The organism is Novosphingobium sp., assembly GCF_049240505.1.
Classification (GTDB): domain Bacteria; phylum Pseudomonadota; class Alphaproteobacteria; order Sphingomonadales; family Sphingomonadaceae; genus Novosphingobium.
In genome coordinates, this window is sequence record NZ_JBMLSM010000141.1 from 1 (window position 1) to 54,758 (window position 54,758).

53 protein-coding genes, 1 tRNA gene and 1 pseudogene are annotated in these 54,758 nt (G+C 61.6%); 25 read left to right on the forward strand and 30 right to left on the reverse strand.

Features of this window, described 5'->3' with window-relative positions; genetic code table 11:
• Positions 1 to 488 (forward strand): citrate/2-methylcitrate synthase (locus ACOVQ0_RS11705; protein ID WP_421884614.1); only part of this gene is annotated, 488 nt, incomplete at its 5' end.
• 144 nt (positions 489 to 632) lie between these two features.
• The gene (locus ACOVQ0_RS11710) at positions 633 to 824 is read left to right on the forward strand and encodes a hypothetical protein (protein ID WP_421884618.1); all 192 of its coding nucleotides are present in this window, start codon (positions 633 to 635) and stop codon (positions 822 to 824) included.
• Between the two features lie 10 nt (positions 825 to 834).
• Here ACOVQ0_RS11710 and ACOVQ0_RS11715 read toward each other — a convergent pair whose 3' ends face one another.
• From ACOVQ0_RS11715 to ACOVQ0_RS11730, 4 genes are all read right to left on the reverse strand, one after another.
• Positions 835 to 2,250, reverse strand: a complete 1,416-nt coding sequence (locus ACOVQ0_RS11715) for a sensor histidine kinase (protein ID WP_421884621.1) — start codon at positions 2,248 to 2,250, stop codon at positions 835 to 837.
• Positions 2,225 to 3,208 carry a hypothetical protein gene (locus ACOVQ0_RS11720; protein WP_421884624.1) on the reverse strand — a complete coding sequence of 328 codons (984 nt, stop codon included), beginning with the start codon at positions 3,206 to 3,208 and terminating at the stop codon, positions 2,225 to 2,227. Before ACOVQ0_RS11720 ends, ACOVQ0_RS11715 begins: the two co-directional genes overlap by 26 nt.
• Positions 3,209 to 3,217: 9 nt before the next feature.
• Positions 3,218 to 4,492 (reverse strand): hypothetical protein, encoded by a 1,275-nt coding sequence (locus ACOVQ0_RS11725; protein WP_421884627.1) that lies wholly within the window; start codon positions 4,490 to 4,492, stop codon positions 3,218 to 3,220.
• A 66-nt stretch (positions 4,493 to 4,558) separates the two neighbouring features.
• Positions 4,559 to 4,864 (reverse strand): Hpt domain-containing protein, encoded by a 306-nt coding sequence (locus tag ACOVQ0_RS11730; RefSeq protein WP_421884631.1) that lies wholly within the window; start codon positions 4,862 to 4,864, stop codon positions 4,559 to 4,561.
• 71 nt (positions 4,865 to 4,935) lie between these two features.
• Here ACOVQ0_RS11730 and ACOVQ0_RS11735 point away from each other — a divergent pair, with 71 nt between their 5' ends.
• Positions 4,936 to 7,548 (forward strand): hypothetical protein, encoded by a 2,613-nt coding sequence (locus tag ACOVQ0_RS11735; protein WP_421884634.1) that lies wholly within the window; start codon positions 4,936 to 4,938, stop codon positions 7,546 to 7,548.
• A gap of 8 nt (positions 7,549 to 7,556) precedes the next feature.
• Here ACOVQ0_RS11735 and ACOVQ0_RS11740 read toward each other — a convergent pair whose 3' ends face one another.
• Positions 7,557 to 8,990 carry a UdgX family uracil-DNA binding protein gene (locus tag ACOVQ0_RS11740; RefSeq protein ID WP_421884637.1) on the reverse strand — a complete coding sequence of 478 codons (1,434 nt, stop codon included), beginning with the start codon at positions 8,988 to 8,990 and terminating at the stop codon, positions 7,557 to 7,559.
• Positions 8,987 to 10,234, reverse strand: a complete 1,248-nt coding sequence (locus ACOVQ0_RS11745; RefSeq protein ID WP_421884640.1) for a putative DNA modification/repair radical SAM protein — start codon at positions 10,232 to 10,234, stop codon at positions 8,987 to 8,989. The genes ACOVQ0_RS11740 and ACOVQ0_RS11745 overlap by 4 nt, the downstream gene beginning before the upstream one ends.
• Positions 10,235 to 10,394: 160 nt before the next feature.
• On the opposite strand from ACOVQ0_RS11745, the gene ACOVQ0_RS11750 reads away from it, so the two are divergent.
• Positions 10,395 to 10,877, forward strand: a complete 483-nt coding sequence (locus tag ACOVQ0_RS11750; protein ID WP_421884643.1) for a pyridoxamine 5'-phosphate oxidase family protein — start codon at positions 10,395 to 10,397, stop codon at positions 10,875 to 10,877.
• Between the two features lie 96 nt (positions 10,878 to 10,973).
• Here the strand turns inward: ACOVQ0_RS11750 and ACOVQ0_RS11755 are convergent, their stop codons facing one another.
• Positions 10,974 to 12,491, reverse strand: a complete 1,518-nt coding sequence (locus ACOVQ0_RS11755) for an amino acid permease (RefSeq protein WP_421884646.1) — start codon at positions 12,489 to 12,491, stop codon at positions 10,974 to 10,976.
• Between the two features lie 220 nt (positions 12,492 to 12,711).
• On the opposite strand from ACOVQ0_RS11755, the gene panB reads away from it, so the two are divergent.
• The gene (panB, locus tag ACOVQ0_RS11760; RefSeq protein WP_421884649.1) at positions 12,712 to 13,581 is read left to right on the forward strand and encodes a 3-methyl-2-oxobutanoate hydroxymethyltransferase; all 870 of its coding nucleotides are present in this window, start codon (positions 12,712 to 12,714) and stop codon (positions 13,579 to 13,581) included.
• Positions 13,582 to 13,612: 31 nt separating this feature from the next.
• Positions 13,613 to 14,680 carry a DUF475 domain-containing protein gene (locus tag ACOVQ0_RS11765; protein WP_421884652.1) on the forward strand — a complete coding sequence of 356 codons (1,068 nt, stop codon included), beginning with the start codon at positions 13,613 to 13,615 and terminating at the stop codon, positions 14,678 to 14,680.
• Between the two features lie 2 nt (positions 14,681 to 14,682).
• On the opposite strand, the gene ACOVQ0_RS11770 is transcribed toward ACOVQ0_RS11765, so the two are convergent.
• The 6 genes from ACOVQ0_RS11770 to ACOVQ0_RS11795 all read right to left on the reverse strand — a co-directional run bounded on the left by ACOVQ0_RS11770 (position 14,683) and on the right by ACOVQ0_RS11795 (position 22,797).
• Positions 14,683 to 15,750 (reverse strand): CaiB/BaiF CoA transferase family protein, encoded by a 1,068-nt coding sequence (locus ACOVQ0_RS11770; RefSeq protein ID WP_421884655.1) that lies wholly within the window; start codon positions 15,748 to 15,750, stop codon positions 14,683 to 14,685.
• A 71-nt stretch (positions 15,751 to 15,821) separates the two neighbouring features.
• The gene (locus ACOVQ0_RS11775; RefSeq protein ID WP_421884657.1) at positions 15,822 to 17,357 is read right to left on the reverse strand and encodes a tetratricopeptide repeat protein; all 1,536 of its coding nucleotides are present in this window, start codon (positions 17,355 to 17,357) and stop codon (positions 15,822 to 15,824) included.
• A 28-nt stretch (positions 17,358 to 17,385) separates the two neighbouring features.
• A complete protein-coding gene (gene prsR / locus ACOVQ0_RS11780) occupies positions 17,386 to 18,777 on the reverse strand; it encodes a PEP-CTERM-box response regulator transcription factor (protein WP_421884660.1) in 1,392 nt (463 codons plus the stop codon).
• Positions 18,774 to 20,924, reverse strand: coding sequence for an XrtA/PEP-CTERM system histidine kinase PrsK (gene prsK, locus ACOVQ0_RS11785; protein WP_421884663.1), 2,151 nt, complete (start codon positions 20,922 to 20,924; stop codon positions 18,774 to 18,776). Before prsK ends, prsR begins: the two co-directional genes overlap by 4 nt.
• A gap of 10 nt (positions 20,925 to 20,934) precedes the next feature.
• The gene (locus ACOVQ0_RS11790) at positions 20,935 to 22,320 is read right to left on the reverse strand and encodes a TIGR03013 family XrtA/PEP-CTERM system glycosyltransferase (RefSeq protein WP_421884728.1); all 1,386 of its coding nucleotides are present in this window, start codon (positions 22,318 to 22,320) and stop codon (positions 20,935 to 20,937) included.
• A gap of 204 nt (positions 22,321 to 22,524) precedes the next feature.
• Positions 22,525 to 22,797, reverse strand: a complete 273-nt coding sequence (locus ACOVQ0_RS11795; RefSeq protein ID WP_421884666.1) for a hypothetical protein — start codon at positions 22,795 to 22,797, stop codon at positions 22,525 to 22,527.
• Positions 22,798 to 22,922: 125 nt separating this feature from the next.
• Between ACOVQ0_RS11795 and ACOVQ0_RS11800 the strand changes: the two genes are divergently transcribed.
• Positions 22,923 to 25,232 (forward strand): patatin-like protein, encoded by a 2,310-nt coding sequence (locus ACOVQ0_RS11800; protein ID WP_421884669.1) that lies wholly within the window; start codon positions 22,923 to 22,925, stop codon positions 25,230 to 25,232.
• Positions 25,233 to 25,352: 120 nt separating this feature from the next.
• On the opposite strand, the gene dnaJ is transcribed toward ACOVQ0_RS11800, so the two are convergent.
• Both dnaJ and dnaK read right to left on the reverse strand, forming a co-directional pair.
• Entirely contained in the window at positions 25,353 to 26,486 is a 1,134-nt protein-coding gene (gene dnaJ, locus ACOVQ0_RS11805; protein ID WP_421884672.1) for a molecular chaperone DnaJ, read from the reverse strand.
• Between the two features lie 70 nt (positions 26,487 to 26,556).
• Positions 26,557 to 28,464 carry a molecular chaperone DnaK gene (dnaK, locus tag ACOVQ0_RS11810; RefSeq protein ID WP_421884675.1) on the reverse strand — a complete coding sequence of 636 codons (1,908 nt, stop codon included), beginning with the start codon at positions 28,462 to 28,464 and terminating at the stop codon, positions 26,557 to 26,559.
• Between the two features lie 167 nt (positions 28,465 to 28,631).
• Here dnaK and ACOVQ0_RS11815 point away from each other — a divergent pair, with 167 nt between their 5' ends.
• Both ACOVQ0_RS11815 and ACOVQ0_RS11820 read left to right on the forward strand, forming a co-directional pair.
• Entirely contained in the window at positions 28,632 to 29,171 is a 540-nt protein-coding gene (locus ACOVQ0_RS11815) for a copper chaperone PCu(A)C (protein ID WP_421884677.1), read from the forward strand.
• Positions 29,168 to 29,662, forward strand: a complete 495-nt coding sequence (locus ACOVQ0_RS11820; protein ID WP_421884678.1) for a vgr related protein — start codon at positions 29,168 to 29,170, stop codon at positions 29,660 to 29,662. The genes ACOVQ0_RS11815 and ACOVQ0_RS11820 overlap by 4 nt, the downstream gene beginning before the upstream one ends.
• Here ACOVQ0_RS11820 and ACOVQ0_RS11825 read toward each other — a convergent pair whose 3' ends face one another.
• The 3 genes from ACOVQ0_RS11825 to hrcA form a co-directional block, all read right to left on the reverse strand.
• Entirely contained in the window at positions 29,663 to 29,923 is a 261-nt protein-coding gene (locus ACOVQ0_RS11825; protein WP_421884680.1) for a YMGG-like glycine zipper-containing protein, read from the reverse strand.
• A gap of 217 nt (positions 29,924 to 30,140) precedes the next feature.
• Positions 30,141 to 30,701, reverse strand: coding sequence for a nucleotide exchange factor GrpE (gene grpE / locus ACOVQ0_RS11830; RefSeq protein ID WP_421884682.1), 561 nt, complete (start codon positions 30,699 to 30,701; stop codon positions 30,141 to 30,143).
• The gene (gene hrcA, locus ACOVQ0_RS11835) at positions 30,698 to 31,762 is read right to left on the reverse strand and encodes a heat-inducible transcriptional repressor HrcA (RefSeq protein WP_421884684.1); all 1,065 of its coding nucleotides are present in this window, start codon (positions 31,760 to 31,762) and stop codon (positions 30,698 to 30,700) included. Before hrcA ends, grpE begins: the two co-directional genes overlap by 4 nt.
• Positions 31,763 to 31,840: 78 nt before the next feature.
• On the opposite strand from hrcA, the gene rph reads away from it, so the two are divergent.
• From rph to ACOVQ0_RS11855, 4 genes are all read left to right on the forward strand, one after another.
• Entirely contained in the window at positions 31,841 to 32,557 is a 717-nt protein-coding gene (gene rph, locus ACOVQ0_RS11840; protein ID WP_421884686.1) for a ribonuclease PH, read from the forward strand.
• A gap of 91 nt (positions 32,558 to 32,648) precedes the next feature.
• Positions 32,649 to 33,275 carry an RdgB/HAM1 family non-canonical purine NTP pyrophosphatase gene (gene rdgB / locus ACOVQ0_RS11845; RefSeq protein WP_421884688.1) on the forward strand — a complete coding sequence of 209 codons (627 nt, stop codon included), beginning with the start codon at positions 32,649 to 32,651 and terminating at the stop codon, positions 33,273 to 33,275.
• Positions 33,276 to 33,284: 9 nt separating this feature from the next.
• The gene (hemW, locus tag ACOVQ0_RS11850) at positions 33,285 to 34,436 is read left to right on the forward strand and encodes a radical SAM family heme chaperone HemW (RefSeq protein ID WP_421884690.1); all 1,152 of its coding nucleotides are present in this window, start codon (positions 33,285 to 33,287) and stop codon (positions 34,434 to 34,436) included.
• Positions 34,433 to 35,326 carry a tyrosine recombinase XerC gene (locus ACOVQ0_RS11855; protein ID WP_421884692.1) on the forward strand — a complete coding sequence of 298 codons (894 nt, stop codon included), beginning with the start codon at positions 34,433 to 34,435 and terminating at the stop codon, positions 35,324 to 35,326. The genes hemW and ACOVQ0_RS11855 overlap by 4 nt, the downstream gene beginning before the upstream one ends.
• A gap of 2 nt (positions 35,327 to 35,328) precedes the next feature.
• On the opposite strand, the gene ACOVQ0_RS11860 is transcribed toward ACOVQ0_RS11855, so the two are convergent.
• Together ACOVQ0_RS11860 and ACOVQ0_RS11865 are read right to left on the reverse strand one after the other, a co-directional pair.
• Complete coding sequence (locus tag ACOVQ0_RS11860) at positions 35,329 to 36,654, reverse strand: sensor histidine kinase (protein WP_421884729.1); 1,326 nt, start codon at positions 36,652 to 36,654, stop codon at positions 35,329 to 35,331.
• 96 nt (positions 36,655 to 36,750) lie between these two features.
• On the reverse strand, positions 36,751 to 37,428 hold the full coding sequence (locus tag ACOVQ0_RS11865) for a response regulator transcription factor (protein ID WP_421884694.1): 678 nt from the start codon (positions 37,426 to 37,428) through the stop codon (positions 36,751 to 36,753).
• Between the two features lie 289 nt (positions 37,429 to 37,717).
• Between ACOVQ0_RS11865 and ACOVQ0_RS11870 the strand changes: the two genes are divergently transcribed.
• From ACOVQ0_RS11870 to ACOVQ0_RS11880, 3 genes are all read left to right on the forward strand, one after another.
• Positions 37,718 to 38,638, forward strand: a complete 921-nt coding sequence (locus ACOVQ0_RS11870) for a hypothetical protein (RefSeq protein WP_421884696.1) — start codon at positions 37,718 to 37,720, stop codon at positions 38,636 to 38,638.
• Positions 38,635 to 39,096, forward strand: coding sequence for a hypothetical protein (locus ACOVQ0_RS11875; RefSeq protein ID WP_421884697.1), 462 nt, complete (start codon positions 38,635 to 38,637; stop codon positions 39,094 to 39,096). The genes ACOVQ0_RS11870 and ACOVQ0_RS11875 overlap by 4 nt, the downstream gene beginning before the upstream one ends.
• 154 nt (positions 39,097 to 39,250) lie before the next feature.
• Positions 39,251 to 39,436: a hypothetical protein gene (locus tag ACOVQ0_RS11880; protein WP_421884733.1), complete on the forward strand. Its 186-nt coding sequence runs from the start codon at positions 39,251 to 39,253 to the stop codon at positions 39,434 to 39,436.
• Here the strand turns inward: ACOVQ0_RS11880 and ACOVQ0_RS11885 are convergent.
• Positions 39,411 to 39,731, reverse strand: coding sequence for a hypothetical protein (locus ACOVQ0_RS11885; protein ID WP_421884699.1), 321 nt, complete (start codon positions 39,729 to 39,731; stop codon positions 39,411 to 39,413). The two genes, ACOVQ0_RS11880 and ACOVQ0_RS11885, sit on opposite strands and share 26 nt — an antisense overlap.
• A gap of 48 nt (positions 39,732 to 39,779) precedes the next feature.
• Positions 39,780 to 40,088, reverse strand: coding sequence for a hypothetical protein (locus tag ACOVQ0_RS11890; protein ID WP_421884701.1), 309 nt, complete (start codon positions 40,086 to 40,088; stop codon positions 39,780 to 39,782).
• Positions 40,089 to 40,198: 110 nt separating this feature from the next.
• On the opposite strand from ACOVQ0_RS11890, the gene ACOVQ0_RS11895 reads away from it, so the two are divergent.
• Complete coding sequence (locus ACOVQ0_RS11895; RefSeq protein ID WP_421884703.1) at positions 40,199 to 41,992, forward strand: ABC-F family ATP-binding cassette domain-containing protein; 1,794 nt, start codon at positions 40,199 to 40,201, stop codon at positions 41,990 to 41,992.
• A gap of 249 nt (positions 41,993 to 42,241) precedes the next feature.
• Here the strand turns inward: ACOVQ0_RS11895 and ACOVQ0_RS11900 are convergent, their stop codons facing one another.
• Entirely contained in the window at positions 42,242 to 44,062 is a 1,821-nt protein-coding gene (locus tag ACOVQ0_RS11900) for a DUF885 domain-containing protein (RefSeq protein WP_421884705.1), read from the reverse strand.
• A gap of 103 nt (positions 44,063 to 44,165) precedes the next feature.
• Complete coding sequence (locus ACOVQ0_RS11905; RefSeq protein WP_421884707.1) at positions 44,166 to 44,639, reverse strand: DUF6456 domain-containing protein; 474 nt, start codon at positions 44,637 to 44,639, stop codon at positions 44,166 to 44,168.
• A gap of 104 nt (positions 44,640 to 44,743) precedes the next feature.
• Between ACOVQ0_RS11905 and ACOVQ0_RS11910 the strand changes: the two genes are divergently transcribed.
• Complete coding sequence (locus ACOVQ0_RS11910; RefSeq protein WP_421884709.1) at positions 44,744 to 45,316, forward strand: helix-turn-helix domain-containing protein; 573 nt, start codon at positions 44,744 to 44,746, stop codon at positions 45,314 to 45,316.
• Between the two features lie 2 nt (positions 45,317 to 45,318).
• Positions 45,319 to 46,506, forward strand: coding sequence for a glycosyltransferase (locus ACOVQ0_RS11915; protein WP_421884711.1), 1,188 nt, complete (start codon positions 45,319 to 45,321; stop codon positions 46,504 to 46,506).
• Positions 46,507 to 46,542: 36 nt separating this feature from the next.
• On the opposite strand, the gene secF is transcribed toward ACOVQ0_RS11915, so the two are convergent.
• The 3 genes from secF to yajC are packed head-to-tail and all read right to left on the reverse strand — an operon-like array spanning position 46,543 to position 49,500.
• Positions 46,543 to 47,520 (reverse strand): protein translocase subunit SecF, encoded by a 978-nt coding sequence (gene secF, locus ACOVQ0_RS11920; RefSeq protein ID WP_421884713.1) that lies wholly within the window; start codon positions 47,518 to 47,520, stop codon positions 46,543 to 46,545.
• Positions 47,521 to 47,535: 15 nt separating this feature from the next.
• On the reverse strand, positions 47,536 to 49,143 hold the full coding sequence (gene secD / locus ACOVQ0_RS11925; RefSeq protein ID WP_421884715.1) for a protein translocase subunit SecD: 1,608 nt from the start codon (positions 49,141 to 49,143) through the stop codon (positions 47,536 to 47,538).
• A gap of 27 nt (positions 49,144 to 49,170) precedes the next feature.
• Complete coding sequence (gene yajC / locus ACOVQ0_RS11930) at positions 49,171 to 49,500, reverse strand: preprotein translocase subunit YajC (RefSeq protein ID WP_292628597.1); 330 nt, start codon at positions 49,498 to 49,500, stop codon at positions 49,171 to 49,173.
• Between the two features lie 216 nt (positions 49,501 to 49,716).
• Here yajC and ACOVQ0_RS11935 point away from each other — a divergent pair.
• From ACOVQ0_RS11935 to accC, 6 genes are all read left to right on the forward strand, one after another.
• A tRNA-Pro gene (locus ACOVQ0_RS11935) sits at positions 49,717 to 49,793 on the forward strand.
• Positions 49,794 to 49,907: 114 nt separating this feature from the next.
• Positions 49,908 to 50,321 carry a holin family protein gene (locus tag ACOVQ0_RS11940; protein ID WP_421884731.1) on the forward strand — a complete coding sequence of 138 codons (414 nt, stop codon included), beginning with the start codon at positions 49,908 to 49,910 and terminating at the stop codon, positions 50,319 to 50,321.
• Between the two features lie 53 nt (positions 50,322 to 50,374).
• Positions 50,375 to 50,755 (forward strand): hypothetical protein, encoded by a 381-nt coding sequence (locus ACOVQ0_RS11945; protein ID WP_421884717.1) that lies wholly within the window; start codon positions 50,375 to 50,377, stop codon positions 50,753 to 50,755.
• A 75-nt stretch (positions 50,756 to 50,830) separates the two neighbouring features.
• Positions 50,831 to 51,283 carry a type II 3-dehydroquinate dehydratase gene (gene aroQ / locus ACOVQ0_RS11950; RefSeq protein WP_421884719.1) on the forward strand — a complete coding sequence of 151 codons (453 nt, stop codon included), beginning with the start codon at positions 50,831 to 50,833 and terminating at the stop codon, positions 51,281 to 51,283.
• Between the two features lie 100 nt (positions 51,284 to 51,383).
• On the forward strand, positions 51,384 to 51,869 hold the full coding sequence (accB, locus tag ACOVQ0_RS11955) for an acetyl-CoA carboxylase biotin carboxyl carrier protein (protein WP_421884721.1): 486 nt from the start codon (positions 51,384 to 51,386) through the stop codon (positions 51,867 to 51,869).
• 10 nt (positions 51,870 to 51,879) lie between these two features.
• On the forward strand, positions 51,880 to 53,226 hold the full coding sequence (accC, locus tag ACOVQ0_RS11960; protein ID WP_421884723.1) for an acetyl-CoA carboxylase biotin carboxylase subunit: 1,347 nt from the start codon (positions 51,880 to 51,882) through the stop codon (positions 53,224 to 53,226).
• Positions 53,227 to 53,283: 57 nt separating this feature from the next.
• On the opposite strand, the gene ACOVQ0_RS11965 is transcribed toward accC, so the two are convergent.
• From ACOVQ0_RS11965 to ACOVQ0_RS11975, 3 genes and pseudogenes are all read right to left on the reverse strand, one after another.
• Complete coding sequence (locus ACOVQ0_RS11965; RefSeq protein WP_421884724.1) at positions 53,284 to 53,517, reverse strand: hypothetical protein; 234 nt, start codon at positions 53,515 to 53,517, stop codon at positions 53,284 to 53,286.
• Between the two features lie 93 nt (positions 53,518 to 53,610).
• Entirely contained in the window at positions 53,611 to 54,213 is a 603-nt protein-coding gene (locus tag ACOVQ0_RS11970; RefSeq protein WP_421884726.1) for a DedA family protein, read from the reverse strand.
• A gap of 138 nt (positions 54,214 to 54,351) precedes the next feature.
• A pseudogene (locus tag ACOVQ0_RS11975) lies at positions 54,352 to 54,758 on the reverse strand (glutathione synthase); the annotation flags it as partial.

A 54,758-nucleotide genomic window follows, 5' to 3' on the forward strand; every position in this document is an offset into this window, starting at 1 on the left:
GCGCGAACGAAGCCGCGCTCAACATGCTCAAGGAAATCGGCACGCCCGACCGCATCCAGCACTACATCGACCGTGCGAAGGACAAGAACGATCCGTTCCGTCTGATGGGCTTCGGTCACCGCGTGTACAAGAACTATGACCCGCGCGCGACTGTGATGCAGTCGACCGTGCGCGAAGTGTTCGCGGCGCTGAACGTGCAGGATCCGCTGTTCGAAACCGCCCTTCGCCTTGAAGAAATCGCGCTGAGCGATCCCTACTTCGCAGAAAAGAAGCTGTTCCCGAACGTGGACTTCTATTCGGGCATCATCCTTTCGGCGATCGGTTTCCCGACCACGATGTTCACCGTGCTCTTCGCTCTTGCCCGCACCGTGGGCTGGGTGGCGCAGTGGAACGAAATGATCAGCGATCCAGGCCAGAAGATCGGGCGTCCGCGCCAGCTTTATACCGGCCCGACGCAGCGCGATTACGTGCCGCTGAGCCAGCGTTGAGGTAGTGTGGCGCTGGGTGGAGTCTGGTTGCCGGTTTCTCTCAGGAGAAACCGGATGGGCCAGCTCTACACCGGCCCGACGCAGCGCGATTACGTGCCGCTGAGCCAGCGCTGATTGACTGATACGAAAAAGGAGCAGGCCGCGATGACGACAATTCTCAGAATTATCGGCATCGCGGCCCTTCTTATGGGCGCACTGTGGACCGGTCAGGGGTTAGGCCTGATCATGTGGCCCGCATCCAGCTTCATGCTGGCACAAACGCAGTGGGCCTATATCGGCACAGGCCTGATGGTGCTGGGTGCACTGGCGCTATGGCGCGCGGGCAAACGCCGCTGACCTGAAAAGTCTATCCCAGCGCAGACATCTGTGCGGTGTTATCGGCGGGCAGGCACAGAACGAAACGGGCACCGCCACCCTGCGCGGTTTCTACCGAAAGCTCTCCGCCCATTGCGCGGGCCAGCTTGCGTGAGATGTAGAGGCCGAGGCCGCTGCCGCCATCGCCGCTGCGGCCAAGGCGTTCAAACTTTTCGAACACGCGCGCGGCCTGATCAGAGCGGATCCCCTGCCCTTCATCCGCCACCGCGATCCATGCCAGCCCACGTTCGCAGCCGGTTTCGATGCGCACGGTGGTGTGACCCGGTGTATAGCGGATGGCATTGCCGATCAGGTTGAGCAGGATTTGGAGCACCCGGCGAAATTCGCCCACGGCGGGGGCAAGTGCGCTTTCGGGCGGCAGGGCCAGCGCAATACTCCGCTCCTGCGCACGCACACCAAGAATGCCCGCCGCACGCCGCGCGCAATCGGCAAGATCGATGTGATCAGGCGCGGGAACGAAATGCTCATCCTCGACCGTTTCGAGATCGGCCAAATCCTCTACCAACGAGAGCAGATGGCGCCCCGCATCAGCAATATCGCCCGCATAGCCGACATAGCTTTCGGCAATCGGCCCGGCGAGGCGCGTGCGGATCGTTTCGGCATTGGCGACGATGCGGTTGACCGGCACGCGCAATGCAGGCGCAAGGTTTTGGCCCAGCAGGCCTTTCCAATCAAGTTGTGCCATGCCCGCCTGTTGCGGGGCCGATGGCGCAGGTTGCACGGGAACGGTTTGCGCCACCAGCAGCAATTCAAAGCCACCACCACGGATAGGGAGCAAGCGGGCCTTCCAGCGTCGAGCTGAGCCTTCGATGCTGACCGATGCGTCGTCCAGCAAGCGCCAGTGTAGCGGTAACTGGTGGCTACTGCCTTCCACGGCAATCAGATCAGTCCAGTAGCGGCCAAAACCCTGATGGATCGACTCTGCCAAAAGATGAAGATCGGGACCATCGATGAGGCCGGAAATCACGCGCTGTTCGGCATCGAGCACGATGTGCGCTTCGGCCAACTGGCGGAGCAGAGCAATATCATCAGGCCCATTACCGTCCGCCGCCCAGGCGCCTGCGGCAAGGCGCCATTCGGCAATCTCGATATGCGTACCACTGTCGGTTGGGCAGGCATGGGCGCGGAAGGACAGCGGCTGGCCTTCATCCTCCACCGCGATCATCGCGATGAGCGAGAGGTTCGTCGAGCGTGCCTTGCGCACAAGCGCGAGCAACGCCGGGATGGCGATAGTGCCGGGATAGGCACCGCCAAGGCGCGCTTGCAGCCCTGCCAGCGCTTCATCAGCCTCGACGAGACGGTCTGCCGCGTCAGTCCGGGCGCGAATTGGCCCTGCGGCGGTCATGTCATGCTTGGCCTGATCATGCGTCCACGCCCACCGGGACATGGGCCAGAAGAGCAGCCGCGCGGTCGGAATCCAGACCTTCGATCCCGGTGGGCACGGCAATTTCGGGATGTAGCGCGGCGAAAGTGGCGACCACGCCATCCCGGCGCACGCCTGCGGCCACCAGCGACAGCGCAAGGCGCGGCATCTGGCTTTCGGTCGTGCTCATGATCGCTGCTTCACGGGCGAGCCGCGAAGCGCGGGCAAGCGCGGTAAGAAACATGGCAGTACCTGCGTGATCGAGCCGGAGCGCGCCAGCACGGTCAGCCCCAAGCGCGGAAACAATGTGATCAAGCAGATCGAGACGCGAGGCGGCAACCGCACGACGCTGACGCAGAACCAGTTCTGCCTGTTCGGCTGCAGCCTCTCCGGCAGCATCGCCAGCGACATAGGCTTTCATCGTGGCCAAGGCCATTTCGTGAAGATCGGCGGGCAGTTCGGCCAGCGGGATCTGCATACGGCGCACTTGCTGACCGAAACGGGCCTGTGCCGCCAGAAGGTTCATGCCACGAGCAGCCAGATCTGGATCAGGCGAGGCGATGATATCCTGCAGCAGCGGAGTCAGCACCGGATCGATGGCGAGCCTGCCCTGCAACTTGTCGGTCAATTGCCATTCGACCGCAAGCATGTGGAGATGATAGAGCAGCGGCTGGGTGGCAGCGAGCATTTCGGCAAGGCCCGGTCCCGCCTCACGCGCCCAGGCTGCGGCATCGGTGTGCCCGGCAGCCTCACCCATCGCCTGCACCAGTTGACGTGCCACATCGGCAATCATACCGCGCACGCGGGCGATGATTTCGTCGCTGAAAATCGAACGATCATCGTTCTGCAGCAGGTGGCGCAGAATCGGTCCCATGTGGTGCATGGCCTGATCGGCATGGGCCAGATCGCGGCGCAGCAAGCCTTCGATCGCTTCGGGATCGGAACCCGCAGAAAATGTCCCAGCAGATGCAGTCGTGGCCATGCGAAGCTCTTACTGCCGAGTGGTTAACTGCAGGTTAGGCGCAGCCCCTGCGGTTGGCCCCGTTTCGGTTGGAATCGTGCCGAACTGAAGCGTGAACAGGCAAGCCCCGAACAGCGCGATTACCGCAACGCCGATGGCAGCGTCGAACGGCAGGAACACGCTTGCTCCCATCAGCAGCACGGCGATGGCCAAACGGTCCGAAATCCAGCGCGCCCATTGGCGTTGAGGCAGGACCAGGACCGCCAAACGCGCACCGCCAACCAGCAGCAGCGGCGCGAAAAAGCCTGCACCCGTCGGCACCGATGGCACATCAGGCAAGGTGCTGCGCCAGCCGGCCAGCGTTATCAACCCGGCATCGATCAACAGATGGAACAGCGCCACGCCACGCCGCGCAATCCCTGAAGCGAGCAGGGAATCCCGCTCCACTTGCCCCAGCAAGCTGGCGATCCGTTCAACCAGCCAGGCAAGACCGATCAGCACGAACCCGATTGCGAAATTGCCAAGCCATCCGGCTCCGCCACCCAGCAACCCCAGCACGCCGGCGGCAATACCGACCAGCGCGGGCCGCGTGCCCGCATGGAGCATGGCCGGTCCGAACCGATCGACCAAGGCAATGGCCGCACGCTCTCCGGGGGTTGCGTCTCCCGCCCCTGCGAAGCGGGTGTGCAGACGCAACCATCGCCGTTCTGCCAGATGGGCTTCGTCTTCATCGCGCAGGATACCCCAGCGGCCATCGTCAAGCAAAGCAGCCGGAACATTGCGCTGGGCAACGCGGCCCTGCACCGCCAGACGCAGCAGGGCCGACTGTGCATTCCATTCGGGTGGAAGGTCTGCCAGCCCGGCGGCGATCCTGCCCGGAAAGCGCATGGCTGCGGCAAACGCGTGGTTGATATCGATTCGTTCAAAACCCAGCGGCAATGCGGTTTCCACCGGCAGGGTGAGAACGACCGGCCCCGCTTCGATCAGTTCGCGCAGGGTATCGGGCATGGCCAGCAGGCCATCGCCCAGCACGATAACGTCATCCTCAGGGGCAAGGAGCGGCACCAGTGCGCGCGCGGTGGCCACGACATGAAACTGCGCCCCGCCGGATTCGGCAAAATGCTGCAGCGCCACCAGTTCGCCGCTGATCGCTTCGGCCATGACGATGATACGCCGGGCACCCAGCGACAGCGCAAGGCCGATCTGGTGGCGCAGCAGTGAGCGCCCGCCAATCGGCAGGTAACCCCGCAGCGCGCCGGTTTCAGCGCCGGCGGCTTCGATCAGCGATAGAACTGCGACCCGCAAACGTCTGCCTCCTGATCCATACCCTAGGGGCTGGGGGCCACGCTGCCAAGCGCAGGGCAAAACTTGTCAGGGATTGACGGCGAGATCGTCCAGCATCTGGCGCAGGCGGCGCAGGACCGCAGGATCGCCAGGCACGGTTTCCAGAGCTTCTTCAGCCAGAGCGAGCAAGCCATCTGCATGAAAACTGGCGGCAAGGCCTTTCAGCCGCATCGCCGCAACCTCCCAGTTACCGTCGCAACGCGCACGGCCCAGCAGATCGATATGGTGTTCCGCGCTTTCAAGGAAAGCCGTCCGCAGTTCGCGCACCAGATCAGGATCGTGCCCTGCGGCAGCAGCGAGATTGGCGTCGAGCGAGTCACCTTCGTAGGCCATGAGAACGGCCTATGCGGCGAAGCGTTAAGGCAGGGTTTATGACTGCCACGAAAACGTGATATGCAATGCGAATGAATGGGGGACGACGGATCATTTCGCTCGACGGTGCAGCAACGGACACCGATGATATCAGCGTTTCCGGGGCGGAAGCGCCGGATGGCTCGCTGTTGCTTCCGCAAGAAGCTGGCCTTCCCGCTTCGCACGGCAATGACCCTACGCCTCCTCAAGAGCATGGCGAGCGCTGGCTGGCCGAGGACGACAGCACCCAAGACGACAGGGCCGAAGACCACCCGCGCCGCAATCTCGATTGGGTAGCCCCAGCTCTGGGCTGGCTGACGATCGCAGGCTGGACAGGGTTTTTCCTGTGGGCCGTGATTCTCCGCCAGCATGAGGCAATCGCCCCGGATCAGTGGGCCTGGTGGATCACGCAATGGTCGGTGCCGGTCCTGCTGGTGCTGGTAATACTGCTGCTCGTGATCCGCACGAGCCGCCGCGAAGCACACCGGTTTGCCGATGTGGCGCTTTCGCTTTCGCGCGAATCGGGCGCGCTGGAAAAGCGGCTCGTCTCGATCAACACCGAACTGTCGCTGGCGCGCGATTTTATCGCCGCGCAAGGCCGCGATCTCGAATCGCTGGGCCGGGTTGCAGTAGAGCGTCTGTCATCGAGCAGCGCGCGACTGGATGAACTGGTCGGTCGCAACGGTGCGCAAGTGGATCGCATCGCCGATGTATCGGCTGCCGCGCTCGACAATATGGACAAGCTGCGCGGACAATTGCCGGTGATCGCCAACGCAGCCAAGGATGTGACCAACAATATCGGCAATGCGGGGCGCACCGCGCACCTGCAGCTTGAGGAACTGGTTTCGGGCTTCCAGCGGCTGAACGAGTTCGGGCTGGCAAGCGAACGGCAGGTCGGTGCCGTGCGTGAGCGGATCGAGACTGCGGTGGCCGAATTCGCCAAATCGTCGGAGAACCTTGCCACTCTTGCCGAAGGGCGCTTTGAAGCACTTGCCCGCAGCAGCGCCGAACAAGCCGGGTTGATGCAGCAGAGCGAAAAGGCCGCTCTTGCCGATTGGCGCGAACGCAGTGATGCGCATATCGCCGCGCTACGTGAGGCATTGACCCGCATCGCTGCCGATCACGAAGCACTTCTGGCGCAATCGCGCGGACAACTCGCCCGGTTCGAGGATGCGGCTCGCACGCTGAACACGCAACTGGGGCAGGAAGCGCGCAATCTGGACGAACAACTGGCCCAGCGCCGCACTTCCGCAGAGGCAAACGCTGCACAGCAAAAGTCCGTTCTGGACCAGCGACTTGGTGAAATTGACGAGGCCATCGCCCAGCGCCGTGCAGCAATGGAGCAGGCCGCCGCCAACGCTGCCGAAGCTCTTGCCGCAAAACTGGCCGAGCTTGACCTTGCAATCGATGCGCAGCGCAAATTGCAAGCCACCGAGGCCGACAGCCTTGCCCAGCGCTTTTACGAAATTGGTCTGAAAGTCAGTAGCTTCACCGCTCTTCTTGCCAGTTCAGGTGAGGAAGGCGTGCAAGCGGCCGCAACTATAGACACGTCCATAGGTGCGCTGAACAACAGGCTTGCCGAAATGCGCCATGCCCTTTCGGGTACTGACCTTGAAATTGGCGAGTTGACGGATTCCGCCGTGCGCTTGCTTGAACTGATTCAGGCAGGTGGTGATCACACGCGCACCCAGATTCCCGAAGCGTTGCGCAGCACAGAAGCCGGCCTCAAGGGGCTGGAGGACCGCGTATTTACCCTGCGTGACACCTTGCGCGAGGCGGGTGACGGTGGCCGCGATCTGGCCAAAACCGTCGGTGGTGCGCGCACGCAGCTATCGGAAACGATCAACGAGTTGCAACAGGCCCAGAAGCTGCTGGCCGACGAAGCCAGCGAGCGAGAAGCGCGGATTGCGGCGCTGCGCGATCTTCTGGCAGCGGCGAAGGCTGAAAGCTCTGCCCTTTCGACAGACATCGAACAGCGTTTGACCGGCGCAGTTGCCCTATTGACCGAGGCCGCAGGAAGGGCCGGCGAGGACTTGCGCAACAGCACGGCCAGCGATGTGGAAGCAGTTGCGGAACGACTTGGCGAACAGAGCAGCGCCGCAATCGCGCGCGTGCTGCAGGGCCGCGCCGCGGAACTGATCGGCAGGCTTGAAGAGGCTATCGATGCAGCATCGTCGGCGAGCCGCGAAACAGCGATCCAGATGCGTGACCAACTGACCAAGGTGGACGAACTGGCCGGAAATCTTGAAGCGCGCGTTGGCCGGGCGCGGGAGAAGGCGGAAGAACAGGTCAACAACGACTTTGCCCGCCGTGCCGCACTGATCACCGAATCGCTCAATTCCTCGGCAATCGACATCGCCAAAGCGCTGTCGAGCGACGTTTCGGAAACGGCCTGGGCTTCTTACTTGCGCGGCGATCGCGGCATTTTCACCCGGCGCGCAGTGACACTGCTGGAAAACGCCGACGCGAAAGCCGTGCAATCGCATTACGAAAGCGACAGCGAGTTCCGCGAACATGTGAACCGCTACATCCACGACTTCGAGTCGATGCTTCGTCAATTGCTCTCTACGCGCGATGGCAATGCACTGGGCGTAACCCTGCTGTCGTCCGACATGGGCAAGCTCTACGTTGCACTGGCACAGGGGATCGAACGGCTCAGGACATGATCGCGGAGCTATCGCGATAGATTCGAAAGCCTGATAGAAACCTTGCGCAAATCATTGGCAAATTTTGCTTCTTCCTCCTCGCGCCCGCGATCCTGCAGGCGCAGGAGATAGCTCGGGTGCGTGGTGATCCACAACTCGCTTCCGTCATCAAGGACATGCGGCTCTCCGCGCACCTTCTGCACGCTTATCGTCTTGCCCAGCAAACTGCGCGCTGCGCTCGCCCCCAACGCAAGGACGAGTTTGGGCTTTACCAACGAGCGTTCTCCATCCAGCCACCAACGGCAGATGTCGATTTCTCTGGCGGAGGGGTTCTGGTGCAGTCGGCGTTTGCCCTGTGGGGTAAACTTGAAATGCTTGACCGCATTGGTAATATAGGCCCGCTGTTCCGGGATGCCTGCTTTTTCAAGATGCGCACGGAGCAGTTGTCCGGCAGGGCCGACGAAGGGTCGGCTTTGCTCCTCCTCGACGTCGCCCGGCTGTTCACCGACGATCATCAGCGCGGCTGAATGCGGCCCCTCACCCATCACAGCACGGGTGCCATTGCAGCCAATGTCGCAGCGGCGACAGGCATCAATGCCTGCATAGATTGCTTCAAGGCTCTGTGGTGTTTCACCGAAATCCTGTGAGCCCGCGTTTACCATCTGCGCCTCGCGCGCCTGCGCCCCTGCAATCAGTTCGGGAATTAGTGCCGTTTCGGGCATGTTCTTCCAGTATTTCCGGGGCATCTCCTTGAGCATTGCACCGACCTTCAGACGCGCAGGATTGAAGATCGACGCATAATATTTGCGCCAGAGCGCTTCGACCGGATCGCCTGACGGGGCATCAGCCCGCGTGGCGGGCGGGCCTTCATGCAAGGCGTTGCCATCCCAATGCAGCGCCCCGCGCGGTGTAAGGATAGACCAGCGCATGGTCGTGAACCGGCGCACAAAGAACCCGGAATTGGCGCGCAGGATGTGATATTCCGGTTCGAACCACGCGACGTAATGTTCATCGCCTTCATCCTCCAATGCGCGGAACCGCACGAAAGCGCGCATCTTGTGAATGTCGCGCCGCACTTGCCGGGCCAGATCTTCCATTCGGCGCACGTCGGGATCAGCTTTATCCTCCATCAGGCGTGGCCGCGACTGGAGCCGCCAGAGCGTGCGATAGAGCAAAGAAAAGCGTTCTATATCAGAATGCAGGATGACACTTTGGGCAAGTTGAAGGAAGTTGCGCGATGCCCGTGGCTGCGGTGCGTCGGCAGCAGGAGGCGGCAGGGCGCGCTCCCCTTGTGCGAACAAGTCAATCGCCTGATCGGCGGGCGATTCCCATATGATCCGATCTGCCGGAATGCCAACACGGATCATTCCACGCGCCGCTTCCCGCCAGAATTCAAAATCATCCGGTGCAGGCAGCGATATGCGATACACATCGGTCAGCAGGGCGTCGGCCGAGCGCATCATGCGAACAGTTCAAGCTGGGTGGCGCGCGTTGCGGGCATCACAAGGCTGCGCAAATCGGCTCTGTCAGTCAGCAGCACCGGCCGCCAGTCCTCCGTAACGATGAACGGACGGACTTTGGCCAGCGAAACGGTGAGTTTGCCAACATCGGCAAGCCGCAGCCGACGTTGCCGACGCGCCGCGACCATCGCATTCACGGCCTTTACCCCCAACCCCGGCACACGCAGCAATCGTTCACGCGGCGCGCGGTTCACGTCTACCGGAAAATCCCCTCGAAAGCGCAGTGCCCATGCCAGCTTGGGATCGATGTCGAGCGGCAACATCCCATCCATGTCCGCAGCTTGCTGCACTTCGTGCGGCGCATAACCATAGAAGCGCATGAGCCAGTCTGACTGGTATAATCGATGTTCGCGCATCAGCGGCGGACGCTTGAGCGGCAGAACAGCGCTCGCATCAGGAATCGGACTGAATGCGGAGTAATAGACGCGCCGCAGTCGGAAGCGATCATAGAGCGTGCTGGCACGGCCAACGATATCGGCATCAGTGGCGGCGTCCGCGCCCACGATCATCTGCGTGGATTGTCCGGCCGGTGCGAATTTCGGCGCATGGCGAAAACGCTTGTGCGCATCCTTCGCCTCGACAATCGCCTCTTGCACCGATCCCATCGCGCCTTCGATCTGAGGAGCAGACTTGTCGGGAGCGAGGCGCGTGAGGCCTGCGACTGTCGGCAGTTCGACGTTGATCGAAACACGATCGGCATAGAGTCCCGCCTGCGCGACGAGTTCGGGATCGGCCTCGGGGATGGTCTTGAGGTGAATATAGCCACGACAATCGTGTTCTTCCCGCAAGATACGGCCAACTTCGATCAATTGCTCCATCGTGTGACTGGAACTTTTGACGATGCCCGATGAGAGAAACAACCCTTCGATATAATTGCGACGATAGAAGGACAGCGTGAGGTCCACCACCTCCTGCGGCGTAAAGCGCGCGCGGCGGGTGTTCGAGCTTTTGCGGTTTATGCAGTAGTGGCAATCGAACACGCAGTGGTTGGTCAGCAGAATCTTGAGCAACGAAATGCAGCGGCCATCGGGCGCATAGGCGTGGCAGATGCCCATCCCTTCGGTCGAACCGATGCCCTTCCCCCCCTTGCTATCGCGCCTGGCAGTGCCGGACGACGCGCAGGACGCATCGTATTTGGCGGCATCGGCAAGGATCTCAAGACGTTCAAGAACGGTAAGCTGCGACATTTGTTCATTATATGTTCTATTTGATCTCGATGCCAGTCCCGATGTCCATTTCATCAAGCGCCTGCCCGATTGTGCATAAGCGGGCTGAGAACTCCGGGGGAACCAGCCCTGTCTCGCCCCGTTCAAAGCACGACACGAGGATAGGAAAGGTTATTCTGCGATGAAGTACGACCAAGGCAATCCCGAGGAACTGCGCGAGAAATTCTGGAAGGCGATGTCATCTTCGCCCTACGTCATGCTGCAGCTTGACGATGATCCGGATTCAGCAGCACCAATGACGGCTCAGCTCGACAAGGACGCCAACAGTGCGATCTGGTTTTTTACCAGCCGCGATAACCGCTTCGCAACTATGGGCGGCGCGACCGCCACATTCTCCTCCAAAGGGCACGACGTATTCGCCCGTTTTCATGGGATATTGGTCGAGGAAACCGATCCGGCGCGGCTTGAAAAGCAGTGGAACAACTTCGTCGAGGCGTGGTTTCCGGGCGGACCGAATTCGCCCAACCTGCTGTTCATGCGCATGGATCTTGGAGACGCATCGATCTGGGCGGGCGAAATGGGAATAATCGGCACGGCGAAGATGGCGTTGGGCATGGATGTGACCAACGACGTCAAGGGCGGATTTACCGAAACGACGCTGTAAACCGCATTGCCTCTGCCCCTCCCAAAACCGATTGGGAAAAAAGAAAAGGGCCGCTCCTTACGGGGCGGCCCTCTTTCTGTTTGCGCAAACGCCAGATCAGTCGATCGGCGGAACCGGTTGCGGCGGCGCGTCTGCATCGGCTTCGTGCACTTCCACGATCCCGCGGCCCACATGGCTGCGACTGCGGCTGTAGGCGTAATAGACGACCAGTCCCACGGCTGCCCAGATCACAAAGAGCAACTGGCTCTTCTCATCCAGCTTGTAGAACAGGTAGGCGCAGCCAAGGAAGGCCAGCGGCGAGGTCAGATAAATCGCAGGCGTGCGGAACGGACGATGACGGCCCGGCTCGCGACGGCGGATGACCAGAACTGCAATCGATACTGCAGCAAAAGCAAACAGCGTGCCCGAGTTCGAGATGTTGGCGAGCAAGCCTACCGGGAAGAACGCCGCGAACAGCGCCACGAACACGCCGGTAATGATCGTGATCACGTGCGGGGTGTTGTAACGCGGGTGGATCTTCGAAAACGAGGCCGGAAGCAGGCCATCGCGGCTCATCACAAAGAAGATGCGAGTCTGGCCGAACATCATCATCAGGATGACCGATGGCAGCGCAAGCCCGGCGGCAAGGCCGACGAGGTTGCCGATCTGCGGCCAGCCGATTTCACGCAGCGTCCACGCCAGCGCCTCCTTCGAACAGACCACTGCCTGATCGGCGATTGCGGCGCACTGCGCAGTGAGTTCGGCGCTGCCCGGTTCCAACCCGATGCCGTTCGCCATCTGCGGCTGCGCACCGACAGAACCGATCACGCCTGCGGCAACCAGCAGATAGAAAACGGTACAGATGGCAAGGCTGCCGATCAGACCGATCGGCATGTTGCGCTGGGGATTCTTCGTTTCTTCCGCAGCGGTCGAAACCGCATCGAACCCGACATAGGCGAAGAAGATCGAGGCCGCAGCCGCACCGATGCCGCCGAAGCCCAGTGGCGCAAAGGGTTCGAACTTTTCCATATTCATGACCGGCAGAGCCAGAATGATGAACAAGGTCAGCGCCGAAACCTTGATCGCCACCAGCACCGCGTTGACCGTGGCGCTTTCCTTGGTGCCGATGACCAGCAGCCAGGTTACGAGGCCTGCAATGAGCATGGCTGGAAGATTGACCAGCCCGCCATCATAGGGTCCGCGAACCAACAGATCGGGTATGTCGATACTGAACGCATTCTCGATAAGGCCGACGACATAACCGGACCAGCCAACGCTGACCGCCCCGGCCGCCACGGCATATTCGAGGATCAGCGCCCAACCAACCATCCACGCGATCAGTTCGCCCATGACGGCATAGCTGTAGGTATAGGCAGAGCCGGATACCGGCACCATTGATGCCATTTCCGCGTAACACAGCGCAGCTACGGCACAAACGAAGCCGGCGATGATGAAGCTGATCATCATACCCGGCCCGGCCTTTTGCGCGGCTTCGGCAGTCAGCACAAAAATGCCGGTTCCGATCACGGCACCAACACCGAGCATGGTCAATTGGAAAGCACCGAGCGAGCGATGCAGCGATTTCTTTTCTGCAGTTGCTAGAATGGCGTCGAGCGGTTTGACGCGACCGAACATGAAATTCTCCCGCCTTGGTTCGGCACCAGACCTGAAACGGTTGCGTCCGAAACCAGCTAATGGCCGCGAAGCTAGCGGGAACAACCCTGCGCGCAAGCCATTTTTCCCCAGCCTTGCATCAAAGGTGCACCGGTCTTGCGGGTTTGCAACGAGCCATTAGAAGCAGGTGCCTGCCAGAAGCCCCCTCTAGAAGCCTGATGTGCCGCAAGGATACGCCTTTATGTCCACCACCTTCCAGCTCGATACGGCCACCAGTCGCGCCAACCCCACGCCTGCGCCGATGAAGCGGCTGACGATCCCCGCGATCCGCCAGCGCAAGAAGGACGGCGTAACTGCGCAGCCCGTGGTCATGCTCACCGCCTATACCGCACGGCAGGCCCAATTGCTGGATGCGCATTGCGATCTGCTTCTGGTGGGGGATTCGCTGGGCCAGGTGATCTATGGCCTGCCCTCTTCCGTGCCAGTCACGCTCGACATGATGGCAGCACATGGCGCTGCAGTGGTGCGCGGATCGTATCACGCGGCTGTCGTGGTCGATATGCCGTTCGGGTCTTACGAAGCATCGCCCGTGCAGGCGTTCGAAAGCGCAGCACGCTTGTTGAAGGAAACCGGCTGCGCAGCGGTGAAGCTTGAAGGCGGCGAAGCGATGGCGGAAACGGTCGCCTTCCTGACTGCACGCGGTATTCCCGTCATGGGCCATGTCGGCCTCACCCCCCAAGCGGTCAACGTGCTTGGCGGCTATAACGCACGCGGGCGGAGTGAGGCGGAGGCTGCCAAGATCGTGGGCGATGCCAGGGCGCTTTCTGATGCAGGCGCCTTCGCCATCGTGATCGAAGGTGTGGTCGAACCCATTGCCGTTGCCATCACCCAGGCCGTCCCGTGCCCCACCATCGGCATCGGCGCATCAGCGCAATGCGATGGGCAGGTACTGGTGACCGAAGATATGCTTGGTATGTTCGAACGTGTGCCGCGCTTCGTGAAGATCTACGAGAATATCGCCGATACCATTTCGGGCGCGGCGGCCCGTTATGCAGAGGAAGTGCGCGACCGCAGCTTCCCCGGCATTGAACAGACCTACCAACCCAAGTAAGCGCTGCTGAGTCAAACAGGGGAATTCCAACTTGCTGCGCTTTTACAAGGGATCGATCCTTTTCACGCTGGTCTGCCTCGCGCTCGCGGTGGCCTATGGCTGGATGCAGACCGGCACGGCAGGCGGCACGATGTCTCTGCTGTGGATCGTGTTCGTGTTGTCGATCCTCGAAATCTCGCTGTCTTTCGACAACGCGGTGGTAAATGCCGCCGTGCTGGAGGAAATGGACGAGGTCTGGCAGAAGCGCTTCCTCACCTGGGGCATGATCATCGCCGTGTTCGGGATGCGCATCGTGTTTCCTCTGGCCATCGTGGCAATTGCTGCGGGACTTGGCCCCGTCGAAGCGCTGAACCTCTCGCTCAACGATCCCAAACGCTATGAAGAGATCGTAAGCAGCGCTCATGTCGGGATTGCAGGCTTTGGCGGTGCATTCCTCGCAATGGTCGGCCTGTCGTTCTTTTTCGACGGCGAAAAGGAAGTCCACTGGATCAAGTGGGTGGAAGAGAAGCTCGCGCTGGTATCCAACGTCAAGGCTGCCGAAATCGCACTGCTTCTGCTGGCGATCTACGGCATTTCGCTGCTGCTGTCAGAGGCAGATGCGCTGACCTTCATGGTATCGGGCGTACTGGGCCTTGTCACCTTCATCGCGGTCGAAGCGCTCGGCACGATCCTTGAAATGCGCGACGAAGCGCAGAAGGCGGCGGGCCTTGTGGTACGTTCGGGTCTTGGCGGGTTCCTCTATCTCAACGTACTCGACGCATCGTTCAGCTTCGATGGCGTCATTGGGGCTTTTGCCCTGTCGAACAACATGGTGATCATTGCGCTTGGCCTGTCCATCGGCGCTATGTTCGTCCGTTCGATGACGATCATGCTGGTCAAGAAGGGCACGCTTTCGGAATATCGCTTCCTTGAACATGGCGCGTTCTGGGCGATCATTGCGCTCGGCGCGATCATGCTGCTGTCAGCGAAGTTCCACATTCCCGAAACGATCACCGGCCTGATCGGCGCCGCGCTTATCGGTATTTCGCTGTGGTGGTCGGTCCGCCACAAGCGCAAGTACCCGGACGGCGAACTTGACGCTGCCGTCCGGGCGGACTGAGATCAAGTGGCGCTGCGCCCCGCCAGCGATGGCTGGGGCGCAGGCGTTCCCATAAAGCGCGGCGCAGGCGCGGGCATGACCATGCCCTGATCTTCAACAAACGTTCCGCGCTGCGCATTGTGCGGATGCTGCGGCGCTTCACGCAGGCTCAGCACCGGGGCAAAGCAGATGTCGGTGCCATCCATGATCGCGCACCATTCGTCGCGCGTTTTTGTCAGGAACAGGTTCGTCAGCCGCTCTTTCAACATGGGCCAGACGCGCGGGTCCATTTGCGGGGCGAAATCGGGATCATTCGTCAGCCCGGTCTTTTCCAGCAGCAGCGCATAGAACTGCGGCTCGATCGATCCGATTGAGACATATTTGCCATCGCTGGTTTCATAGGTGTCATAGAAGTGCGCGCCGCCATCGAGCAGGTTAACCCCGCGCTCGTCCTTCCAGCGACCGTTCCCCAAAAACGTGTAGGTCATGGCCGAAAGGATCGCCGCGCCATCGACCATCGCGCAATCGACAACCTGCCCGCTACCGGTGCGTTGCGCCGAGAACACCGCTGCCATGACACCAAACGCCATCAGCATCCCGCCTCCGCCGAAATCCCCGACGAGGTTCACCGGGAACTGCGGCTTCCCACCGGCCTGCCCGAAGCTGTGCAAAGCCCCTGCCAGTGCGATGTAATTGATGTCGTGGCCCGCCAGTGGAGCCATCGGCCCATCCTGCCCCCATCCGGTCATGCGTCCGTAGACAAGCCTGGGATTGTCGGCCAGCAGCACGTCCGGTCCAAGGCCAAGCCGTTCCATCACGCCGGGACGATAGCCTTCGACGATCGCGTCAGCCTGCTTCACCATTTCGCGAATTTGCGCAATTGCTGCCGGATCTTTGAGATCGAGTTCGATGCGCTCCCTATTGCGATTGAGGATATCGCGGCCGCCTTCGTCGCCCACGCGCGCGGCCTTGACCGGGCGGTCGATGCGGATCACCCGCGCGCCATGATCGGCCAGCATCATGCAGGCAAAAGGCCCCGGACCAATCCCGGCAAATTCGAGTACGGTAAGCCCCTCCAGCGCGCCAGCCATCATTCACTCCCAATTTAATCGTTCAATTGAATTGGGAGTAAGCGGCCAATCAGATGCTGTCGAGCGCAAAACTATGACGGATTGCGAAGCCCTCGCGCAGCCAGCGCCGCTTCGATACGCTCTGCCCCGGCCATGTTACCCACCGCCGCGCGACCATTTGACAGCAGCTTCAACGCTTGTGGGCTGCCGGGGTTCTGCCGCAGATAACGCGCCACCACCGAATTGGCATCGGCATCACGGTCCAGCAGCCGCATGGCGTGATCAATGCGCTGCAAGGTGGGCAGGTTGAAACGGATCAACGCCGCACGCCCATATTGATCCAGCGCGCCCAGTGCATCGTTGGCAATCAGCCGCGCATCGCCTGCCAGCAGCCATGCTTCGGCAGCGCCCGGATTGGCCAGTTTCAATCGATCCGCCACAGCAATCGCCGTTCCGTCGTCACCCGCTTCGATCAACGCGCGGATATAAGGAACGGCATTACTCGCCAGATTGGGCGCGTCGTTATAGCCGATAGCCAGAACCCCCAGCGGTTGCCCGGCAGGAAGAAATTCAGACGGCTTCTGACCATCCATTTCTGCACGCTCGGCCATCGCGGCTGCTTCGGCCTTGCGGCCCTGCGCGCGAAGTGATTCACCGGTGATTTGCAAAAGATAGGGCGGAGCCAGTTCCAGATTGGGCCACACGCCCGCCGCCTGAACAGCCTCTGCATCCAGCTTACGGCTGCGTAACGCTCGCACCAGCATCATTCGCGCCTGAAGATTGTCGGGCTGCAAACGCACCAGCCGGTCAAAGTGCTCGACAGCAAGATTGGTGTTGCCCGCCCGATATTCGAGAATGCCATTCAGCATGATCGCGGCAGGCATGTCGCGCAGCGCTCCGCCTGCCTGCAACAGGATCTTGCGGGCCAACGTCGTCTGCCCTGCTCTCGCGGCCAGCACAGATTGCAGATACAGCACGCGCGCGTTGCCAGGATCGACCTTTGCAAGCTTGCGGCAGACGATCAACATGGCACGATACTGACCAAGATCGCCCAGTGTTGCGGCATACTCACCCAACAAACCCGGATCGTTGGGTGCGATACGCAACCCAGCTTCAAACCAGGGCAGCGCGGATTGAAGGCCAAATTGTTCGCGGATCAGCAGACCGCGCAACTCAAGCGCACGCGGGTCATTCGGCCCGAGCTTTACCGCACGCTCAGAGGCTTCGATCGCCTGCGCATGTTCACCACCGATAAAGCGCAAACGCCCGATATCGGTCCACAGCGAAGCGTCGTTCCGGTTGAGGCGATAGGACTGATCGAACGCCTGTCCGGCCTCTACCAGCCTGCTCTCGGCCATCTCCAACCGCCCGCGCATCTGCCAGCCACGCGCCGCACTTTCCGGCGCAAAATCGCCAGCATAGAGCACCTCGCGCGCCTCGCGGCGGTTGCCTTGCAGCAGCAGGGCTTCACCCAATGCAGCCCGTGCGGCATCTGCTGCCAGTCCGCGTTGCAACGCCAGCCGCAACGGCACTTCGGCGGCGATGCCATCGCCTTTGGCCAGCGCCGCACGGGCCTTGGCCAGCGCATCGGGCGGCGCATCGCCACGCACTGGCCCTGCGGCCAGCACGAGGACAGCGCAGACCGCTACAAAGGCCCTAGCTCTGAAGATCGTACTGCTTGAGCAGGTCATACAATGTCGGACGACTGATGCCGAGCAGGCGCGCGGTGCTGGAAATGTTACCTTCGCTGCGCGCCAGCGCATGGCGAATGATCTTCCTGTCGGTCGCCTCACGCGCGGTCTTGAGGTTGAGCGGTGACGTTTCCTCGCCCCCACTGCCCGGCAGATCGAGATCGGCAGCCGTCACCAGCTTGCCATCGGCCATGATCACTGCACGCTTCATGCGGTTTTCTAGCTCGCGCACGTTGCCTGGCCAGTTCCAACCATCAATTGCCGCCAGTGCATCGGGCGCCAGCCCCTTCACCTGCGGGTTCATTTCCTTGGCAAAGCGCATCAGAAACGTCTTGGCAAGCAAGGTGGCATCACCGGGACGTTCGGCCAGTCCCGGAATGCGCACCACTATTTCGGCCAGACGATAGAACAGATCCTCGCGGAAACGCCCGTCGGCAATCATGGCCTCAAGGTTCTGGTGCGTGGCGCAGACGATGCGCGTATCGACCTCGATCGATTTCCGCCCACCAATGCGTTCAATCGTGCGCTCCTGCAAGAAGCGCAGCAGCTTTACCTGCAACTGCAGTGGGATGTCGCCCACTTCATCAAGGAACAGCGTGCCGCCACTGGCGAGTTCGATCTTGCCCTCGGTGGTCTTCACCGCGCCGGTGAACGCGCCCTTTTCGTGCCCGAACAACTCGCTTTCCAGCAGGTTTTCCGGGATCGCGGCGCAGTTGATCGCAATGAACGATCCGCTGGCACGGCCCGACGCATCATGCAGGCCTTTGGCCAAGAGTTCCTTGCCAGTGCCGCTGGCTCCCAGCAGCATGACCGAAACGTTGGTATTTGCCACGCGCTCGATCGTGCGGGCCACCTTGATCATCTCGGGCGCAGCGGTGATCATCCGCCCAAGCACCTTGTTGTCAGACGTCGCGCGGGTTGCAAGGTTCCGATTTTCGCTCTCGATCCGCGATAGGTGCAGCGCCCGCCGCACGATCAGGCCCAGCGCATCGATGTCCACCGGCTTCTGATAGAAGTCGTAGGCGCCCTTTTCGATGGCCTTCAGCGCGGATTCGCGCGCGCCGTGGCCACTGGCAACGATGACCTTGGTTTCGGGCCGCAGTGCCATGATCTCGTCCAGCACGGCGAAGCCCTCGGTCGTTCCATCGGGATCGGGCGGCAAGCCCAGATCAAGCGTGACGACCGAAGGTTCTTCCGAACGCAGGAGCGTGAGCGCAGTCGCGCGGTCACCTGCGATGAACACGTCAAAATCCTCGTAAGACCACTTGAGCTGCGCCTGCAGGCCCGGATCATCCTCGACGATCAGCAGCACCGGGCGCTGACCGGGCCGCTTGGAGGTCTGGGAATCACTCATCATGCTACCTTTTTGCCACGGGTGCCGCCGCCCGAAGGCTCGCCATCACCCTTTATGGATTCGATCAAAGACTGTGCTGCGGCCAGCGGAAGGCGGACGGCAAAGCGGCTTCCCAAGCCTTCCCTGCTTTCCACTTCCAGCTTGCCGCGCATAGCCCGCACCATCTCCCGCGCTTCGAATGCGCCGATGCCGAAACCGCCCGGCTTGGTCGAAACGAACGGCTTGAACAGGCGGTTGCGCATGAAATCCGCGCTCATGCCGCACCCCGTATCGACCACTTCGATGCAGCCGTTGATGCCATCGACATGGCACTGCAGGAACACCGCCATACCTTCCGGGCTGGCGTCAATCGCGTTCTGCACCAGATGCAGCAGGACCTGCTCCAGCGCCTCGCGATTGGCCAGAACACGGCACGCGCCTTGATGAACGAGATGGACCCGCAGCGATCCCGGCGCGTTATAACGCTCCGCCACGGCGCGGATTACCTCGCCCGCATCAACGTCCTCCACCCGCTCACCGCTGCTTCCACCATAGCGCGAAAGACGCGCCAGCAAGGCGTTGAGCTTGTCCGCCGAATTACGCAGCGTGATCAGCATATCGGCACGGAACGCAGGGTTCTCGGCGTGCTTTTCGGCATTGCGCGAAAGCAGGCTGAGTTGGCTCGCAAGGTTCTTGATATCGTGCATGACGAACGCCATGCGACGGTTGAACTCGTCAAACCTGCTCGCTTCCAGCAGCGCAGATTGCCCCGCGTTTTCGGCAAGGTAGCTGGCAAGCTGCATCCCCACCACGCGCAGCAGGTCAAAGTCCTCCCAGTCCAGCTTGCGCGCCACCGGCGGGCGGCCCAACACGACCAGACCCACCAGCCGATCAAAATGCAGCAACGGCACCAGCGCCCATGCTGGATGCTCCTCGCACAGCCATTCCGGCACAACCGCGCGTTCACCCTGAAAGTCGATCCCGGCGCGCACTTCATCAAGGTCTACGATGAAATTGTGCTTCTCGAAGAACGCCACATGATCCGGCGCAAGCGCTTCGGCAGGAACGTCAGCCGTCGGCCACTGCCAGCGTGAGGCAAGCACCAGTTCGCCGCTTTCTGCCGGGACCAGAAGCAAACCCGCTGAACTATCGGTAATATCGGCCAGGGCCTGCACCACACGCTCATGCAGCGGTGGGGTCTGCGCTCCGGCACGCCCGATAGTGCGTGTGAAACGCAGCCATTCCGCACGGTAATCATAGCGATGCTGGAAAAAATGCTTGGCCAACATGACTTTCAGCCAGCCACGCACCCGGCTCGACGGCATGATGGCGACGATCAGTACGCTGCTGACGAAGACGAAGCCCAGCTCGGCAAGCTGGCTGGAATTGCCGCCCAGCAATGCGAGCGATTGCGCCGCGCCGACCATCACCAGCATATAGGCGCCGATTACCAGTAGCGACAGCGACTGGAACGCCACTGCGCGTGAAGGCGAGAAGCGCAGCGCCGACCGTCCACGCACTGCGCCGATCACCAGCAGCGCCGACGCCGCGATCAGAGCCAGCCCGCGCAGCGCCGCCAGTTCCGGCGGCATCGCGCGCGCCAGATAGGCGATGGTGTAGAGATTGAGGTCGTAACCCCAGATCATCGCCATTGCCGCACAGGTCCAGCGCAGCGCCGCACGCTGCTGCGCCATCGCACCGGCATAAAGGTTGTGCACCAGCACCAGCGCGCCCGTTGCCACCAGCAGGCGGAACAGCACCGAAATGTGGAAGATCATGCCTAGCGCCGCGGCATTCGTGCCATCGCGCAATGTCATCATGAACAACAGCGGTTGCAGGAGTTCGACGAACAACAGCGCAGCCATCATCGGGCGAATGGGCGCAACGCTGGCATCGCGCCCATCGCGAGTGAACAGCGCGAAGGCAAGGCCAAGCCAACCCAGACTGCGGAACGATTCGAACAACTGCCCCAGCGGCGTATCCGTGCCGATCCCCGCCACCACCAGCGCCCATAACGCGGTCAGCGTAAATGCGACGATCTCGGCAAGGCCAGACCGTTCGTGGGCCCGCCTGCGCCGATCCCAGCGCCAGCCGACGAGCAGCAGGAAAGCAAACGCCGATGCGGCGAATGCCCACTGCCCGAAGCCAGCCCAGGTGAACGGGTTCTGCATCGCCCCGGCCTTACCTCGCCCCTTCCGACCACAGCACGACGCGCAGCGTCTGCAGCAGGATCAGCAGGTCAAGGAACGGCGTATAGTTCTTCGCGTAGTAGAGGTCGTATTCCAGCTTGTGCCGTGAATCGTCGAGCGACGCGCCATAGGGATAGTTGATCTGCGCCCAGCCGGTAATCCCCGGCTTCACCATGTGGCGTTCCGCGTAATAGGGCAGTTGCTCTTCAAGTTCCGCCACGAACTCAGGCCGCTCCGGGCGTGGGCCGACAAAGCTCATTTCGCCTTTCAGCACGCTCCACGTCTGCGGCAGTTCGTCGATCCGCACCTTGCGGATGAAGCGCCCGATCCGCGTGACGCGCGGGTCATTTTCCTGCGCAAACTGGGCACCTGCCACTTCGGCATCGGTGCGCATGGACCGCAGCTTGATAACGTTGAACGGTTGGCCGAACAGCCCCACGCGGCGCTGGCGATAAAACGCCGGGCCTTTGCTGTCGATCTTCACCAGCCCTGCAAACAGTACGATCACGGGCAGTGTCAGCGTCAGCAAGAGCAGACTGGCGGTAATGTCGAAAATGCGTTTCGCCGCGCTGGACAGCGCCCGGCCGGACGAAAAACCGTCGGAGAAGATCAGCCAGCTGGGGTTCACCGTGTCGAGATCGACGCGGCCCGTCTCACGCTCCATGAAGGTCGAGAAATCGTTGACGTGAACGCCAGTCGTCTTGATCCGCAGCAGGTCTTTCAACGGCAGTGCATTGCGCCGCTCTTCCAGCGCGAGCACCACCTCGCTTACGCCCAGATTATCGACATAGCGCGTCAGATTGTTGATCGCATCACGATGGATCGCTTCTTCCACCACGGGCGCGGCGCTACTCATGCCTACATAGCCGACGATGGCAAACCCTGATTCCGGTCGTTCACCCAGCTTGCGCAAGCGGTCTGCCCGTGCCCCCGCACCCAACACCAGCACGCGCCGCCGAAATGCCGAAGTGCCAAGCAGGCCACCCAGCAACAGGCGGATCAACACAAGGAAACCCATGCCGAAGAACATCGCATAGAACAGGTTTGATCGCCAAAGCGTCCGCCCAGGCAGCAGGAAATAGACAACGGACAGCGCAATGATGCCAAGGCTCACCGCTACCAGCAGCCGCGCCGTGGCATACCGCATCGATCGCAGCGCATCCGATCCATAAACGCCGACCGCGATCATCGCGACCTGCACCATGCCGGCAAAAAGCAGCAGTGGTGTCACACGCATCGGCACAACGCCGGGGTCCATGCCGATCTGATGCGCGCGCACCTGCCAGCTAAGCTCTCCCGCGCCGATCAGCAGCACGAAGTCCAGCAGGCCCAGAAGCAGGACCGAATGCGGGATATAGTGTTTGAACAGGCGGATCATCTGGCTGGTGCTCGTCACCCTTCAGGGCGCGAATTGCCCCCTCGCCGCCAGCCTTACAGCCCAAACAGTAAAGCGTCGGTTACCCTGACACTGGCCCCATTTGGGTTAATTCAATTCAAGATACTGAAATTTATAAATAAAACTCCACCGACAAAATTGAATTGTCGGTGGAGTTTACAAAAACCGCGTGGAAGGCTTGGGCCTTCAATTGCCGTTTGCAATGTCCTTTGCCGCATCGCCAACGTTTTTCGCTGCACTGCCCACGTCGTCTGCCGCGCGTTCGATGGCGTTGTCGCGGCTTGCCTGGCTATCCGACACCTGCGTCAGAAAATAGCCGCCGATCAGCAAAGCCACCAGCAGGATCGCCGCTATCGCCCAACCACTGCCACCTCCACGTCGGCGCTCTTCATATACCGTCGTATGGGTATGAGTCTGTCCGCCCGGCTCATGAACTTCGACCACTCGTTCCTCAACCATGTCCAGCTCCTTGCGAGTTGTGTTGGTCGCGTAACGCGCAACGGTATGTGACGTTCCATTCGTAAAGTCCCTGATCCCACGCAAAGCTGCTGGCTCATCGTGCATTCGCGTGGCAGGTTGCGCTCATGCGGCAGAAAGAACTGCGTATTGCGCTCGTGTGCTATGGCGGCATCAGCCTCGCCGTGTACATGCATGGCGTCACCAAGGAACTGTGGCGCGCCACCCGCGCAAGCCGCGCTTTCCACTGCCCCGAAGGCCCCGATCCGCAAGGCGTGGAGGCGGTCTACCTTCATTTGCTGGAAGAAATCGCCCTCACCCGCGATCTGCGCCTTCGCCTGCTGCCCGATATCATTTCCGGCGCAAGCGCGGGCGGCATCAACGGGGTGTTTCTGGCGCAAGCCATCGCCACTGGGCAAAGCCTTGAACCGCTGACGGCGATGTGGCTTGAACGCGCCGATATCGATGTGCTGCTTGATCCCGACGCCAAACCGTGGAGCAGCTTTGCCAAGTTCTGGGCGCAACCGCTGGTATGGTTCGTGCTGAAACGCCCCGGCAACGTCGTCAGCAGCACCGTCGCGCCCGAAACCCGCTCTGAAGTGCGCCGAAAAGTGTCTCGTCTGATTCGCGCGAGGTGGTTCGCTCCCCCATTCAGCGGTATCGGTTTCTCCCGGATGATCGCCGATGCGCTCGATGCGATGGCCCATACGCCGATGGGCGATCCATTGCTGCCCGAAGGCCATCCGATCGACCTTCTGGTTACCGCCACCGATTTCAACGGCCACCTTGAAGAACTGCGCCTCAACAGCCCTGAAGTGGTGGTGGAAAGCGAACATCGCTTGTCCATCGGCTTTCGGCGCACCGCCACACGCGGCCCCGATCGTGATCTGGCTCCCTGCCCCGAACTCGTTCTTGCAGCGCGCTCCACTGCCAGCTTTCCCGGCGCTTTCCCGCCGCTGGTGCTGGACGAGATCGACAAACTGGTGGCCGAACGCGGAAATTCCTGGCCAACGCGGGAAAGTTTCATTCACCGCATCATGCCCACCCACGCGCGGCGCGGCACGGCAGAAAGCGTGGCGCTGGTCGATGGCGCAGTGCTGGTGAACCGCCCCTTCGCGCAGGCGATTGACGTGCTGCGTGATCGCCCCGCCCGGCGCGAGGTAGACCGCCGGTTCGTCTATATCGATCCCAGCCCCGATCACATGCGCATCGCCCCCAAAGGTGGCCGCACCGTTGGCTTCTTTTCTGCAATCTTCGGCTCGCTTTCATCTATCCCGCGCGAACAGCCGATCCGCGACAACCTTGAGGCTCTTGAGCGGCAGTCCCGCCAACGTGCCCGTCTTCGCGCCATCGTCGATGCCTTGCGGCCTGAAATCGAAGATACGGTCGAAGCGTTGTTCGGCCGCACGCTCTTCTTCGATTGGCCCAACCAGCGCCGCCTCACCACATGGCGCAACAAGGCACAACAATCCGCCGCCGAGCGGGCCGGATTTGCCTTTCACGGATATGCGCAAACCAAACTTTCGGGCATTGTTAGCGATCTTGCCTGTCTGATTTACCAAGCCGCACCGCACGCGGCCAGTGAAGGCGATGTAGAAGCAGCGCTGTGGCAGCACCTCGCCGTCAACGGACTGGATCGGCTCTCTGCCCTGCGCGGCGGAGCCACACCCGAAGCCGTCGTGTTCTTCCGCACGCACGACCTGTCTTTCCGCATCCGCCGTCTGAAACTGCTCGCGCGCCGCCTCACCCACGATTGGGATGCGGGTGAAGTGGTCGATCCCGCCTCGCGCGAAGTCGCGCGCGATGCGGTCTATCGCGCGCAGGCGCTCTATCAGGGGCGCGAAACCGCCGAAGGCCTTGGCCCCGGCTTTGCCGAAACCGCCGCACTTGCCACGGTCGATCCGGGCGCGGTGCTCAATGCCATCGCTGCGCGGCGCGATCTCATCACGCTCGACCTTCAGGTGGATGGCCTGCTTGTGGCTGCGCTGGAAAGCATGGACAAGCCGCTGCGCCGCCGCTTCCTCCACGCCTATCTGGGCTTCCCATTCTACGATATCGCCACTTTGCCACTGCTTCAGGGCGATGGCATGGGCGAATTCGACCCGGTAAAAGTCGATCGCATCTCGCCCGATGATGCCACCTCGATCCGCAAGGGCGGAACCTTCGCCTGCCTGCGCGGCGTGGAGTTTTTCAATTTCGGCGCGTTCTTCAGCCGCGCCTACCGCGAAAACGACTATCTCTGGGGCCGCCTGCACGGCGCGGAGCGCACGATAGACCTGATCTGTTCAACCGTGGAAGAGCCACTTGGTGCGGAGGTAATCGCCGCCTTCAAACGCGATGCGTTTCTGGCCATACTGGATGAGGAACAGGGACGTCTAGTGGCCGAACCGGGCCTTGTGGACCGCGTGAGAGCGGAGGTGGTGGCGGCGTTTGAATAGCCAACACCCTTGCGCCCCCGCGAAGGCGGGGGCCTCAGTCGGTTTACGCTCGCATCCCCTAACAACACCAAGGCCCCCGCCTTCGCGGGGGCGCAAGAGCGTGGCTGAAAACGCGATGTGCTATTCCGTCAAATCCGTCCACGCATCCTTGATGCGTTCAAAGAAGCCCTTGGATTGCGGGCATTCTTCGCCCGTCTCAGTCGCCTGAAACTCCCGCAGGATTTCCTTCTGTCGCGCTGAAAGCTTGGTCGGCGTCTCTACATGGATTTCCACCAACAGATCGCCAATACCGCGCCCTTGCAGCACCGGCATACCTGCACCGCGCTTGCGCAACTGCTTGCCAGACTGGATGCCGGAAGGAATTTCGATGGTGTGAACCTTGCCGTCCATGCCAGGGATCTCGATCTCCCCGCCCAGCGCCGCAGTGGTGAAGCTGATCGGGCAGCGCGTAAGCAGTGTGGTACCTTCGCGCTCGAAAACCTTGTGCCTCTGGATATGCAGGAAAAGGTAAAGGTCGCCCGGAGGCGCGCCAAACGGTCCCGCTTCGCCCTTGCCCGCAAGGCGGATGCGCGTGCCATTATCCACGCCCGCAGGAATGTTTACCTGCAACCGCTGTTCGGCATCGACACGGCCTTCGCCTCGGCAGGACTTGCACGGACTTTCGATCACTTCGCCCCGACCGTGGCAGTTCGGGCAAGCCCGCTCCACCATGAAGAAGCCCTGCTGCGCCCGCACCTTGCCGTGCCCGCCGCACAAATTGCAGCGCCGCGCCGAAGTGCCCGGCGTTGCCCCCGAACCGCCGCAAGGATCGCACTTCTGCGAAACCTCTACCGCAATTTCGGTTTTCTTGCCGTGGAAGGCATCCTCAAGGCTGATTTCCATGTCATAGCGCAAATCCGCGCCACGCCGGGCCTGCTGGCGTCCGCCGCCACCAAAAGCTCCGCCGAAAATCGTCTCGAAGATATCGCCGATATCGCCAAAATCGCCGCCGCCGCCAAAGCCGCCGCCTTGTCCGCCCCCGCCCTGCTGGAAAGCGGCATGGCCATATCGGTCATAGGCCGCACGCTTCTGCGGGTCTGAAAGGCAGGCGTAAGCTTCGTTGATCTGCTTGAACTTCGCTTCACTGTCCGAACACCCCGGATTCTTGTCCGGGTGGAACTTCATGGCGAGTTTTCGGTATGCAGACTTAAGGACTTTATCGTCCGCCGTCCGCTCCACTTCGAGCAGTTCGTAGAAATCGATCTCGACCGACATTGCGTTTCCCTAACGCGAAGACCCGCCGCCAGCGCATTCACGCAAGCGGCGGGCCGGTTTCATCGCAACATCACTTGTTTTCGTCGACTTCCGAAAACTCGGCGTCGACCACGTCATCATCAGCCTTCGGTGCCTCAGCGCCCGGAGAGGCAGCAGCAGCCTGCTCCTTCTCATAGATCGCCTGGCCCATCTTCATGGCCTTGTCGGTCAGCGCCTGCGTCTTCGCGGTCATTTCGTCCGCGTTGCCGCTTTCGACAGCCGTCTTGGCTTCAGCGATGGCAGCTTCGATCTCGGCCTTCAGCGAGGCGTCGATCTTGTCGCCGTTTTCTTCAAGCTGGCGCTCGGTCGCGTGGATCAGGCTTTCGGCGTTGTTCTTCGCCTCGGCCTCGGCACGGCGCTTCTTGTCTTCATCGGCAAACTTCTCGGCATCGCGGACCATCTGATCGATGTCCGCGTCGGAAAGACCACCAGATGCCTGAATGCGGATCTGCTGTTCCTTGCCGGTGCCCTTGTCCTTGGCCGAGACGTTGACGATACCGTTGGCGTCGATATCGAACGTCACCTCGATCTGCGGAACGCCACGGCGTGCAGGCGGAATGCCGAGCAGGTCGAACTGACCCAGCATCTTGTTGTCCTGCGCCATTTCACGCTCGCCCTGGAACACCCGGATCGTCACCGCCTGCTGATTGTCTTCGGCAGTCGAATAGACCTGGCTCTTCTTGGTCGGGATCGTGGTGTTGCGGTCGATCATCTTGGTCATGATGCCGCCCAGCGTTTCGATGCCCAGCGAAAGCGGGGTCACGTCGAGCAGCAACACGTCCTTCACGTCGCCCTGAAGCACGCCAGCCTGAATGGCAGCGCCCATCGCCACGACTTCATCGGGGTTCACGCCAGTGTGCGGTTCCTTGCCGAAGAAGTCCTTCACCACTTCGCGGACCTTGGGCATACGGGTCATCCCGCCGACCAGCACCACTTCGTCGATGTCCTTGGCAGACACACCAGCATCGGCCAGCGCCTTCTTGCAAGGATCGAGCGTGCGCTGGATCAGGCCGGCAACCAGCTTTTCCAGATCGGCGCGCGTGATGGTTTCAACCAGATGCAACGGCGTGGTGCTGCCACCTTCCATGCGCGCCGTGATGAACGGCAGGTTGATTTCGGTGGTCTGGGCCGAAGACAGTTCGATCTTCGCCTTTTCCGCCGCTTCCTTCAGGCGCTGCAGGGCCAGCTTGTCGCCGCGCAGGTCCATGTTTTCCTTGGCTTTGAACTTGTCGGCCAGGTACTCGACCACAACCGTGTCAAAGTCTTCGCCGCCCAGGAACGTGTCGCCGTTGGTGGACTTCACCTCGAACACACCATCGCCGATTTCCAGCACGGAAATGTCGAACGTGCCGCCACCAAGGTCATAGACCGCGATGGTCTTGCCGTCGTTCTTGTCAAGGCCATAGGCCAGCGCAGCCGCAGTCGGCTCGTTGATGATGCGCAGCACTTCAAGGCCCGCGATCTGCCCGGCGTCCTTCGTCGCCTGGCGCTGCGCGTCGTTGAAGTATGCCGGAACGGTGATCACTGCCTGCGTCACGGTTTCGCCAAGATAGGCCTCGGCGGTTTCCTTCATCTTCTGGAGCGTGAAGGCGCTGATCTGCGAAGGGCTGTAGTCCTGCCCACCCGCCTTGACCCAGGCATCGCCATTCTTGCCCTTGGTGATGGTATAGGGGACGAGTTCCGTGTCCTTCTGGGTCAGCGGATCGTCAAAGCGGCGGCCGATCAGGCGCTTGACCGCAAAAATCGTGTTGTCCGGGTTGGTGACAGCCTGGCGCTTGGCCGGCTGGCCGATCAGACGCTCGCCATCCTTGGTGAAGGCGACGATCGACGGCGTGGTGCGCGCACCTTCCGAGTTTTCAATAACCTTGGGCGTGCCCCCGTCCATCACAGCAACGCAGCTGTTGGTCGTGCCAAGGTCGATGCCGATAACTTTAGCCATGAGTTCCCCAGTTCCTTCCATTCAAGACACCGCGTGGGAAGCGATCCCCCTGCCGGGCAGACCGCCGAGTGCGGCTCGATTGAGCGCGATATAGGTAGGGTTGCGCTTGGCACAAGGCCCCCATCCGCTTACGTGATGCAGCAAGTTTACCTCAGGAGTCGCTTTCCATGCGCAAGCTCGTTCTCGCCGGACTTTCCGTGCTCGCCCTTTCGCTTTCCGCCTGTGGAAAGCAGGCGGAAGAGGCGGCTCCTACCCCCGCTGCCAGCATTGATTCCGCGCCCGAAAACGCACCGGGCGTCAATGTTACCGATGCGGTCATCCGCCTGCCCGCCGCCCCCGGCAGGCCCGGCGTTGCCTATTTCACCGTGTCGCAAGGCAGCGGTGCGCCGCGCAGCATCGCCGCAGCCTATGTCGAAGGTGTGGAACGTGCAGAAATGCATGAATCGACCACCGAAGGCAGCGTATCGAAAATGCAGCCGGTCAAGGCCGTGCCGATCGAATCCGGCAAGTCGGTCCAGTTCAAGGCTGGCGGCCTTCATGTGATGCTGTTCGACGTGGCCGATACGCTCAAGGCTGGCGGCACCACCGAATTGACCCTGACGCTCGACAATGGCGACAAGGTCAGCGCACCTGCAAAGATCGAAGCCATTGGCGGCGGCATGAGCGGCGAGATGGACCATTCCGGCCACGACATGAGCGAGATGTGATTTCCACCGGCGCTCCCTGCCCCATCGGTGGAGAGCGCCCCCTCACCGGCGGTGAACGCGCGCTGGTGACCGAAATCTTCGGCACCGAAGTAGACCTCGATCCCGTGCGTCTGCGCCGCCGCCGCTGGTTCCCTTTTCAGCCGACCGGCACCGTCATGGCGCCGATGGGCCACATTCACTTCGCGCCCGCCAGCCCGCATTGGTGTGAAGATTTCGCCTGTGCCAGCTTGAGCGCGCAAGGCCTGTTCATTCACGAGATGGTCCACGTCTGGCAGGCACAGACACGCGGAAAATGGTGGCTTCCCCTGATGCGCCACCCGTTCTGTCGCTACACATATCGATACCAGCCCGGCCGCCCATTTGACCGCTACGGCATCGAACAACAGGCCGAACTCGTCCGCCACCTTTTCATGGTCAGGCGGGGCAGCCCGTCACCGGGCGCCCCGCCTCTTGAAACGCTCGAAGCGCTGATAAAATTCGATAGGACCTGATCAGCAACGCACTTCGTATTCACGCCCACGATTGTCCACGCGATAGCAGCGATCATCACGCTTGCGGATTTGCGAACCACCCGCCGCGCCGACTGCACCGCCGATTGCTGCGCCAGTAGCAATATCGCCGCCGGTTGCAGCCCCGATACCTGCGCCAACCGCAGCGCCCAGCGCCGCACCTTCACCCGTATAGTTGCGGGCGCAGCCGCCCAAAGTGACCGCCGAACCCATGATAAGCGATGCGATAAGGATCTTGCGCATGAGGTGTCTCCGTTGTTCACGGAGATGACGTCCAGATTCAGAGCAAGTTCCTGAAACTGCGACGAACCGCTTATCGTATCGGCAATCTGCAAGCCGAAAACAACCCGAAAGCCAAAAACAACTGCGCCCCCGCGAAGGCGGGGGCTTCGGTGTTGTTACGGGACAGCAGTGTAAAACGACTGCGGCCCCCGCCTGCACGGGGGCACAGCGCAAGAGATCAATCCGGCTTCTTCGCCACCGCCACCATCGCTGGCCGCAGCAGGCGGTCCTTGATCATGTAGCCTGCCTGCAGTTCGGAAATGACCGTGCCCGGCTCCGCATCGGCAGAGGGCATTTCGATCATCGCCTGATGTTGATGCGGATCGAGCGGCAGGCCCATCGCCGCGATGCGCGTAATGCCGTGGCTGCCAAACACCTTCTCGATTTCGCGCCCGGTCGCTTCCAGCCCTGCAACGAGATTCTTGAATTTCTCATCCTCGCGCAGATCGGCGGGGATCGTTTCCAGCGCGCGGGCAAGATTGTCGGCCACCGAAAGGATATCGCGGGCAAAGCCGGTTGCGGCATAGGCGCGAGCGTCGGCAATGTCTTTTTCCATGCGGCGGCGCACGTTCTGCGTCTCAGCCTTGGCATAGAGCACGTCCTGCTTGGCCGTTTCCACCTGCTCGCGCAGCGCAGCAATTTCATCGTTCTCGGAAGGCTGGTCGATCATGTCTTCGGGCACCCCCTTCAGCTCCGCTTCGATTTCGGCGGCGGTGGGGCGCGTGTCGTTATCGCTCATTTTCTCGAAAACCCGTCTTGTCCGATGAATCTGCCCAAGGTCTGGGCGGTGTAGTCCACGATGGGGACTACGCGCGCATAATTCAACCGCGTTGGCCCGATAACCCCCACCACACCGACAACGCGCCCTTCGGCATCGCGCCAGGGCGAAGCGATTACGCTGGAACCGGTCAGCGAAAACAGTCGATTCTCGCTGCCAATGAAAATGCGCGTCGCCTGCGCCTCGCGCGCGGCATCCAGCACCCGCGCGATGGCCTCCGCGCTTTCCAGTTCGTCCAGCAACTGCCGCACGCGCTCGATATCGCCCAGTGCAGCCTCATCCAGCAGATTGGCCTGCCCGCGCACCACCATGATCGGGCGCGCGGCTGCATCCTGCGTCCACACCACCAGTCCACGCTGCACCAGATCCGCACTGGCGGCATCCAGCGCAGATCGCCCGCCCATGATTTCGGCGCGCACCACGCCTGCCGCCTCGCCCAGCGTGCGGCCATAAAGCCTGCTCGTCAGATAATTCGCCGCCTGCTCAAGCGCCCCCGGCCCGACGGGTTCGGGCAAGTCGATCACGCGGTTCTCAACCCCGCCATCCTCGCTCACCAGAACGGCAAGGGCGCGGACCGGCGAAAGCGGCACGAATGATATCTGCGTCAGTCGCGGCTCGCGCTTTGGCACCATTACCACCGCCGCGCCCGCCGACAGTTCAGACAGTGCCGAACTTGCCGCAGCCAGCGCATTCTCGATCGTCCCGCCGTGGGAAAGTCCGCGTTCGATCTGCGCTCGCTCCGCCGCAGAAGGCTCTGCCACCTGCATGATACCGTCAACGAACAGCCGCAGCCCCACATCGGTGGGCATCCGCCCCGCGCTGGTATGCGGCGCTGCCAGCAATCCGGCGTCCTGCAATTCCTGCAGAACCGACCGGATCGACGCAGGCGAAAGATTCACGCCCCCCGGCCCTGCCAGCGTTTTTGACCCCACCGGCTGCCCGTTGGCAATATAACCTTCTACCACGAGCCGGAAAATCTCCCGCGCGCGGTCCGTCAGGTCAGTAAGGTTTGGTCCTGTCATGTTCATCAATCTACGCACCGCTCTTGCAGGCTCAAGGGCAATGCGCCAGAGGCCATGCAAACTTCTAAGGGAAATTCCATGAGACCTTCTGGCCGTGCGCCCGATGAAATGCGCCCCATCGTTATCGAAACCGCCTTTACCAAGCACGCCGAAGGGTCTGTGCTGATCTGCTTTGGCGACACCAAGGTTCTGGTCACCGCCTCGATCGAAGAGCGCGTGCCCCCGTTCCTGCGCGGCAAGGGCGAAGGCTGGGTGACGGCGGAATACTCGATGCTCCCCCGCGCCACGCACACGCGCGGCAGCCGTGAAGCGGCCAAGGGCAAGCAATCGGGCCGCACGCAGGAAATCCAGCGTCTCATCGGTCGATCCTTGCGCGCTGTCACCGACTTGAAGAAGCTCGGCGAACGCCAGATCACCTTGGACTGCGACGTGATTCAGGCCGACGGCGGCACTCGCACCGCCTCGATCTCCGGCGCCTGGGTCGCCCTGCGCCTTGCCGTGCAGAAACTGCTCGACAGCGGCGCGATCAAGGAAGACCCGCTGACCGAAAAGGTCGCCGCGATTTCCTGCGGCATCGTCAATGGCCAGCCGGTGCTCGATCTTGATTACATCGAAGATTCCTCGGCTGACGCTGACGCGAACTTCGTGCTGATCGAAGGCGGCAAGATCGCCGAAGCGCAAGCCACCGCCGAAGGCGCAACCTACGACGAAGAAGGCCTCCTGCGCCTCCTCCGCCTCGCCCGCATCGGCTGCAACGAAATCTTCGCCGCACAGGAAAAAGCCGTTCGCGGCTGAGTTTGGTGGACCGCAAAATTTGAAGGAACTGCGCCCCCGCGAAGGCGGGGGCCTCCCTCGACCAAGCGCAACTTCCGAGGAAAGACCAAACATGCCCCGCCTCCGCACCGGCAAGCTGGTCATAGCCACGCACAACGCCGGAAAGCTCAAGGAAATTCAAGCCCTCCTCGCCCCGCACGGCATCGAATGCCTGTCGGCGGGCGCGCTTGGCTTGCCCGAGCCGGCCGAGACGGGCACAACCTTCATCGAAAACGCCCTGATCAAAGCCCAAGCCGCCGCACAAGCCTCGCAAATCCCGGCACTAGCCGACGATTCCGGCCTTTGTGTCGAGGCACTCGGCGGTGCCCCCGGCGTCTACACCGCCGACTGGGCCGAGGCTGATAAGTTCGAAGGCGGCCCCGGTCGCGACTGGTACATGGCGATGGGCAAAGTCGAAGGCAAACTGGCTGAACTCGGCCCCGAAACCCCGCGCGACTGCCACTTTGCCTGCGTGCTAGCTATCGCATGGCCCGATGGCACCCACGCCGTCTACGAAGGCCGCGCACCCGGCACTTTGACATGGCCTCCACGCGGCAAGCTCGGTTTCGGCTATGATCCGGTCTTCGTGCCCGTGGGCGATACCCGCACCTTCGCCGAACTCGATCCGTCAGAAAAGCACGCCATCAGCCACCGCGCCGATGCCTTTGCCAAACTGGTAGCGGACCAGTTTTCGGCTTAAGATCGAGGCATGGCGCTAGCCCTCTACATCCACTGGCCGTTCTGCCTCGCCAAGTGTCCTTACTGCGACTTCAACAGCCATGTGCGCGAGCGGACCGACATGGCGGCTTGGGAAGCGGCGCTGCTGGCCGACATGCGCCATGAAGCGCGTCTGACACCGGGGCGCCCGCTTACGTCCATCTTCTTCGGCGGTGGCACGCCCTCGCTGATGCCCCCCGCACTGGTGGCAACGTTGCTGCGCGAGGCGGAGGCGCTTTGGGGCTTTGCGCCGGGGATCGAGATTACGCTGGAGGCCAACCCAAGTTCGGTCGAGGCGGCGAATTTCATTGCGCTGGCCTCTGCCGGGATCAACCGCGTGTCGCTGGGGCTGCAGGCGCTCGACGATAACACGCTGAAATTCCTAGGCCGATTGCATGACGTCAATGAAAGCCTTGCCGCGCTGGAACTTGCGCAGAAAACGTTCTCTCGCGTCAGTTTCGATCTGATCTATGCCCGGCCAGAACAGACGCCGGAAGCATGGGAAGCTGAGTTGCGGCGGGCCTTGGGCTTCGGCACGGGGCACCTCTCGCTCTACCAGTTGACCATCGAACCGGGCACGCGATTTGCCACGCTGGTCCGCGAAGGCAAGCTGACGCCGCTGGATGATGATGCGGGCGCGGAACTTTTTGATTTAACACGACAAATCACCGCCGATGCTGGTCTGCCTGCCTACGAAACCAGCAATCACGCCCGCCCCGGCGAGGAAAGCCGCCATAATCTGACCTATTGGCGCTATCAGGATTACATCGGCATCGGGCCCGGCGCGCATGGGCGCAGGTTGGGCGCGGCGACGGTGCGGCACAAGAAGCCGGAGAATTTTCTCCGCGCTGTTTCCGAACAAAATCAAGGCATTGTTGAACAACGTGCGCTCCCGATCAGCGAACAGGCGACCGAGGCCTTGCTGATGGGTTTGCGGCTGACGGAGGGCATTTCCCCCCCTGCCCTGGCCGCACGTTTTGGCCTGTCCGTGGACGACATGATCGACGCCAATGCCTGCGAACGCCTCGCAACAATGGGGTTTCTGAAGTGCACCAAGATGCACCTAAGCGTCACAGAGAAGGGCGCACCGCTACTTGAAGCGCTCCTGGCCGACATCGTTTCGCACCAACTGATCAGCGCATGACGACGGCGGAAATCCTTGAAGCGTGGAACGCCCACCTCGCCCTTTCGCGCCGCCGCTCCCCCCACACCGTCCGCGCCTATGCCGCCACTGCCGCCCGCCTCCTCCGCGCGCTCGACCGTGATCTTGACTGGCCGGCCATAGCCCGGATCGACGCTGCAACCTTGCGCACGCACCTTGCCGAGCGGCGGGCCGAGGGGCTGGGCAACGTTTCGGCGGCGCGGGAATTGTCTGCGCTCAAAAGCTTCATCACCTTTGCGCGCGAACAGGCGGGCGAGGCCGACGCCAGCCGACCGCGCCTGCGCGGTCCGCGCATAAAGAAGGGCCTGCCCCGCCCTGTTACACCGGATGACGCTGTAAACCTTGCGGAAACCGTGGCTGATGATGCCAGCGTGCCGTGGATCGCCGCGCGCGACCGGGCGGTTCTGCTGCTACTCTACGGCGCCGGAATGCGCATTGCCGAGGCGCTGGCCCTCCCCGCCTCGTTGCTGCCTTTGGGCGAGAGCGTGGTCATCACCGGCAAGGGCGGGCGACAGCGCGTGGTGCCGCTGCTTCCCATCGTGCGCGAAGGCGTGGACGATTATGTGCGGCAGTGCCCGTGGCCGCTGGAGAAGGCCAAGCCCTTGTTTCGCGGCACAAAAGGCGGCCCGCTGGCGCAAGGCATGGTGCAACGCGCCGTAGCGCGAGCGCGCACCGTGCTGGGCCTGCCCGCCACCGCCACGCCGCACGCGCTGCGCCATTCCTTCGCCACGCACCTGCTAGGCGCTGGCGCGGATTTACGCAGTTTGCAGGAGTTGCTGGGGCACGCCAGCCTTTCATCCACGCAGATCTATACGCAGGTTGATGCAGCGACCTTGCTCGATGTTTACCGCAACGCCCACCCGCGCGCCTGACGCTACTTTGTGCTGCCAGGCCTTGGCAGTCGCAGGACGGAGAGCAGTCCGCCCAGATCCTCGCTCTCTTTCAATTCAACGCTGCCGCCGTAGATCTCGGCCACATCGCGCACGATGGCGAGGCCGAGGCCGGTGCCGGGTTTTCCGGTATCGAGCCTTGCGCCGCGATCGAAGATGCGGGTGCGGGCTTCTTCGGGGATGCCCATGCCATCGTCCTCGACCCAGATTTCGCAGAACTTTGCGTCTGCAGGCGCGGCATCGATGGTGATGAACACCGAACCGCCGCCGTATTTCGCCGCGTTTTCAATCAGGTTGCCGAGGATTTCATCCAGATCCTGCCGCTCTATCGAAACTTCGGCGCTGTGATTTCCATCCATGTCGAAACGCACCTGCGGATAGAGCCGCACGACGGCGCGCTCCACAGCCTGCGCGCTTTCCCATACCTGCGCGCGTGACAGGCCCACCGCGCGGCGGCCCACCGCGCGGGCGCGGGCGAGGTGGTGATCGACCTGACGGCGCATCACGGCGGCTTCGCGGATCACCGTGTCGGCCAGATCGTCCGCCTTGGCGGTGGCGGCGTTCATCACCACTGTGAGCGGGGTTTTCAGTGCGTGGGCAAGGTTTCCGGCGTGGGTGCGCGCTTCTTCGGCCTGACGTTCGGAATGTTCGAGCAGCGCGTTGAGCTCGGTCACCAGCGGCTGCACTTCGAGCGGCAGCGGATCGGTGACGCGGCTGGCCTCGCCTTCCCGCATTCGGGCAATCGCCTGCCGCACACGGCGCAAGGGGCCGAGGCCGTAGTATGTCTGCAAGCCCGCCATGCCGACAAGGCCAAGGCCGAGCGCCAGAAACGACCATATCAGGATCGAGCGGATGCGCCGGATCTGGGCGTCAATCTCGCCACGGCTGGCGGCGACCTGAAACTCCCACAAGGTATTGCTGCCGGGCAGGATCACCGAGCGTTTGATGATGCGCAGGCGTTCGCCATCGAACTGGTCGCTATCGTCGATAAAGGGTTCGACGTGGTTCTGATCGAGCGTGGTGCGCAGCGTGCGATCCCACAGCGAGCGCGAGGGGAAATCATCGTGCCCCTGCCCCGAAATCTGCCAGTAGAGGCCACTGTTGGGTTCAAGAAAGCGCTGGTCGCCCAAGGGGCGGTTAAAATAGATTTCGCCATCGGGATCGACCTCTGCCGAGGCGACCATCGCGGTGAGCATGTATTCGAGCTGTTCATCGAAATTGCGCGTAATCAGCCCGGTCAGCGTCTGGTCGAGCGCCAGCCCGCCGCCCAATAGCAGCACGGTGATCCAGCCCGCTGCGATAAGCAGCATTCGCCGCGCCAGCGAACCGGTGTGCGGCGCTGGCTGCGGCGGCTGGGCGGGTTCAGGCCTTTGCGTGGCCACGGGTGGTCCGATGAGCAGTGCCGATTAACCGCGACCGGGTTCGGCCGGATCGTCGAGGCTGTAGCCAAGGCCGCGTATCGTGGTGATCACATCGGGGCCGAGCTTCTTGCGGATGCGCGTGACGAACACTTCGATGGTGTTCGAATCGCGATCAAAATCCTGATCGTAGATATGTTCGATCAGTTCGGTGCGGCTGACGACCTTGCCCTTGTGGTGGAGCAGATAGGACAGGAGCTTGTATTCCTGCGCGGTCAGCTTCACCGGCTCGCCATTCAGCGTGACGCGGCCCGAACGGGTATCCAGCCGCACATCGCCCGCTGTCAGTTCGGACGAGGAATTGCCCGAAGCGCGGCGGATCAGCGCGCGCAGGCGAGCGATCAGTTCTTCGGTCTGGAAGGGCTTTGCCAGATAATCATCGGCCCCGGCATCGAGGCCCGCCACCTTGTCAGACCATGAATCGCGCGCGGTGAGCACGAGGACGGGGAACTTGCGCCCCTCCTTGCGCCACATGCCCAGCACGGTCAGGCCATCGATCTCCGGCAGGCCGAGGTCGAGCACGACCGCGTCATATTCCTCGGTGGAGCCCATGAAGTGCCCGTCCTCACCATCGACCGACAGATCGACGGCATAGCCGTTCTGCTCCAGCGTGTTCTTGAGCTGCTTGCCGAGCGTGGGTTCGTCCTCGACGATCAGAATGCGCATCACTTGCCCCTTGTTGCGCGCGTATGCGGCGCGGTCAGTTGGGATGGTAGATGGGGCGGGAAACCTGAACGGTCAAGGAACGGGGTGATGGGGGTGTTTGGGGGGCTAATACTCCAATAAGCGACAGACAGTAGCACTCGACCTTATCAATCGAGGTCATGCGGAACATTTTTCGTCTCAAGGGACGAATGTCGACAGCTGATTATCGTTGATAACGCCGCGCACCTCGTTGGATTGTGTTAGAGCCAATTTTCTGTAATAAAAAAGGAAAGGTGAAACGGGGTAGATAATGGCAAATAATGGCGATATCACCGTCACGAGGCGCATTCACTTTTTCCGCGTTTGTCACCCTGCAGAAATCATGCCGCTTTTGCCCGCGTCAATGGCAGCGATCCAAAACCTTCCTTGGGAAGAACAAGGTCGTTATCAGCCGGACGCAACAGACAATTCCCTCTTAAGCTTGATGCCCCATAATTTATCTTATCCGCTTAGACTTGAGTTTGGCCGGACGAGAAGAGACAATTTACCTGCAATTGAACGCAAGGGCATTAAAACGACCCTTTCAATAGCGGAAGATGCAGGACTGATAGACGTCAGCCATATTGTTATTTTTGAAGATGGCTTTGTCGCCGCAGAATTTAATAGAGATGCACCACGTATACGTAAACTAGGTGAGTATCTTTGGTTCAAGGGCCGAAATCTTTCTTCGGCGCCGCGATTTCAAAGGTTGTTCGAACGAGACCTCGCTGATGTGATCAGGGATATGGAAAACGTAAAATATCTCGAAATCGAAATTCCACCTGATAACATTGCGCTCGTAAAGAAAGCTGATCGGAGCCTTGCAGATGCGTTGGAAGCCCAACGGCAAGTCAACCAATCCAAAACTCTCGGTCTATATTTTAACGCACGCGACCCTTCTGATGGCCGCCTAAAAAGCTTAGGCCTTGCTCTCGTTCAAGCTATGCGCGCTCCTGATGGTGAAGATGCTTACGAGAAGCTTCAAATTCGCGGCATTGATCCTAATACGCGCAAACCTCGCACAATGAACTTGCTCGAGGACTACCTTGTTGCTGACGTAAACTTCGTTCGGTCATCAAAAAAAGCGCGTAGCATAGATAGCACAAAAGCTTTTTCCGCGATTGAGGAGGCCTATTTACAACGCCGGGAGGCACTTCAAAAGTCACTTAGGGCAACGCTACCGTGGGAGTGAGCAGCTTGTATTGGCGGGCACGCGTTGCATTTAATACCGGATTATCACTGAGTTTGGCAGTGATAACGACGCTAGGCCCTGCGTTAGATTTGCCTAAAATCTTCCGTGGTGACCACGTAGCATTTGCTAAGGGGGCAGAGATGATGCTTTCAGTAGGCTCATCGCTGCTGGGCTTTATCATAGCTGCTGTGACCTTAATCTACGCTTTGACAGCGGATAAGCGCTTTGAAGTCCTGCGTGCTTCAGCATCATTTTCTGAACTCGCTGCGGCTTCGAAAGCGGCTTTATTCTGGCTGCTGATCGCCTCTGTTCTAGGGGCGATCCTGCTGATGATTGAACCTCACGTATTCGCCACTGCGCCACGAATACTAATTTTTGTAGCCGTGTTCGTTGCCGTGGAAGTTGCTGTTTCCACCGCTGCACTCACTTGGCTCATAAGCCGCTTGATAAGTCTGTGATGCTGATTTTTTCAAGCGGCAAGGACAGACTAACTGCTTTGAAGATGTCTGCCTGACACGATAGTGGCACCCGTTTGGTTCCCTCCATTGACTCGCGCCCTGCTTCTGCGCCCAGCAATTTCTGCAAAGGCAAAACGCCAAAACTTCGATCATAATGAATTATCGCCATTCCTTCCATGCGAGCGATAGCGGCGATGTGGTGAAGCACAGCCTGCTGATCGCGCTTGTCCGGGCGGTGAATGCGGGGGGGGACTTACGGCTCTATCCCGGATCGCCGCGCTTTCTGGCGCAGCTTTTGCGCCCGCAAGCTGTGGCTAATTGCCGTCCGCATCGACCATGAAGACCATCGGTTTTCCGCGCGATTCCGGCTCCCACCCGGCGTCCAGTGCGGCCTGGATGCCCCGCATCACGACCGCCTCGCTGACCTGAGGGCGGCCGCGTTGCATTCCTTTGAGCAGGCGTTTGGGCGGGGGGAATTCGAGCAGAGCGCCGCGCTGGGTATGCTTGCGCAGCAGCGCGACGGTCATGCCTTTCCAGCCTTCGGATTCGGCCCACTGCGGTTCGCTGCGCAGTTCCCATTCGTATTGTGAATCGCCTACGGTGACCAGCCCGGACTGCTTGTGGATATTGCTCATGCCGCCGGGCCTAGCAGTTCTAACACAGCAAACCACCGGCTGATTGCGTTACCGGCTCTCGCCCATCACCTGCCCCGTCCGCGCATCCACATCCACAAACACCACTCGCCCATCGCGAATGAACTTCAGGCGGTAGACCATTGCGGAAGGATCGTATTCCGGGCCGAGGTATTGCATTCCGGGCTTGGTCGGCAGCACGCGGCGTTCGATATCGCGCAGCGAGCGGACGTTGCCTGCGCGCAGGTCGCGGCGGGCCTCGTTCTGTTCATCAGGGCGCTGCTGGGCCGCAGCCGGGACCGGTGCGGCGGCCAGCGACATGGCGAAGGCGGAAACAAGAAGAGTGGTTGCGCGAAACATGATGGGCGAATGCCTAAACCCGCAGCATTGAACAAGCCGTGAATGCGAATGTCCTTCCTTCTTAAGGTTCGAGCGTTGCGCGCGGGCAACGCTGCGGCTAAGCGCGGCGGATGGCGGCACCGATACTTAGCTGGGAGGGCCTTGGCCTTGTCCAGGGCAATGGCTGGCTCTTTCAGAACCTCGACATCCATATCCAGCAGCGTGACCGGCTTGCGCTGATCGGGCGCAATGGCGCGGGCAAGACCACGCTGCTCAAACTGCTGGGCGGACAGGTGGATGCCGACAAGGGCACGCGATCAATCCAGCCGGGCACGAAGATCGTGACGCTGGAGCAAGACCCGTTCTTTACCGGGTTCGACACGCTGATGGACTTCGCGCTTTCGGGCAAGGACGCCCCGCCCCGGCACGAGGTGGAATCCATCGCAGGGCAGCTTGGCATCGATCTTTCGCGCAAGGCGGACAGCGCCAGCGGGGGTGAGCGGCGGCGCGCGGCGCTGGCGCGGGCGTTGGCGAGTGAGCCGGACCTGCTGCTGCTGGACGAACCGACCAACCACCTGGACCTTGCCGCCATCGACTGGCTGGAGGACTGGCTGACGCGCTATCGCGGGGCGTTTGTGGTGATCAGCCATGACCGCACGTTCCTTGAGCGGCTGACCAAGGCAACGCTGTGGCTGGATCGCGGTTCGCTGCGCCGCAAGGACATCGGCTTTGGCGGATACGAAGCGTGGATGGAGCAGGCCTATGCCGAGGAAGCGCGCGCGGCAGACAAGCTGGACGCCAAGCTGAAGATCGAGGCGCACTGGCTGGAACGCGGCGTGACCGCGCGGCGCAAGCGCAACATGGGGCGGCTCGAAAAGCTCTATGAAATGCGCGAACAGCGCGCGGCGATGCTGACGCCGCAGGGCACGGCCAAGCTGGCGATTGCGAGCGACGATGCCAAGAGCAAGGCGGTGATCGTTGCGGATCACGTGAACAAGGCCTTTGGCGAACGCCCCATCGTCAAGGACTTCACCCTGCGCATCACGCGCAAGGACCGCATCGGCGTGGTGGGATCGAATGGCGCGGGCAAGACCACGCTGCTCAAGCTGCTGACCGGCGAACTGGAGCCAGATAGCGGGACGATCACGCTGGCCAACACGTTGCAAGCCGTGTTCATCGACCAGCAGCGCAGCCTCATGGCCCCAGAAAAGCGCGTGCGCGATGTGCTGGCCGATGGCAGCGACTGGATCGACGTGCGCGGTGAGCGCAAGCACATCCACGGTTATCTCAAGGACTTCCTGTTCGACCCCGGTCTGGTCGAAGCGCGCGTGGGCACGCTTTCAGGTGGGGAGCGGTCACGCCTGTTGCTGGCGCGGGAGTTCGCGCGGTTCTCGAATCTGCTGGTGCTCGACGAGCCGACCAACGACCTTGATCTGGAAACGCTCGACCTGCTGCAGGAAGTCATCTCGGACTATGATGGCACCGTGCTGATCGTCAGCCACGACCGCGACTTTCTGGACAAGACGGTGACGATTACGCTGGGCATGGACGGTTCCGGCAAGGTCGATATCGTCGCGGGCGGCTATGCCGACTGGGAGAAGATGCGCAAAAGCCGGTTGGCGGGCAAGCCGGCGGCGAAGGCTGGTGGTGAGAAGACCGCGACGGCTGCGCCCCCTCCCCCGATGCCGGCGAAAAAGGGCAAGCTGTCTTACAAGGATCAGCGCGATTACGACCTGCTGCCGGGACGGATCGAGGAACTGGACGCGCAGATTGCGAAGGGTGAGGCGCAATTGGCCGATCCGGATCTCTACGCGAAAGACCCGAAGAAGTTCGATGCGCTGATGGCGGCGCTGGAAAAGGTGCGCGGCGAGAAAGACGCAGCCGAAGAGCGCTGGCTGGAACTGGCGGAGATGGTTGAGGGGTAGACGTTCACCTTAACGGTCCAACCTCGCACCCCAGCCCCGCTCACCCTGAACCTGTCGAAGGGTGCTTGCGCAGATGCTGCGCCAATATGCTTCGACAAGCTCAGCATGAGCGGGTTGGGGAAACAGTAAGGTTTTGCGCCCCCGCGCAGGCGGGGGCCTCAGTCGGTTTAAGCAGACGTTCCGTAACAACACCAAGGCCTCCGCCTTCGCGGGGGCGCACAGCGTTTAGTGGACCGTTTGCTGGCGGAGTTACGCCTTCAGCGCCGCCGCAGTCCGCTCTTCGATGCGCTTTTCCAGAATCGACAGCGGCATTGCGCCTTCGAGCAGGACTTCGTGGAACTGCTTGATATCGAACTTTGCACCCAAGGCCTTTTGCGCCTTTTCGCGTGCGCGCAGCCAGGCGATGTGGCCGATCTTGTAGCTGCAGGCCTGCCCGATGCTGGTGCAGTACCGCTCGACTTCGCGCAGGGTGCGCGGGCGGGTGAAGCCGGTGGTGGCGACCATATAGTCCGTCGCCTTTTCGCGGCTCCAGCGCTTGGTGTGCAGACCCGTATCGACGACGAGGCGTGTGGCGCGGAACAGGAAGGACTGGAGGTAGCCCGCCTTTTCAATGCCATCATAAGCGCCGAGTTCATCGGCCACCTGTTCCGAATAGAGCGCCCAGCCTTCGGAATAGGCGGAGAAGCCGCCGGTCTTGCGGATCAGCGGGATACTGTCGGACTTCTGCGCAAGGCTGATCTGCAGGTGATGGCCGGGCGTGCCTTCGTGATAGGTGAGCGAGGGCAGCGTGTACTTGGGCCAGTCGGAAACTTCCTTCAGGTTGATCCAGTAGATCGCGGGGCGCGTGCCATCAAGCGAGGCGGAGTAGTAATAGCCGTTGGCGGCACCATCCTGAATTTCCACGGGCACGGCGCGAATATCGAGCGGCTGTTCAGGCAGCGTGGCAAAGGCGCGGGGAAGCAGCGCGTTCATCTTCTTTACGCCTGCGTTAAGGCTGGCGATAAGCTCTGCCTTGCCCTCGGGCGTGGCGGCATAGAGTTGTTCGGGCAGAGTGTTGAGCGCGGCAAGGCGTTCACCCACAGTGCCGGTGGTGTAGCCAGCGGCCTTGAGCACGGTGTCGAGTTGCGCGGTGAGTTCGGCGACCTGATCAAGACCGATCTGATGGACTTCATCGGGCGTGTAATCGGTCGTCGTGGCCTGCTTGAGCGCGGCAGCATAGATTTCGTCACCGCGCGGAATGCGCCATGCGCCATCGCCCGCTGCGCTGGTGGGCTTCAATTGTTCGAGCAGGGCAATCTGGCGGTCGATGGCGGGGTAGATCGAACCACGCACGATCGCTTCGGCCTGCTGCTGCCAATTGCCCGCAATACCCTTTTTCTCGGTGCGGCGGACAATGGACTGCACCATAGACGACTGGCCGGGTTCAGGCGCGCGCAGCTTGCGCAATTGCATCAATGCGAGGTCAAGCGACCATGCCGGTGCCAGCAGTCCCCGAGCAGCCTGTTCGCGCTGTTCGGTGATGTCGTTGTCAATCTGGGTGCGGAGTTGGGAAAGACGCGAGAGATAGGCCTCGGCGTCAGCAGACGTTTCCATCGGGTGCGTCGAATCGAGAAAGTCGGGCACGCTGAACGCAGCGCACGAACGCTGGGTGATGCGATAGGGCGATTGCGGGCTGTCGACACCAACGCGCGGCCCATCGAGACGGCGCTCAAGCTGGTAGCGCACGACATCAAGGTTGACCTTCATCGCAGGCGAAAGCGCCTTGTCATCGATCTTGGCAAGATCGGCCAGCGCCTTGCGCGTCTGCGCAATAGACGTTTCACGCCCCGCCGCGCTGTTGTCACCCAGCTTCGCCCGCAGGCCGGCCATCGCGCCCTTGTCCAGTCCCAGCGAGGTTGCGTAAGTCGGCGCGAGCATCATCTGATCGTTGAAAATGCGCGTGAACAGCGCATCCAGCCGCGCATCCTCACCTTTGGCAGCAGCGGCGAAGGCCAGACCGGGTTGCGCTGCCAGCGCAGTGGCTGCGCTGGCGGAGGTGACGAAGGAGCGGCGGCTGAAACGGACGGTCATGAACAGGATCTCCGGGAATCACAAAGTGGCGGAGCGGTGCCACAGCCGGAGACGGGTTCAAAGCCCTTTTTGTTGCAAAAGATACCTTTGCAAGCTGTGCAGATCAGGCCATGCGATAGTGATCTGCCACGCGATCGAGCGCGATACGCAGCACCAGTTTGCCGCTGCGGGCAGGCCAATCGAGCGCCTTTTCCGCCGCTGGAAGCCCCTCCCCTGCACAGACCACGCGCCACAGAATGTCCGCCAGCCCCTTGCCCGCATCGGCGATGGCAGCATCGAAGCGCTGGCGCGCGGCGATCTGGCGTTCACCCGGAGTAAGGCCGCGATCCGCAGTGCCACTGATGCGCACGGCATCCCAGCGCATCGTGACAGAAGGCGAAAGTTGCGCGCGTTCGAAATCCGCGCGCAAACGCTCGCCAGCATCGAACTGCCGGTCGGACAGGTGGCCGCGCGCGTGAAGCCATGTCAGGGGCGATTCGGCAAGATTCACGGTGACAAGGCGACTGTTTGCGGCACATTGCGCACTGCGGCGCGGTCCTTCGACAGTCAGTTCGCGGGTTGCAAGCATCCGGGTCATCAGCATTTCCTTATGGAACAGGGGTGGAACAAGCAAAGGGCTTGCCTCGCCTCTCACTTTGTAGGAAAGCAAAAAAACACCGCTGCGGTTAAACAGGCCGGATCATGATCAACCGAATTCGCGATATCCGCCGCCAGAAGGCCCTAACTTTGGCCGATGTTGCCGCACGCTGCGATCCGCCGACGACCGCGCAGACCATCGGGCGGCTGGAAACCGGAATGCGCAGCCTTTCGCTGACGTGGATGAACCGCATCGGCGCAGCGCTGGGCGTCGATCCGCAATTGCTGGTCAAGGCCGAAGAGGAAAGCCCGGCTCGGCTGGTCGCCCGGCTCGGCACGCAAGGGGCAGAAGCGCTGGCCAAGCCGATGGACGCGATCCTGCCTGTGGCGCTCGATGGGTCGGCCCGGCTGATGGCGATGGCCGTGGATGACAGCGCGGGCGAATATCGCGCTGGCGATCAGGTTTGGCTGCGGCAGATCGAGCCTGAAGACTTCGCGCGTGCGTTCAACCGTGATGTGCTGGCCCCCCGCCCCGGAGGCCGCTTCGCCTTTGGCCGGTTGATCGATCAGCGCGACGGACGTGTGGCGCTGCTGCCGCCCGGCCCCGGCCAACGGCAGGTTGTGATCGACCGGCCGGCCTGGCTGGGCCTTGCCGAAATGCTCGTGCGCAAGCTCTGACCTTGCAGCGCCTGCTCTCGATTTCGACGCTGTATCCTGCGCCGGGGCGCAGCGGGTTCGGACGATTTGTTTCGCGCCAGATGGAAGCGCTGGCGGCGCGCGGCGACTGGGATGTTACGGTGGTCAACCCCATCGGCAAACCGCCCGTGCCGATGCAGCGCTACGCCGCGCTCGACCAGATCCCCGAAGTGGAGCAGCAGGGTAATGTCACTGTACATCACCCGCGTTTTCTGCTGGTGCCGGGGCTTTCCGGGCCGATCAACCCCACGTTGATCGCCCACGCCGTGCTGCCGCTGGCGCGAAAGTTGCACGCCGAACGACCGTTCGACATGGTGGACGCGCAGTTCTTCTACCCCGATGGACCGGCTGCCGCGAAAGTGGCTCGCGCGCTGGGCCTGCCACTGGCGATCAAGGCGCGCGGTTCGGACATCCACCTGTGGGGCAAAAAGACGCTGGCGCGGCGGCAGATGCTTGCGGCAGCAGAGCAGGCATCGGCGCTGCTGTCGGTCTCGCGGGCACTGGCGCGGGATATGACGGCTATGGGAATGCCGGAATCGCGTATTACGGTCCATTACACCGGCCTTGATCGGGCGCGCTTCCAGCCCCTCGAACGCGAAGCCGCGCGACAACTGATTTCAGCGCTGCCTTCGATGCAGGTCTGGTCCGAAGGGCGACTGCTGTTGTGCGTCGGTGCGCTACTGGCGATCAAGGGACAGGCGCTGGCGATCCGCGCCTTGCAGATGTTGCCGGACGATGTGCGGCTGGCGATTGCCGGAACCGGCGCTGACGAACCGGCGCTGCGCCGTCTGGTGGGCCAGTTGGGTCTTCAGGCGCGCGTGCAGTTGCTCGGCTCGGTTGAACATGACATGCTGCCCCATCTGCTTTGTGCAGCAGATGCGATGGTCCTGCCGTCTGAGCGCGAGGGGCTGGCCAATGCGTGGATCGAAGCGCTGGCCTGTGGCACGCCCGTGGTCATCCCCGATGTGGGCGGTGCGCGCGAAGTGGTGCAGGATGCCAGCGCTGGCCGCATCGTGGCGCGCACGCCCGAAGCCATCGCGCAAGGCGTGGCAGACCTGCTTGGCAATCCGCCCAGTCAGCAGGCGGTTGCTGCCAATGCCGAACGGTTCAGTTGGGAAGCCAATGCGGCAAATCTGGCGGACATCTATACGAAAGCGGCGGCGAAGCGCTGAGCCTCGCCGCCGCAATTCTTGTGCAAGACGGGAAGGTTACGCCCCTTCGCGCGCCATCCGCTCCTGCTTTTCCAGCGCAGATTCGGTCGGAACGAAGCTGTTCGGATTGACCTTCAGCCAGATCAGGATCGGCGCAGCCATGTAGATCGAGCTATAGGTGCCAACGAAGATGCCGAGCGTGATGGCGGCGGTGAAGCCGAAGATCACATCGGGACCAAGCAGCAGCAGCGCGACCAGCGTGATCAGCATCGACAGCGACGTAACGATGGTGCGAGCCAGCGTTTCGTTCACCGAAAGATCCAGCAATTCTGCCATCGGCATCTTGCGGAACTTCTTCATGTTCTCACGAATGCGATCGTAAACCACGATGGTATCGTTCAACGAATAGCCGATCAGCGTAAGCAGAGCGGCCACAATGTTGAGGTCGAACTCCATGCCGGATAGCGCAAACAGCCCCAGCGTCAGCGATACGTCGTGGACCAGCGCGAAGAGCGCGCCGACGCCGAACTGCCATTCGAACCGCAGCCAGATATAGGCCGCGACAGCCAGCGAGGCGAGGCCGAGCGCCTTGAACGCATCCCAGCCAAGTTCCTTGGAAACCTTGCCCGAAACCGAATCGACGCCATCGATGCGCGCGTCGGCATGGTTCTTCCTGATGTCCGCCGTGATCGTGCGCGCCATCTTGTCGGACAGCGCAGCATCGCTTTCAGCGCCTTCGGGCAGCTTCATGCGAATCGAGATTTCGTTCGGCTTGCCGAAGCGCTGGATCACCGGTTCGCCATAGCCCAGCTTGCCAACCTGTTCGCGCAATTCGCCCACAGGCGCCTCGGCGCTGCGTTCGAACGTGACGCGGATCATCTGGCCGCCGATGAAATCGACGCCGAGATTGAGGCCCTTGGTCAACACCAGTCCCCACGACGCCGCAATCAGGATCATGCTGACAATGTAAAAGGGCAAGCGCCACTTCAGGAAGTGGATGTTGGTATTGTCCGGGACGAGCTTGAGGAGTTTCATGGGTTCAGCCTCCTCTTACAGGGCGATTTCGGTGGGACGGGCGCGGCGCAGCCACTGCGCCACCCACATGCGGGTAAGCGTGACGGCGGTGAACACCGATGTGGCGATGCCGATCATCAGTACTACCGCAAAACCTTTCACCGGGCCGGAGCCGAACGCGAACATCAGCACGGCTGCGATCACGTTGGTGATGTTGGCGTCGAAAATCGCGCGGCTGGCTTCCTTGTAACCAAGCTCAACCGCCTGCACGACCTTGCGCCCGCGATGCCGCTCTTCCCGAATGCGTTCGTTGATCAGCACGTTGGCATCGACCGCAGCACCGATCGTCAGCACGAAGCCTGCGATGCCCGGCAGCGTCAGCGTGGTGCCAATGATGCCCATGATGCCGAGGATCATCAGCACGTTGATGGCGACGGCAAGGTTCGCATAGACGCCAAAACGTCCATAGGTGACGAGAATGAACACCGCGAGAGCCGCCGTGCCGACACCCATCGCGATCATGCCCTTGCGGATCGAATCCGCGCCAAGATCAGGCCCGACGGTGCGCTCCTCCACGACCTTCAGGTCCACCGGCAATGCGCCAGAACGCAGCGAAATTGCCAGCGCATTGGCGCTGTCGGTGGTGAAGCTACCCGAAATAACCGCGCTGCCGCCAAGGATCGGTTCGTTGATGGTTGGCGCGGAGAGCACCTTGCCATCAAGGATGATCGCGAACTGCTTGCCGGTGTTCTGTGTGGTCAGCTTGGCGAACTTGGCGCCGCCTTCGGTGTTGAAGGTGATGTTGACGACCGGTTCATTGGTCTGCTGGTTGTTAGTCTGCTGCGCGTTGGTCAACTGATCGCCGCGAATGCCGCCAAGACGCTTGACCGCAATGGTCGGCACGCCGCCGCCCGCAGCGGGGCTGGCGAAGGGCACGATTTCGCTGCCCGGAGGCGCGATGCCCTGCGCCACGTCGGATGGCAGCGCCGTGGTATCGACCAGCTTGAACTCCAGCTTCGCGGTCTGACCCAGCAGGTTCTTGAGCGCTTGCGGATCCTGCAAACCCGGCACCTGCACGACGATGCGCGAAGGGCCGGAACGGATGATCGTCGGCTCCTTGGTGCCCAGCGCGTCGATACGCTTGCGCACCACTTCAACCGCCGTGTCCATCGCCTGCGTGACGGCCTGATTGATACCGGCATCGGTGGGCTTCAGGACAAAGCGGCTGCCGTCGACGACATTGATGTCCCAATCGCGCTGACCGGTCAGCCCTGCGCCATTGGTCAGGGGCAGGATCGCCTCGCGCGTGGCATCGACCTGCGCCGGGTTGGCGACGATGAACGTCAACGCGCCATCGCGGTTGGAAATGTCGCTGATGCGGATCTTGTTGCCGTCCTGCTTGAGCTTGTTGCGGACCGATTCCTCCATGCCTTCGATGCGCTGCTGGCGCACCTGCGAAGGGTCGGCTTCCAGCAGGATGTGGCTGCCACCGGCAAGGTCAAGCCCAAGGTTGATCTTGGGTTCGGGCAGTCCCGAAGGCCAGCCAAGGCCCATAGTGGAAGTGAGCGAGGGGATCGCGGCCACGACGCAGATCAGCGTAATGAACCAGAGCCAGATCACCTTCCAGCGCGGAAAATCGAGCATGGGCGGGCAGCCTTCAGGTAAAAGAGATCAGTCGTTGGCAGGCGCGGAACCGGCAGGCGGCACGATATCGCCAATCGTGGCACGCACGGCCTTGACCTTGACGTTGGGGCCAAGCTCCAGCTCGGCATAATGATCGTCAAGCTTGATCACCTTGCCGATCAACCCGCCAGCGGTGACGACCATGTCGCCCTTCTTCATCGCCGCGATCTTCGCCTTGTGCTCCTTCTGCTGGCGCATCTGCGGGCGCAGGATCAGGAACCAGAAGATGAAACCCATCGCGACCAGCGGCAGGAAGCTCATCCATGCGGGGGGCTGGCCGGCATTTGCGGCGGCGGCGGAAAGAGTGCTGAACATCATGGGTCCGTTTCTGGGATCGCGACTATGGTATTGCAACCGCGCCAGATGCGATTTCACGCATTTTTCAGGCTTGGGTTGATTTGAACGGGGCGGTTAGCAGGTTGGCCCAAGCAAGGCAATCAAAGCGCTGCTGCGGCGTCCGGCGCAATATGCACCCCATTCGGCAAACGGGCGCTTGCCTTCCTGAAAAGTGCTGCCTATAGGCGCGCTTCCGGTCGGGACGTAGCGCAGCCTGGTAGCGCATCACACTGGGGGTGTGGGGGTCGGAGGTTCGAATCCTCTCGTCCCGACCAATTTCAAAAGGCCCGGCGCTTTGGCGTTTCGGGCCTTTTTGCTGGAAATCGTTTTCCTACACAAACCAATATGGTTATCTGATTGCGCGTCTTTCAATGGATAGGACGCACATCATGGGCATTCTCGAAGCACTGATCTCCCCCATCTCGTCAATCATCGACAAGGTGATCCCCGACAAGGAAGCGCGCGACAGGGCCAAGCTCGAACTGCTGAAGCTGGAAGGCACGCAGGAACTGGAGCAGATCCGCACGCGCATGTCCGCCATCGTAGCAGAAGCCAATTCCGCAGATCCCTGGACCAGCCGCGCGCGGCCCGGCTTTCTTTATGTCATGTACATCATGATCCTGTGGGCGTTGCCGATGGGGCTGATTGCCGCATTCCGCCCGGAGGCAGCAAAGAGCATCGCGCAGGGTATCAACGCCTATCTCGGCGGCCTGCCCGAACCGCTCTATGCGCTCTTCGGCACCGGCTATCTTGGTTACACGGCGGCGCGGCAATGGGGGAAAGCGAAGGGCACGGACCGGTAAGCGCCAATCACCTTGGTTAGTTTCTGGTAACCTCCCTTTGCTACAGCATGGCAATGATCACACGTTCTGCCTGCCCAGAATCGACTCCGGTCACCCATCGCGGACAGGAAACGCGCGGGGCACGCATGGCCTTTGCCCCCGCGTTTCTGGCGCTTTGCCTGGCATTGACGCTTGGCGCGTGCGGCAAAAGCACCACCAGTCCCGAGGTTGATGCCCGGATTGCCGATCTCGAAAAGAAAGTGGAAGCCGCCGACAAGCGTTCGCGTCAGGCGATCAGCATGGCCGCGCAGCCCAATTCCGCACCCATGCCCGATGCCGGTGGCGAGCCGACTTTCGACAATGGCGATAGTGGCTTTGACAATGCACCTGAAGGCGACGTTGGGGAAAGTCAGGATGGCGTTCCTCCGCCGCCGATGATTGCGCCAGAAGGCTGATCCGACTGACGAGCGGACTTGCACCACCAACATCTGCGTCTATCACGGCCCACGATTACCGATCGGGGAAACGCGATGACCGAGCCTGCCAGTTCCATTCCTGCCATCTATGTGCTGAACGGACCCAATCTCAACCTGCTGGGCCTGCGCGAGCCTGAAATCTATGGCTCGCAAACGCTCGACGACATTGCCGACATGCTGGAAGATCGCGGCCGTGAACTGGGCTTCGAAATCGACATGCGCCAGTCGAACCACGAGGGACACCTTGTGGATTGGCTGCACGAAGCGCAGGCTGAAGGCGTAAAAGCGGTACTGCTGAATGCCGGAGCATTCACCCACACATCGGTCGCGCTGCATGATGCGATCAAGTCGATCAAGGTGCCCGTGATCGAAGTTCACCTCTCAAATCCGCACAAGCGTGAGGAATTTCGGCACAAGTCCTATGTCGGCATGGCCGCGCTCGGCACGGTCTGCGGCTTTGGCGCAAACAGCTATCTGATCGCTTTGGACGCAGTTTCGCGGCTCTGAAAGCAGCGTTTTCCACCTTGCAGGCCCGCTCCCCCTTGCCAGCCCGCCGCCTTGCGGGCATGGCGCGAGGCCTGAATTCATACCCCGCGAGGAAATACCAATGGGTCACGAACGCGGCGACAAGCCCGACAACATGGCGATCGACAGCAAGCTGGTACGTGAACTGGCTGAGCTTCTTGCCGAAACCGGTTTGTCCGAAATCGAAGTGGAAGACGGCGAACGCAAGATCCGCGTCGCGCGTCAGTTGATGGCAGCGCCGGTTGCCCAAATGGCCGTTGCCGCGCCCGCGCCGACAGCGGCGGCACCTGCTGCCGCTGCTGCTGCTCCGGCAGCAGCGCCCGCCGAAGATCACGCCAATGCCGTGAAGTCTCCGATGGTCGGCACCTGCTACCTCGCCGCTGAACCGGGCGCGCCGAACTTCGTTTCGGTCGGCCAGACCGTCAAGGCAGGCGAAACGCTGCTCATCATCGAAGCCATGAAGGTGATGAACCCGATCACTGCGCCTGCTGCAGGCGTGGTCAAGGCGATCCTCGTCGAGAACGCGCAGCCGGTCGAATTCGACCAGCCGCTTGTCGTGATCGCGTAAGGGGCCGCAGATGGCCATCAAGCGCCTGCTGATCGCCAATCGCGGCGAAATCGCGCTGCGCATTCATCGCGCGGCGCACGAAATGGGGATCGAGACGGTCGCGGTGCATTCCACCGCCGATGCCGATGCCATGCACGTGCGGCTGGCAGACCATGCAGTGTGCATCGGCCCGCCCGCGGCAAAGGACAGCTACCTCAACGTCGCGGCGATCATCTCCGCGGCTGAAATCACCCACGCCGACGCGATTCACCCCGGCTATGGCTTCCTTTCGGAAAACGCCAAGTTCGCCGAGATCGTCGAAGCGCATGATATCACGTGGATCGGCCCCAAGCCCGAACATATCCGCACGATGGGCGACAAGATCGAGGCCAAACGCACCGCTGGCGCCCTCGGCCTGCCGCTGGTGCCGGGTTCGGACGGCGCGGTATCGGATCTCGAAGAAGCCAAGGCGATTGCCGAGGCGGCCGGCTATCCGGTGATCATCAAGGCCGCATCAGGCGGCGGTGGCCGCGGCATGAAGGTCTGCAACAGCCCGGAGCAGCTCGAAACGCTGATCCAGCAGGCTGGTAGTGAAGCCAAGGCCGCGTTCGGCGATGCCACGGTCTATATTGAAAAGTACCTCGGCAACCCGCGCCACATCGAATTCCAGATTTTCGGTGACGGCAACGGCAACGCGATCCACTTGGGCGAACGCGATTGCTCGCTGCAGCGCCGCCACCAGAAGGTGCTGGAAGAAGCGCCCTCGCCGGTCATATCTGCGGAAGAGCGCAACCGCATGGGCGGCATCGTCGCCAAGGCGATGGCCGACATGGGCTATCGCGGTGCGGGCACGATCGAGTTCCTGTGGGAAAACGGTGAGTTCTACTTCATCGAGATGAACACCCGCCTGCAGGTGGAGCATCCGGTGACCGAAGCGATCACCGGCGTCGATCTGGTGCGCGAACAAATCCGCATTGCCGATGGCAAGCCACTGTCGGTCAAGCAGGACGAGATCGAGTTCCACGGCCACGCGATCGAGTGCCGCATCAACGCGGAAGACCCGTTCACGTTTGCGCCCTCGCCTGGTCTGGTCAAGAGCTACCACGCAGCAGGTGGGATGCACGTGCGCGTCGATTCGGGCCTCTATGCCGGATACAAGATCCCGCCGTACTATGATTCCATGATCGCCAAGCTGATCGTCTACGGTCGCACGCGCGAAGGCTGCATCATGCGGTTGAAGCGCGCGCTTTCGGAAATGGTGATCGAAGGTCCGAAAACCTCGATCCCGCTGCATCAGCGGTTGCTGAACGAGCCGGATTTCCTCAGCGGCGATTACACGATCAAGTGGTTGGAAGAATGGATGGCGAAAGACGCCTGACTTTCCGACATCTCCAAATGAAAAAGCCCCCGAACTTCGGGGGCTTTTTTAGTTGGGTCAGGCCTCGCCTTCCCCTTCGCCAAGGGGCAATCTTGCCCGGATCGCGCGCCATGCCGGTTCTGGCCGGTCATTCCTTACGAGAATGGCCTCAACTTCATCGAACTCTTCGAGTTCAAGCGCCTCGGTCACGCTCAACGGAAAATAGACATTTTCGTCGTTGTCCATCCGCACGGCATAGGCACCGCGACCTTCTTCGCTGCGTGTTACGATGCACATGGCTTTCACTGCCATAGATAATACCTTTAGTTTGATAGATCGTAGAATATCCGTCCAAGGATCGGACTGACCTGCCAAAGACGGGTCGCAGTGTATAGTCAAGCGCAACTACCGGCTTCGCGGCTTCCACACGATCACGCGCCAGACATAGGCCACCGCGACGATGGCCAGTGTCCCGGTGGCTACCGGGCCGGTGTACTTCTCTATCTCGCCAAAATTGCGGCCCAGATAATATCCTGCTCCGGCCAGAATCGCGTTCCAGATCGCCGCTCCGGCGAAAGTAAACAGCAGAAACTTCCCGTGCCCCATGCGCGTCAGGCCTGCTGGCAACGAGATCATGGTGCGCATGAACGGCGCAAACCGCACAGCAAAGACGACCCATTGCCCGTGGCGACGGAAGAAACCGACGATAGCCTCCACGTCCTCCCACTCAACCGTCAGCCAGCGCCCGAAGCGATCCACGAAAGGCCGCAGCCGTTCGTACCCCAGCGTTCTGCCCAGCAGATACCAGCAGTAGTTACCCAGCGTTGAGCCGATCGTGCCCGCCAGCATCAATGGCCAAAACTCCATCCGCCCACGCGCTACGGCGATGCCACCAAGCCCCATGATGACCTCGGACGGGATCGGCGGAAACACATTCTCGATAACCATCAGGAAAGCGATGCCCCAATAGCCGCCGCCTTCGATCAGGTGCGTAATCCAGTCAGTCATGTGTGGGGTAACGCTTCCAGTCGATCAAAGGCTCCCGCGTCCCCGCGCAGGCGGGGGCCTCGGTGTTGTTACGGAACACAAGCGTCAACCGCCTGAGGCCCCCGCCTGCGCGGGGACGCACGGGATTTGCAGGCGCGCTTAGAACCGCCCCTCGATCGCGTCCCAGATCATCCCTGCTGTATCGGTGCCGTTGAACTTGTCGATGGCCACAATTCCTGTCGGCGAGGTCACATTGATCTCGGTCAGCCATTGCCCGCCGATCACGTCAATCCCGACGAAAATCAGCCCCAGTCGCTTAAGTTCCGGTCCCAGCGCCGCGCAGATTTCCTGCTCCTGCGGCGTCAGTTCGGTCTTCTCGGCATAGCCACCGACGGCAAGGTTGGAGCGGAACTCACCCTCGCCTGGCTTGCGGTTGATCGCGCCGGCCACTTCGCCATCGACCAGCACGATGCGCTTGTCGCCCTTGGCCACTTCGGGAAGGAATGCCTGCACCATGTGCGGTTCGGGCCAGGTCTGGTTGAACACCTCGAACAGCGCGCCAAGGT

What these genes read in the sequence shown, in the direction of transcription:
- ACOVQ0_RS11895 (WP_421884703.1), top strand. Translation starts at nt 40,199, where the DNA reads ATGGCGGCACCGATACTTAGCTGGGAGGGCCTTGGCCTTGTCCAGGGC.
- grpE (WP_421884682.1), bottom strand. Translation starts at nt 30,701, where the DNA reads ATGAGCGATAACGACACGCGCCCCACCGCCGCCGAAATCGAAGCGGAG.
- ACOVQ0_RS11790 (WP_421884728.1), bottom strand. Translation starts at nt 22,320, where the DNA reads ATGATCCGCCTGTTCAAACACTATATCCCGCATTCGGTCCTGCTTCTG.
- ACOVQ0_RS11855 (WP_421884692.1), top strand. Translation starts at nt 34,433, where the DNA reads ATGACGACGGCGGAAATCCTTGAAGCGTGGAACGCCCACCTCGCCCTT.
- ACOVQ0_RS11815 (WP_421884677.1), top strand. Translation starts at nt 28,632, where the DNA reads ATGCGCAAGCTCGTTCTCGCCGGACTTTCCGTGCTCGCCCTTTCGCTT.
- accC (WP_421884723.1), top strand. Translation starts at nt 51,880, where the DNA reads ATGGCCATCAAGCGCCTGCTGATCGCCAATCGCGGCGAAATCGCGCTG.
- yajC (WP_292628597.1), bottom strand. Translation starts at nt 49,500, where the DNA reads ATGATGTTCAGCACTCTTTCCGCCGCCGCCGCAAATGCCGGCCAGCCC.
- ACOVQ0_RS11880 (WP_421884733.1), top strand. Translation starts at nt 39,251, where the DNA reads ATGAATTATCGCCATTCCTTCCATGCGAGCGATAGCGGCGATGTGGTG.
- ACOVQ0_RS11940 (WP_421884731.1), top strand. Translation starts at nt 49,908, where the DNA reads ATGGGCATTCTCGAAGCACTGATCTCCCCCATCTCGTCAATCATCGAC.
- ACOVQ0_RS11860 (WP_421884729.1), bottom strand. Translation starts at nt 36,654, where the DNA reads ATGCTGCTTATCGCAGCGGGCTGGATCACCGTGCTGCTATTGGGCGGC.
- hrcA (WP_421884684.1), bottom strand. Translation starts at nt 31,762, where the DNA reads ATGACAGGACCAAACCTTACTGACCTGACGGACCGCGCGCGGGAGATT.
- ACOVQ0_RS11715 (WP_421884621.1), bottom strand. Translation starts at nt 2,250, where the DNA reads ATGTCCCGGTGGGCGTGGACGCATGATCAGGCCAAGCATGACATGACC.
- ACOVQ0_RS11770 (WP_421884655.1), bottom strand. Translation starts at nt 15,750, where the DNA reads ATGGCTGGCGCGCTGGAGGGGCTTACCGTACTCGAATTTGCCGGGATT.
- rph (WP_421884686.1), top strand. Translation starts at nt 31,841, where the DNA reads ATGAGACCTTCTGGCCGTGCGCCCGATGAAATGCGCCCCATCGTTATC.
- ACOVQ0_RS11710 (WP_421884618.1), top strand. Translation starts at nt 633, where the DNA reads ATGACGACAATTCTCAGAATTATCGGCATCGCGGCCCTTCTTATGGGC.
- ACOVQ0_RS11825 (WP_421884680.1), bottom strand. Translation starts at nt 29,923, where the DNA reads ATGCGCAAGATCCTTATCGCATCGCTTATCATGGGTTCGGCGGTCACT.
- ACOVQ0_RS11890 (WP_421884701.1), bottom strand. Translation starts at nt 40,088, where the DNA reads ATGTTTCGCGCAACCACTCTTCTTGTTTCCGCCTTCGCCATGTCGCTG.
- ACOVQ0_RS11800 (WP_421884669.1), top strand. Translation starts at nt 22,923, where the DNA reads ATGCGGCAGAAAGAACTGCGTATTGCGCTCGTGTGCTATGGCGGCATC.
- ACOVQ0_RS11900 (WP_421884705.1), bottom strand. Translation starts at nt 44,062, where the DNA reads ATGACCGTCCGTTTCAGCCGCCGCTCCTTCGTCACCTCCGCCAGCGCA.
- ACOVQ0_RS11885 (WP_421884699.1), bottom strand. Translation starts at nt 39,731, where the DNA reads ATGAGCAATATCCACAAGCAGTCCGGGCTGGTCACCGTAGGCGATTCA.
- ACOVQ0_RS11720 (WP_421884624.1), bottom strand. Translation starts at nt 3,208, where the DNA reads ATGGCCACGACTGCATCTGCTGGGACATTTTCTGCGGGTTCCGATCCC.
- ACOVQ0_RS11945 (WP_421884717.1), top strand. Translation starts at nt 50,375, where the DNA reads ATGATCACACGTTCTGCCTGCCCAGAATCGACTCCGGTCACCCATCGC.
- aroQ (WP_421884719.1), top strand. Translation starts at nt 50,831, where the DNA reads ATGACCGAGCCTGCCAGTTCCATTCCTGCCATCTATGTGCTGAACGGA.
- ACOVQ0_RS11870 (WP_421884696.1), top strand. Translation starts at nt 37,718, where the DNA reads ATGGCAAATAATGGCGATATCACCGTCACGAGGCGCATTCACTTTTTC.
- prsR (WP_421884660.1), bottom strand. Translation starts at nt 18,777, where the DNA reads ATGATGAGTGATTCCCAGACCTCCAAGCGGCCCGGTCAGCGCCCGGTG.
- dnaJ (WP_421884672.1), bottom strand. Translation starts at nt 26,486, where the DNA reads ATGTCGGTCGAGATCGATTTCTACGAACTGCTCGAAGTGGAGCGGACG.
- panB (WP_421884649.1), top strand. Translation starts at nt 12,712, where the DNA reads ATGTCCACCACCTTCCAGCTCGATACGGCCACCAGTCGCGCCAACCCC.
- ACOVQ0_RS11970 (WP_421884726.1), bottom strand. Translation starts at nt 54,213, where the DNA reads ATGACTGACTGGATTACGCACCTGATCGAAGGCGGCGGCTATTGGGGC.
- ACOVQ0_RS11795 (WP_421884666.1), bottom strand. Translation starts at nt 22,797, where the DNA reads ATGGTTGAGGAACGAGTGGTCGAAGTTCATGAGCCGGGCGGACAGACT.
- ACOVQ0_RS11905 (WP_421884707.1), bottom strand. Translation starts at nt 44,639, where the DNA reads ATGACCCGGATGCTTGCAACCCGCGAACTGACTGTCGAAGGACCGCGC.
- secF (WP_421884713.1), bottom strand. Translation starts at nt 47,520, where the DNA reads ATGAAACTCCTCAAGCTCGTCCCGGACAATACCAACATCCACTTCCTG.
- ACOVQ0_RS11735 (WP_421884634.1), top strand. Translation starts at nt 4,936, where the DNA reads ATGAATGGGGGACGACGGATCATTTCGCTCGACGGTGCAGCAACGGAC.
- prsK (WP_421884663.1), bottom strand. Translation starts at nt 20,924, where the DNA reads ATGCAGAACCCGTTCACCTGGGCTGGCTTCGGGCAGTGGGCATTCGCC.
- ACOVQ0_RS11745 (WP_421884640.1), bottom strand. Translation starts at nt 10,234, where the DNA reads ATGTCGCAGCTTACCGTTCTTGAACGTCTTGAGATCCTTGCCGATGCC.
- dnaK (WP_421884675.1), bottom strand. Translation starts at nt 28,464, where the DNA reads ATGGCTAAAGTTATCGGCATCGACCTTGGCACGACCAACAGCTGCGTT.
- ACOVQ0_RS11965 (WP_421884724.1), bottom strand. Translation starts at nt 53,517, where the DNA reads ATGGCAGTGAAAGCCATGTGCATCGTAACACGCAGCGAAGAAGGTCGC.
- ACOVQ0_RS11750 (WP_421884643.1), top strand. Translation starts at nt 10,395, where the DNA reads ATGAAGTACGACCAAGGCAATCCCGAGGAACTGCGCGAGAAATTCTGG.
- secD (WP_421884715.1), bottom strand. Translation starts at nt 49,143, where the DNA reads ATGCTCGATTTTCCGCGCTGGAAGGTGATCTGGCTCTGGTTCATTACG.
- accB (WP_421884721.1), top strand. Translation starts at nt 51,384, where the DNA reads ATGGGTCACGAACGCGGCGACAAGCCCGACAACATGGCGATCGACAGC.
- ACOVQ0_RS11740 (WP_421884637.1), bottom strand. Translation starts at nt 8,990, where the DNA reads ATGATGCGCTCGGCCGACGCCCTGCTGACCGATGTGTATCGCATATCG.
- ACOVQ0_RS11730 (WP_421884631.1), bottom strand. Translation starts at nt 4,864, where the DNA reads ATGGCCTACGAAGGTGACTCGCTCGACGCCAATCTCGCTGCTGCCGCA.
- rdgB (WP_421884688.1), top strand. Translation starts at nt 32,649, where the DNA reads ATGCCCCGCCTCCGCACCGGCAAGCTGGTCATAGCCACGCACAACGCC.
- hemW (WP_421884690.1), top strand. Translation starts at nt 33,285, where the DNA reads ATGGCGCTAGCCCTCTACATCCACTGGCCGTTCTGCCTCGCCAAGTGT.
- ACOVQ0_RS11910 (WP_421884709.1), top strand. Translation starts at nt 44,744, where the DNA reads ATGATCAACCGAATTCGCGATATCCGCCGCCAGAAGGCCCTAACTTTG.
- ACOVQ0_RS11865 (WP_421884694.1), bottom strand. Translation starts at nt 37,428, where the DNA reads ATGCGCATTCTGATCGTCGAGGACGAACCCACGCTCGGCAAGCAGCTC.
- ACOVQ0_RS11755 (WP_421884646.1), bottom strand. Translation starts at nt 12,491, where the DNA reads ATGTTCGGTCGCGTCAAACCGCTCGACGCCATTCTAGCAACTGCAGAA.